At 70.2% G+C, this 55174-nt stretch carries 60 protein-coding genes and 1 pseudogene (2 of these 61 only partly in view); 32 read left to right on the forward strand and 29 right to left on the reverse strand.

The window, feature by feature from the left end:
* On the reverse strand, positions 1-1445 hold the 5' portion of the coding sequence (locus C8D87_RS02690; protein WP_112225408.1) for a purine-cytosine permease family protein. 166 nt of this gene lie to the left of the window's left edge; 1445 of the gene's 1611 nt are visible here — the first part of the coding sequence; it begins with the start codon at positions 1443-1445; the stop codon falls past the left edge of the window.
* A gap of 78 nt (positions 1446-1523) precedes the next feature.
* Here C8D87_RS02690 and C8D87_RS02695 point away from each other — a divergent pair, with 78 nt between their 5' ends.
* Positions 1524-1991 (forward strand): hypothetical protein, encoded by a 468-nt coding sequence (locus tag C8D87_RS02695; protein WP_146771605.1) that lies wholly within the window; start codon positions 1524-1526, stop codon positions 1989-1991.
* Here C8D87_RS02695 and C8D87_RS02700 read toward each other — a convergent pair.
* Positions 1988-3958 carry a WD40 repeat domain-containing serine/threonine protein kinase gene (locus tag C8D87_RS02700; RefSeq protein WP_146771606.1) on the reverse strand — a complete coding sequence of 657 codons (1971 nt, stop codon included), beginning with the start codon at positions 3956-3958 and terminating at the stop codon, positions 1988-1990. The genes C8D87_RS02695 and C8D87_RS02700 overlap by 4 nt on opposite strands.
* Positions 3959-4081: 123 nt before the next feature.
* The gene (locus tag C8D87_RS02705; protein WP_109636669.1) at positions 4082-4702 is read right to left on the reverse strand and encodes a class I SAM-dependent methyltransferase; all 621 of its coding nucleotides are present in this window, start codon (positions 4700-4702) and stop codon (positions 4082-4084) included.
* A gap of 70 nt (positions 4703-4772) precedes the next feature.
* Between C8D87_RS02705 and C8D87_RS02710 the strand changes: the two genes are divergently transcribed.
* Together C8D87_RS02710 and C8D87_RS02715 are read left to right on the forward strand one after the other, a co-directional pair.
* Complete coding sequence (locus C8D87_RS02710; protein ID WP_215732142.1) at positions 4773-5684, forward strand: AraC family transcriptional regulator; 912 nt, start codon at positions 4773-4775, stop codon at positions 5682-5684.
* 74 nt (positions 5685-5758) lie between these two features.
* The gene (locus C8D87_RS02715; RefSeq protein ID WP_112225411.1) at positions 5759-6241 is read left to right on the forward strand and encodes a GtrA family protein; all 483 of its coding nucleotides are present in this window, start codon (positions 5759-5761) and stop codon (positions 6239-6241) included.
* A 3-nt stretch (positions 6242-6244) separates the two neighbouring features.
* Here the strand turns inward: C8D87_RS02715 and C8D87_RS02720 are convergent, their stop codons facing one another.
* The gene (locus C8D87_RS02720) at positions 6245-6490 is read right to left on the reverse strand and encodes a DUF2630 family protein (protein ID WP_109636666.1); all 246 of its coding nucleotides are present in this window, start codon (positions 6488-6490) and stop codon (positions 6245-6247) included.
* Positions 6491-6796: a nuclear transport factor 2 family protein gene (locus tag C8D87_RS02725; protein WP_109636665.1), complete on the reverse strand. Its 306-nt coding sequence runs from the start codon at positions 6794-6796 to the stop codon at positions 6491-6493.
* A 74-nt stretch (positions 6797-6870) separates the two neighbouring features.
* Between C8D87_RS02725 and C8D87_RS02730 the strand changes: the two genes are divergently transcribed.
* Positions 6871-7953 (forward strand): protein kinase family protein, encoded by a 1083-nt coding sequence (locus tag C8D87_RS02730; RefSeq protein ID WP_233441867.1) that lies wholly within the window; start codon positions 6871-6873, stop codon positions 7951-7953.
* 383 nt (positions 7954-8336) lie between these two features.
* Here the strand turns inward: C8D87_RS02730 and C8D87_RS02735 are convergent, their stop codons facing one another.
* Entirely contained in the window at positions 8337-8870 is a 534-nt protein-coding gene (locus C8D87_RS02735; protein WP_170166253.1) for a hypothetical protein, read from the reverse strand.
* 51 nt (positions 8871-8921) lie between these two features.
* Here C8D87_RS02735 and C8D87_RS49070 point away from each other — a divergent pair, with 51 nt between their 5' ends.
* From C8D87_RS49070 to C8D87_RS48470, 8 genes are all read left to right on the forward strand, one after another.
* The gene (locus tag C8D87_RS49070) at positions 8922-9101 is read left to right on the forward strand and encodes a hypothetical protein (protein ID WP_411711351.1); all 180 of its coding nucleotides are present in this window, start codon (positions 8922-8924) and stop codon (positions 9099-9101) included.
* 1013 nt (positions 9102-10114) lie between these two features.
* The gene (locus C8D87_RS02745; RefSeq protein ID WP_215732143.1) at positions 10115-14371 is read left to right on the forward strand and encodes an HAD-IC family P-type ATPase; all 4257 of its coding nucleotides are present in this window, start codon (positions 10115-10117) and stop codon (positions 14369-14371) included.
* A gap of 117 nt (positions 14372-14488) precedes the next feature.
* A complete protein-coding gene (locus C8D87_RS02750) occupies positions 14489-15337 on the forward strand; it encodes a lytic polysaccharide monooxygenase (RefSeq protein ID WP_109636662.1) in 849 nt (282 codons plus the stop codon).
* Complete coding sequence (locus tag C8D87_RS02755; RefSeq protein WP_112225415.1) at positions 15322-15867, forward strand: DUF305 domain-containing protein; 546 nt, start codon at positions 15322-15324, stop codon at positions 15865-15867. Before C8D87_RS02750 ends, C8D87_RS02755 begins: the two co-directional genes overlap by 16 nt.
* 49 nt (positions 15868-15916) lie before the next feature.
* The gene (locus tag C8D87_RS02760; RefSeq protein WP_112225416.1) at positions 15917-16336 is read left to right on the forward strand and encodes a hypothetical protein; all 420 of its coding nucleotides are present in this window, start codon (positions 15917-15919) and stop codon (positions 16334-16336) included.
* Positions 16337-16376: 40 nt separating this feature from the next.
* Complete coding sequence (locus C8D87_RS02765; RefSeq protein WP_211337331.1) at positions 16377-16703, forward strand: hypothetical protein; 327 nt, start codon at positions 16377-16379, stop codon at positions 16701-16703.
* 21 nt (positions 16704-16724) lie between these two features.
* Positions 16725-17135: a PRC-barrel domain-containing protein gene (locus C8D87_RS02770; RefSeq protein ID WP_109636659.1), complete on the forward strand. Its 411-nt coding sequence runs from the start codon at positions 16725-16727 to the stop codon at positions 17133-17135.
* A gap of 29 nt (positions 17136-17164) precedes the next feature.
* Entirely contained in the window at positions 17165-17293 is a 129-nt protein-coding gene (locus tag C8D87_RS48470; protein WP_267899823.1) for a hypothetical protein, read from the forward strand.
* Here the strand turns inward: C8D87_RS48470 and C8D87_RS02775 are convergent.
* A complete protein-coding gene (locus tag C8D87_RS02775) occupies positions 17280-18461 on the reverse strand; it encodes a PP2C family protein-serine/threonine phosphatase (RefSeq protein ID WP_109636658.1) in 1182 nt (393 codons plus the stop codon). The two genes, C8D87_RS48470 and C8D87_RS02775, sit on opposite strands and share 14 nt — an antisense overlap.
* Before the next feature lie 51 nt (positions 18462-18512).
* Positions 18513-18890, reverse strand: a complete 378-nt coding sequence (locus tag C8D87_RS02780; RefSeq protein ID WP_112225417.1) for an STAS domain-containing protein — start codon at positions 18888-18890, stop codon at positions 18513-18515.
* A 168-nt stretch (positions 18891-19058) separates the two neighbouring features.
* Between C8D87_RS02780 and C8D87_RS02785 the strand changes: the two genes are divergently transcribed.
* Both C8D87_RS02785 and C8D87_RS02790 read left to right on the forward strand, forming a co-directional pair.
* Positions 19059-19871, forward strand: a complete 813-nt coding sequence (locus tag C8D87_RS02785) for an MEDS domain-containing protein (protein WP_109636656.1) — start codon at positions 19059-19061, stop codon at positions 19869-19871.
* Positions 19868-20794: a sensor histidine kinase gene (locus C8D87_RS02790; RefSeq protein WP_109636655.1), complete on the forward strand. Its 927-nt coding sequence runs from the start codon at positions 19868-19870 to the stop codon at positions 20792-20794. The genes C8D87_RS02785 and C8D87_RS02790 overlap by 4 nt, the downstream gene beginning before the upstream one ends.
* Here the strand turns inward: C8D87_RS02790 and C8D87_RS02795 are convergent.
* The 5 genes from C8D87_RS02795 to C8D87_RS02815 all read right to left on the reverse strand — a co-directional run bounded on the left by C8D87_RS02795 (position 20722) and on the right by C8D87_RS02815 (position 24354).
* Positions 20722-21228, reverse strand: coding sequence for an MSMEG_6728 family protein (locus C8D87_RS02795; protein WP_109636654.1), 507 nt, complete (start codon positions 21226-21228; stop codon positions 20722-20724). The genes C8D87_RS02790 and C8D87_RS02795 overlap by 73 nt on opposite strands.
* A gap of 165 nt (positions 21229-21393) precedes the next feature.
* Positions 21394-21825: a YflT domain-containing protein gene (locus C8D87_RS02800; protein WP_233441869.1), complete on the reverse strand. Its 432-nt coding sequence runs from the start codon at positions 21823-21825 to the stop codon at positions 21394-21396.
* Positions 21826-21852: 27 nt separating this feature from the next.
* Positions 21853-22263 (reverse strand): DUF2243 domain-containing protein, encoded by a 411-nt coding sequence (locus C8D87_RS02805; RefSeq protein WP_112225419.1) that lies wholly within the window; start codon positions 22261-22263, stop codon positions 21853-21855.
* On the reverse strand, positions 22263-23477 hold the full coding sequence (locus C8D87_RS02810; RefSeq protein ID WP_109637065.1) for an Nramp family divalent metal transporter: 1215 nt from the start codon (positions 23475-23477) through the stop codon (positions 22263-22265). The genes C8D87_RS02805 and C8D87_RS02810 overlap by 1 nt, the downstream gene beginning before the upstream one ends.
* A gap of 13 nt (positions 23478-23490) precedes the next feature.
* On the reverse strand, positions 23491-24354 hold the full coding sequence (locus C8D87_RS02815; protein WP_109636651.1) for a manganese catalase: 864 nt from the start codon (positions 24352-24354) through the stop codon (positions 23491-23493).
* 166 nt (positions 24355-24520) lie between these two features.
* Here C8D87_RS02815 and C8D87_RS02820 point away from each other — a divergent pair, with 166 nt between their 5' ends.
* Positions 24521-25198: an AfsR/SARP family transcriptional regulator gene (locus tag C8D87_RS02820; protein ID WP_109636650.1), complete on the forward strand. Its 678-nt coding sequence runs from the start codon at positions 24521-24523 to the stop codon at positions 25196-25198.
* A gap of 36 nt (positions 25199-25234) precedes the next feature.
* Positions 25235-26707: an aminotransferase class I/II-fold pyridoxal phosphate-dependent enzyme gene (locus C8D87_RS02825; protein WP_109636649.1), complete on the forward strand. Its 1473-nt coding sequence runs from the start codon at positions 25235-25237 to the stop codon at positions 26705-26707.
* On the opposite strand, the gene C8D87_RS02830 is transcribed toward C8D87_RS02825, so the two are convergent.
* Together C8D87_RS02830 and C8D87_RS02835 are read right to left on the reverse strand one after the other, a co-directional pair.
* The gene (locus C8D87_RS02830) at positions 26667-26855 is read right to left on the reverse strand and encodes a DUF3072 domain-containing protein (RefSeq protein WP_109637064.1); all 189 of its coding nucleotides are present in this window, start codon (positions 26853-26855) and stop codon (positions 26667-26669) included. The two genes, C8D87_RS02825 and C8D87_RS02830, sit on opposite strands and share 41 nt — an antisense overlap.
* 52 nt (positions 26856-26907) lie before the next feature.
* Complete coding sequence (locus C8D87_RS02835) at positions 26908-27237, reverse strand: hypothetical protein (protein ID WP_109636648.1); 330 nt, start codon at positions 27235-27237, stop codon at positions 26908-26910.
* A 112-nt stretch (positions 27238-27349) separates the two neighbouring features.
* On the opposite strand from C8D87_RS02835, the gene C8D87_RS02840 reads away from it, so the two are divergent.
* A complete protein-coding gene (locus C8D87_RS02840; RefSeq protein WP_109636647.1) occupies positions 27350-27706 on the forward strand; it encodes a DUF6401 family natural product biosynthesis protein in 357 nt (118 codons plus the stop codon).
* Positions 27707-27749: 43 nt separating this feature from the next.
* Here the strand turns inward: C8D87_RS02840 and C8D87_RS02845 are convergent, their stop codons facing one another.
* From C8D87_RS02845 to C8D87_RS02855, 3 genes are all read right to left on the reverse strand, one after another.
* Positions 27750-28568 (reverse strand): mechanosensitive ion channel family protein, encoded by an 819-nt coding sequence (locus C8D87_RS02845; RefSeq protein ID WP_112225420.1) that lies wholly within the window; start codon positions 28566-28568, stop codon positions 27750-27752.
* An 87-nt stretch (positions 28569-28655) separates the two neighbouring features.
* Positions 28656-28910 (reverse strand): hypothetical protein, encoded by a 255-nt coding sequence (locus tag C8D87_RS02850; protein ID WP_109636645.1) that lies wholly within the window; start codon positions 28908-28910, stop codon positions 28656-28658.
* A gap of 47 nt (positions 28911-28957) precedes the next feature.
* Entirely contained in the window at positions 28958-30736 is a 1779-nt protein-coding gene (locus C8D87_RS02855; RefSeq protein ID WP_112225421.1) for a hypothetical protein, read from the reverse strand.
* Between the two features lie 135 nt (positions 30737-30871).
* On the opposite strand from C8D87_RS02855, the gene C8D87_RS02860 reads away from it, so the two are divergent.
* From C8D87_RS02860 to C8D87_RS49075, 7 genes are all read left to right on the forward strand, one after another.
* Positions 30872-31861 carry a LacI family DNA-binding transcriptional regulator gene (locus C8D87_RS02860; RefSeq protein WP_109637063.1) on the forward strand — a complete coding sequence of 330 codons (990 nt, stop codon included), beginning with the start codon at positions 30872-30874 and terminating at the stop codon, positions 31859-31861.
* 14 nt (positions 31862-31875) lie between these two features.
* On the forward strand, positions 31876-33471 hold the full coding sequence (locus tag C8D87_RS02865) for an FAD-dependent oxidoreductase (RefSeq protein ID WP_112225422.1): 1596 nt from the start codon (positions 31876-31878) through the stop codon (positions 33469-33471).
* 13 nt (positions 33472-33484) lie between these two features.
* On the forward strand, positions 33485-34693 hold the full coding sequence (locus C8D87_RS02870) for an ABC transporter substrate-binding protein (protein WP_112225423.1): 1209 nt from the start codon (positions 33485-33487) through the stop codon (positions 34691-34693).
* Complete coding sequence (locus tag C8D87_RS02875; protein ID WP_233441870.1) at positions 34690-35577, forward strand: carbohydrate ABC transporter permease; 888 nt, start codon at positions 34690-34692, stop codon at positions 35575-35577. The genes C8D87_RS02870 and C8D87_RS02875 overlap by 4 nt, the downstream gene beginning before the upstream one ends.
* On the forward strand, positions 35567-36400 hold the full coding sequence (locus C8D87_RS02880) for a carbohydrate ABC transporter permease (protein ID WP_109636641.1): 834 nt from the start codon (positions 35567-35569) through the stop codon (positions 36398-36400). The genes C8D87_RS02875 and C8D87_RS02880 overlap by 11 nt, the downstream gene beginning before the upstream one ends.
* A gap of 60 nt (positions 36401-36460) precedes the next feature.
* Entirely contained in the window at positions 36461-36742 is a 282-nt protein-coding gene (locus C8D87_RS45005; protein ID WP_146771607.1) for a hypothetical protein, read from the forward strand.
* A 187-nt stretch (positions 36743-36929) separates the two neighbouring features.
* A complete protein-coding gene (locus C8D87_RS49075) occupies positions 36930-37109 on the forward strand; it encodes a hypothetical protein (protein ID WP_411711352.1) in 180 nt (59 codons plus the stop codon).
* Here the strand turns inward: C8D87_RS49075 and C8D87_RS47380 are convergent.
* Positions 37108-37341: pseudogene (locus C8D87_RS47380) on the reverse strand (Ppx/GppA phosphatase family protein); the annotation flags it as partial. The gene C8D87_RS49075 and the pseudogene C8D87_RS47380 sit on opposite strands and share 2 nt — an antisense overlap.
* Positions 37342-37702: 361 nt before the next feature.
* On the opposite strand from C8D87_RS47380, the gene C8D87_RS02895 reads away from it, so the two are divergent.
* The gene (locus C8D87_RS02895) at positions 37703-37960 is read left to right on the forward strand and encodes a hypothetical protein (protein ID WP_211337548.1); all 258 of its coding nucleotides are present in this window, start codon (positions 37703-37705) and stop codon (positions 37958-37960) included.
* A 13-nt stretch (positions 37961-37973) separates the two neighbouring features.
* Here the strand turns inward: C8D87_RS02895 and C8D87_RS02900 are convergent, their stop codons facing one another.
* The 3 genes from C8D87_RS02900 to C8D87_RS02910 form a co-directional block, all read right to left on the reverse strand.
* Positions 37974-38486 carry a hypothetical protein gene (locus C8D87_RS02900; protein WP_112225424.1) on the reverse strand — a complete coding sequence of 171 codons (513 nt, stop codon included), beginning with the start codon at positions 38484-38486 and terminating at the stop codon, positions 37974-37976.
* Positions 38476-39255 (reverse strand): thermonuclease family protein, encoded by a 780-nt coding sequence (locus C8D87_RS02905; protein WP_112225425.1) that lies wholly within the window; start codon positions 39253-39255, stop codon positions 38476-38478. The genes C8D87_RS02900 and C8D87_RS02905 overlap by 11 nt, the downstream gene beginning before the upstream one ends.
* A 291-nt stretch (positions 39256-39546) precedes the next feature.
* Positions 39547-41835, reverse strand: a complete 2289-nt coding sequence (locus C8D87_RS02910; RefSeq protein WP_233441871.1) for a M28 family peptidase — start codon at positions 41833-41835, stop codon at positions 39547-39549.
* Positions 41836-42010: 175 nt separating this feature from the next.
* On the opposite strand from C8D87_RS02910, the gene C8D87_RS02915 reads away from it, so the two are divergent.
* From C8D87_RS02915 to C8D87_RS02925, 3 genes are all read left to right on the forward strand, one after another.
* Positions 42011-42568, forward strand: coding sequence for a VanZ family protein (locus tag C8D87_RS02915; protein ID WP_112225426.1), 558 nt, complete (start codon positions 42011-42013; stop codon positions 42566-42568).
* An 84-nt stretch (positions 42569-42652) separates the two neighbouring features.
* Positions 42653-43312, forward strand: a complete 660-nt coding sequence (locus C8D87_RS02920) for a response regulator transcription factor (protein ID WP_112225427.1) — start codon at positions 42653-42655, stop codon at positions 43310-43312.
* Positions 43309-44409: a sensor histidine kinase gene (locus C8D87_RS02925; protein WP_112225428.1), complete on the forward strand. Its 1101-nt coding sequence runs from the start codon at positions 43309-43311 to the stop codon at positions 44407-44409. The genes C8D87_RS02920 and C8D87_RS02925 overlap by 4 nt, the downstream gene beginning before the upstream one ends.
* Here the strand turns inward: C8D87_RS02925 and C8D87_RS02930 are convergent.
* On the reverse strand, positions 44376-45563 hold the full coding sequence (locus C8D87_RS02930) for a serine/threonine-protein kinase (protein WP_112225429.1): 1188 nt from the start codon (positions 45561-45563) through the stop codon (positions 44376-44378). The genes C8D87_RS02925 and C8D87_RS02930 overlap by 34 nt on opposite strands.
* Positions 45564-45761: 198 nt before the next feature.
* Between C8D87_RS02930 and C8D87_RS02935 the strand changes: the two genes are divergently transcribed.
* A complete protein-coding gene (locus tag C8D87_RS02935; protein WP_233441872.1) occupies positions 45762-46370 on the forward strand; it encodes a TetR/AcrR family transcriptional regulator in 609 nt (202 codons plus the stop codon).
* A 167-nt stretch (positions 46371-46537) separates the two neighbouring features.
* Here C8D87_RS02935 and C8D87_RS02940 read toward each other — a convergent pair whose 3' ends face one another.
* From C8D87_RS02940 to mptB, 6 genes are all read right to left on the reverse strand, one after another.
* Complete coding sequence (locus C8D87_RS02940) at positions 46538-47098, reverse strand: helix-turn-helix domain-containing protein (protein ID WP_109639668.1); 561 nt, start codon at positions 47096-47098, stop codon at positions 46538-46540.
* On the reverse strand, positions 47098-47778 hold the full coding sequence (locus tag C8D87_RS02945; protein WP_215732144.1) for an alanyl-tRNA editing protein: 681 nt from the start codon (positions 47776-47778) through the stop codon (positions 47098-47100). Before C8D87_RS02945 ends, C8D87_RS02940 begins: the two co-directional genes overlap by 1 nt.
* 19 nt (positions 47779-47797) lie before the next feature.
* Positions 47798-48424 (reverse strand): DUF2238 domain-containing protein, encoded by a 627-nt coding sequence (locus tag C8D87_RS02950; protein WP_112225431.1) that lies wholly within the window; start codon positions 48422-48424, stop codon positions 47798-47800.
* Between the two features lie 69 nt (positions 48425-48493).
* Positions 48494-49729 (reverse strand): glycosyltransferase 87 family protein, encoded by a 1236-nt coding sequence (locus C8D87_RS02955; protein ID WP_112225432.1) that lies wholly within the window; start codon positions 49727-49729, stop codon positions 48494-48496.
* Positions 49726-50925, reverse strand: coding sequence for a glycosyltransferase 87 family protein (locus C8D87_RS02960; RefSeq protein WP_233441873.1), 1200 nt, complete (start codon positions 50923-50925; stop codon positions 49726-49728). The genes C8D87_RS02955 and C8D87_RS02960 overlap by 4 nt, the downstream gene beginning before the upstream one ends.
* Positions 50918-52423, reverse strand: coding sequence for a polyprenol phosphomannose-dependent alpha 1,6 mannosyltransferase MptB (mptB, locus tag C8D87_RS02965; protein ID WP_325049614.1), 1506 nt, complete (start codon positions 52421-52423; stop codon positions 50918-50920). The genes C8D87_RS02960 and mptB overlap by 8 nt, the downstream gene beginning before the upstream one ends.
* Positions 52424-52640: 217 nt before the next feature.
* On the opposite strand from mptB, the gene C8D87_RS02970 reads away from it, so the two are divergent.
* The 3 genes from C8D87_RS02970 to C8D87_RS02980 all read left to right on the forward strand — a co-directional run.
* Complete coding sequence (locus C8D87_RS02970) at positions 52641-53924, forward strand: glycosyltransferase (protein WP_112225433.1); 1284 nt, start codon at positions 52641-52643, stop codon at positions 53922-53924.
* A gap of 81 nt (positions 53925-54005) precedes the next feature.
* The gene (locus tag C8D87_RS02975) at positions 54006-55085 is read left to right on the forward strand and encodes an NAD(P)H-dependent amine dehydrogenase family protein (protein WP_112225434.1); all 1080 of its coding nucleotides are present in this window, start codon (positions 54006-54008) and stop codon (positions 55083-55085) included.
* On the forward strand, positions 55082-55174 hold the 5' portion of the coding sequence (locus C8D87_RS02980) for a carboxymuconolactone decarboxylase family protein (protein WP_112225435.1). It continues 387 nt past the right edge of the window; 93 of the gene's 480 nt are visible here — the first part of the coding sequence; its start codon is at positions 55082-55084; the stop codon falls past the right edge of the window. Before C8D87_RS02975 ends, C8D87_RS02980 begins: the two co-directional genes overlap by 4 nt.

Consider the following 55174-nt stretch of genomic DNA (forward strand, 5'->3'; position numbering starts at 1 on the left):
ACCGGCTCGTCGATGCCGTCGTCGGTGCGGCGCAGGTAGAAGCGGCCTCGGGTGAGCACCGCGAGCAACGGCGTCAGCACGATGGGGATGCCGACGGCGACCAGTGGCGAGTACGGCTGGATCGCGGCGCCGAAGAGTCCGAAGTAGACGGAGATGGAGAGGATCGACGACGCGAGGAACGACCCGACGCCGACCGGGTTGACCGCGTAGAGCATGCCGCGGCGGAACTCCGGCTGCTTCGGCGACAGCCTCAGCACGTACTTGTTGATCGCGATGTCCGTCGCCACGGTCACGACCCACGCCATGGCGCAGTTGGAGTAGAAGCTCAGCAGCTTGTTCAGGAAGCTGAACATGTCCGCCTCCATCAGCACCAGCGCGATCGCGAGGTTCACCAGCACGAACACCAGCCGCCCCGGATACCGCCTGGTGACGCGCGTGAACGAGTTCGTCCAGGCCAGCGAGCCCGAGTAGGCGTTGGTGACGTTGATCTTCACCTGGCTGAGCACCACCAGCACCAGCGCCAGCGGCACGACCAGCCACGGCGGCATGAACTGCTTGAACACACCGGTGAACTGCTCGATCGGTTCGATCGCGGCCACCGCACCCACCGCGTCGAGCACGTAGACCGCCATGAACACGCCGATCGCCTGCTTGAGCGCCCCGAACACCACCCAGCCCGGTCCGGCGAGGATCGTCGCGGTCCACCACGCTCGCCGGTTCTCGCCGGTCCGCGGCGGCATGAACCGCAGGTAGTCGATCTGCTCCCCGATCTGCGCCATCAACGAAAGGCACACGCCGGCACCCAGCATCACCGCGGCCGTGCTCACACCCTTGTCCCCGTAGGCGAGCCAGCGGCTCACCGAGTCCGGGTCCGCGATCACCAGGTACAGCAGCGGCGCGACCATCAGCAGCAGCCACAACGGGTTCGTCCAGCTCTGCAGCTTGGCCAGCACCCTCATCCCGTAGATCACCAGCGGGATGATCACCAGCGTCGAGGCCAGGTACCCCAGCCACAGCGGCAGTCCCAGCGCGTACCGCAGGCCCTGCGCCATGATCGAGCCTTCGAGCGCGAAGAAGATGAACGTGAAGCTCGCGAAGATGACGCTCGTGAGCACCGACCCGTAGTAGCCGAACCCGGAGCCGCGGGTGATCAGGTCGAGGTCGATGTTGTACCGGGCCGCGTAGTAGGCCAGCGGAAACCCGGTCACGAAGATCACGATCGCCGCGAACGCGATGGCCAGCAACGCGTTCCCGGTGCCGTGCGTGAGCCCGATCCCGGCGCCGATCGAGAAGTCCGCCATGTAGGCGATCCCGCCCAGCGCCGACGCCCCGACCACCGAGGGCGTCCAGCGCCGGTACGTGCGCGGCGCGAACCGCAGGGTGTAGTCCTCGAGCGTCTCCTTGGACGCTTCACGGGACGGCGCTCGCACCTCGTCAACGGTCATGAGCCGTGACGCTAGGAACGCCGCGTTTCAGTCGATCACCACCTGTGTGACGACCACGTGACGCTACCGTCTGCGGTCATGGATGATCTCGTGGCGTTCATGAAGGAACGCAGGCGCGCCGACGAAGCCGCGGCAGCGGCGTGGGCAGAGCGTTCGGCGACGATCACGGCGTGGGCGAAGAAGGTCGCGACCCTGCTGACCCGTCACCAGATCCCCGCCGAACAGACGCTGTACGACCGGGCCGGTGAGAACAAGGTCCGGATCGCGTCCGGCTGGCTCGTGCTGACGACGAAGACCCCGAGCGCGGCGCATCCCGGCGTGCTCAAGGACGCCGGGATCCTCCTGACGCCGAGCGGTGAGCTCTGGCAGTACGACAACGAGTGGCCGATGTCGGCCCGCCTCACCCCGGCCATCCCCGCGTTCCGCACCGCGGAGGGTGCCGCGTTGATGGCCAGGTGCGAGTGGATCCTCGACAACGTGATCGAGGCGTTCGCGGACACGCTCGACCGGCACGCCATCGACATCGCCGAGCTGGAAGCCCTTTAGCCCAGCTTCCAGATCCGGACGGTGTTGTCCGCGCCGCCGGCCGCGATCCGCTCGCCCTTGGGGTCGAACGCCACGGTTTCGATCTGCCCGCCGGCACCGATGACAGTGGCACGGATCCTCTTGGACGCCACGTCCCACAGCTGGACGAAGTTGCCCAGGCCCCAGGCGGCGATCGTCTTGCCGTCCGGGTGGTACAGCGCATGCGTGATGGTCAGGCCGTCGTCGGCCCGGTCGAAGACGGCCTTGCTCTTGACCGTCTCCACGTCCCACAGCTGCATGCTGTTCGTGCCGTCGGCGTCGATGACCGCGAGGGTCTTGCCGTCCGGGGAGAACGACGCACCGCCGCCGGTCGAGTCGTTGATGGTCTTGACCGTCTTGCCGGTCGCGGGGTCGGACAGCCGGATCTCCTGGGACTTGGTGCCGCCGTTGGCCACCAGCTTGCCGTCCGGGCTGAACGCGAGGTCGAAGCCGCCGTCGCCATCGGGCAGGCCGATCTTCACCTTGCGAGTCGCCACGTCCCACACCTTGATGCCACCGTGGTGGGTCACGCCGACCAGGGTCTTGCCGTCCGGGTGGAAGACGAGCGACTTCATGATGGACCGACTCTGCTCCAGCCCGCCGATCATCGAGCGGTCGGAGAGGTTCCACAGGTACGTGGTCGCGTCGCCGGTGCGGTTGCCGCCCGCCGCCAGGATCTTGCCGTCGGGGCTGATCGCCACCGCGTTCGCCGAGGCGCCGCCGGGGCCGTCCGGGTTCTTGACGGTGCCGATGAGCTTGCCGGTTTCGGTGTCCCACAGGCGAACCAGGGCGCCGTCGCGGCCGAGGCCGCCGTCGGCGCTGGCGAGCAGCTTCCCGTCCGGGCTCCACGCGATCGACGTGACCCTGTCCTTGTGGTCGGCCAGCTGGATGTGCTCGGTGATCTCCTCCGGCTGTCCCGCCTGGGCCACGGACGGGGTCGTCGACTCCTCGGAGCCGCCCTCCTTGTTGGAGGCGAGCTTGTTGTCGTCGGTGGACGGCAGGCCCGCCCCCGAACCGCTGTCGTCCTTCCTCGAGCCGAGCCACCACGCAGCACCGCCGCCGGCCACCGCGAGAGCGCCGCCACCCGCCAGCAGCAGCGTGCGTCTGCTGACACCGGACTTGTGCGCGGGCAGCACGACCGGAGCACCGGCCAGCAACGCGAATGCCTGGTCCACGGACGCGCGCTCGGCCGGGTTCTTGCGCAGCAACCCGCCCAGCAACGACGCGAGGTACCCGGCGCGCACCGGAGGCGGCGGCTCCTGGGTGAGCAGCATCGACAGCGTCGTCATGAAGTCCTGGCCCTGGAACGGCGGCCTGCCCTCCACGGCCGCGTACAGGGTGGCGCCGAGCGACCACATGTCGGTCGCCGGGGTGATCGGCGCGCCGGTGCCCTGTTCCGGCGCCATGTACGCGGGCGTGCCGACGATCGAACCGTCGGTGGTCAGCGGGACGTCGCCGGTGAGCCGCGCGATGCCGAAGTCGGTGATCACGATTCGATCGCCGGACAGCAACACGTTGGCGGGCTTGAGATCGCGGTGCACGATCCCGGCCTGGTGCGCCGCCCGCAACGCGCTCAGCATCGCGTTCGCGACGTGGGCGACCTGGTCGACGGGCAGCGCGCCGCGGGCCTTGATCGCGTCGGACAGCGAGCCGCCCCGCACGAACTCCATCACGATCATCGGCGTGCCGTTGTACTCGACGACGTCGTGCACCGTGACGATGCCGGGGTGGTTCAGCTGACCGGCCAGCTGCGCCTCACGCATGGCGCGCTGGCACAGCAACGCCCGCTGCTGCGCGTCGAGACCAGCGGGCAGCAGCAGTTCCTTGATCGCCACCTCGCGGCCGATGACCTCGTCACGGCCGAGCCACACCCGGCCCATGCCACCGGTGCCGATCACCTGAACGAGCCGGTAGCGCTGGGCCACCAGACTTCCCGTCGCATCTGTCACGGCGCGCAGCGTAGATGAGAACACGCTCCGGTTCGCGGGGATCCCTCAAGTTCGGGAAATACCGGAACTGTTGGCGTACAAGAAACATCGTGCGTGTTCAATCGGTCGAGAATGGACCTGTCGCTAGTGGACTCTCGCGACCTCGATGCCGACTTCGCCGAACATCCGCAGCTTCCGCCTCCGCGTCGGCTCGACGGTGAACCCGGCCGCGGCGATCCGCTTCGCCACCGCGTCACCGACGTTGTCCCTCAGGTGCTCGCGGCTGTGGTCGTGCAGCACGGCGTCGGCGAGCACCAGCAGACCGTCCGGCCGCAGCACGCGGCGCACCTCGGCGAGCATCTCGTCCTTCGACGGCGTGTCCAGGTGGTGCAGCATCAGGCTGGAGAAGACCCGGTCGAACGAGTCGTCGGGGAACGCCAGCTCCTGCGCGTACCCCCGGTCCAGCCGTGCCCTGAGTCCCGCCCGGCGAATCTTGCGCTCCGCCCTCGCCAGCATCTTCAGATCCGGGTCCACGCCGAAGAGCTCGACGTCACGATGCCGCTTTCCGGTGGACCGCAACAGGTTCCCGGTCCCGCAGCCCACGTCGAGCACGCGGTGCCCGGCCCGCAACCCCGCCACCGTGATCATCTGCTGGTGCACGCCGTGCAGCCCGGCCACCCTGTGCACCACGTCGTAGAGCGGCATCAGGTAGTGCTTCCCCAGCCCTGGCAGGTAGTCCCGCTCCTGGGACGATATTTCGGTCATGTCTCCATTCTGACCTGGCCAACACCAAGGTTCCCGTGGCGATCTGTGGTTTGAGTGGGATGATTTGACGGTGCGAACCCGACGAGCTCCGCTGAAGGGTGACGAGCCCGCGACCTACCGGTGGCAGCCGGTGCCCGGCGAGCTGTCCGTGGCCGCCATGCCTCTCGGCCACGCCGCCGACGTCAACGGCGCCCACGAGGCGCACTCGCACGACTTCCCCGGTCTGGCCTACTTCTGGGCGGACGGCGGCATCGTGCGCACCGGGAGACAGGTGAGGCACGTCGAGGCCGGCGACCTGTTCGTGATCGCGCCCGGCGACGTGATGGGCCAGGCGCAGCGCGACGACCTCGTCGGCGCACGGGGCTGGGGCGTGTTCTTCACCGCCGACGCGCTCGGCACGGACACTCCCGGCGCGCACCTGGCGTGGCGCACCCATCCGCTGCTGTTCCCGTTCGTCCGCGGCGGCGCGACCGGAGCGTTGCGGCTCAAGGTGCCTCCGCGGGACCGGGACGAGTGGACCATCCGCATCGAGGCGCTGCACGACGAGCTGGCCCACCGCCGCGAGGGTTACCGGGAGGCCGTGTCGGCGCATCTGGTGCTGTTGCTGGTCGGGGTGTCCCGGCTGGCCGCGGACGTCGTCGGCGACCTGCGCGAGAACGCCGAGCCCCTGCTCGCCGAGGTGTTCGACGTGATCGAACAGCGGTACCGGGAACCGTTGTCCCTGCGCGAGGTCGCGGCCGCCGTGCGCATCTCCCCCGGCCACCTGACGTCCACGGTGCGCAGGCGGACCGGCCGCACGGTGCAGGGGTGGATCACCGAACGCCGGATGGTCCAGGCGCGGCGCCTGCTGGCCACGACCGAGCTGCCGATCAGCGACATCGCACGGCAGGTGGGCTTCCCGGACGCCGGGTACTTCGCGAGGACGTTCGGCAAGCTGCACGGGATGAGCCCGAGCGGCTGGCGGAGCGTGAACGTCCTCTGAACTCCTGTGAACGACCTGGCAAGACGTGGTGGTTTGCCCGGTTCGTCCCTCCCGGTCGTGGCACTGTCGAGATCATGACCGGCGGCACCAAGGCGGACAACAGAAGTGACCTCGGACAGCGGTTCCACGCGCTGATGGAAGTCGTCGTGAGGTGGCTGCCGTTCGGACTCTCGAAGATCGTCGCGCCGAGCCTGCTGGGCTTCGCGCTGATCAACGGGTTCACGTTCGCCGTCGACCTGGTGCTGCTCACGGTGTTCCGCAGCGGCCTGGGCCTGCCGGTGCCGGTCGCGTTCACCGTGGCATACGTGCTCGCGTTCGGCCTGAGCTTCGTGCTCAACCGCGCGCTGAACTTCCGCTCGCACGCGCCCGTCGGCCCGCAGGCAGGCCTGTACGCCGTGGCGATCCTGATCAACTACCTGGCGTTCATCCTCGGCGTCGGCAGCGCGCTGGCCGCGATCGGTGTCCAGTACCACCTGTCCCGCATCGTCGCCGGCGCCTGCGAGGCAGCCTTCCTGTACAGCGTGATGCGGTGGATCATCTTCCGCGACGCGGAGTAGCGGCTACTGCAGGTAGCCCTCGACCTCACCGACGGAACGGGTGGACACGTCGTCCGCGTCCCGACCCTGCGAACGAGCCGACCGCCGTCGCCGCAGCAGGTCCCAGCACTGGTCGAGGGCTTCCTCCAGCGCGCGCAGCCGCGCGTGCTCCTCGTCCGTGGTGATCTCACCGGCCGCTAGCTGCTCACGCAGCCTGTGCTCCTCGTCGACCAGTTCGTTGATGCGGCCCAGCACGTTCTCGTCGCTCATCTACGCCTGTCCCGTCTCGAAGCGGCTGACCTTTCCCGACTCTACGACGAACCGCCAGTACGTGCGCATCTCTCCCCAGGTGTCGTTGCGGTACCGGATGATCAGCGACTTCCCACCGTCGGACTCGGACTCGACCTCCATGTGCCCGTTGTCGTCGAAGATCTCCTTGGCGGTCCACGCGCGGAGGTCGCGGTCCGTGCCGTCGTCGGACATGGTCGCGTCCGGCGTGAGCAGCTCGAAGAACGCGTCCTTGTCGCCCGCGTTCACGGCGGCGATGAACGCGTTCACGGTCGGATCACTGGTCATAGCGATGCCCCTTCTGCAGGTCCTGCGCCCAGTGTTGTCGCAACAGGACGGATCCCGCAGTCCCAGAAGGGATCATGGCTGACATGGACATGTCCCACGGTGCGCGTCTGGCCGCCCACACCGCCGTCTCCACGGCGCTGTCCCTGCTCAGCGATCGTGAACTGCGCGACCTCGTGGACCACGCCGAACCGCTGGGGTCCGGCATCGGCGGGCCGACGGCGCTGCTGGACATCGGCGGCACCCCGGTCTTCGTCAAGCGGATCCCGCTGACCGACCTGGACCTGCGGCCGGAGAACACCAGGTCAACGGCGAACCTCTTCGAGCTACCGGCCTTCTGCCACTTCGGTGTCGGGATCATCGGAGGGCCGGGCTTCGGCGCGTGGCGGGAACTGGCCGTGCACACCATGACGACGAACTGGGTGCTCGGGCAGGAGTACGAGGGCTTCCCGCTGACGTACCACTGGCGGGTGCTCCCGCACACCGGGCAGTCGCTGCCCGAGGAACTGGCCGACGTCGAGAAAGCGGTCGCCTACTGGGAAGGCGCACCGGAGGTACGTCAGCGGATCGAGGCTCTGCGGGACTCCACGGCGAGCATCGCGCTGTTCCTCGAGTACCTCCCGCAGAACCTGCACGACTGGCTGGGTGCCCGGGTCGAAGCCGGTGACGAGGCCACCGAGAGCGCCTGCGCCATGGTCGAGGCGCAGCTGCAGGCCGGGATCTCGTTCCTGAACGCCCGTGGTGTGCTGCACTTCGACGGTCACTTCCAGAACATCCTGACCGACGGTGAGCGCCTGTACTTCGCGGACTACGGCCTCGCGATCTCGTCCCGGTTCGACCTGTCCGAGGACGAAGCCCGCTTCTTCGCCGAGCACCGGGCCTACGACCGGCACTACACCGCCACACACCTGGTGATGTGGCTCATCGCCGCTCTGTACGGGCACAAGGGGGACGACTTCACCGCGTTCGTCCGCGCCTGTGCCCGAGGGGAGCTCCCGCCGGGAGTTCCGCCGCGGGTCGCGGCGATCCTCACCCGCCACAGCCCGATCGCCGGAGTGATGACGGACTTCTACCGCCGGTTCCAGCGGGAGAGCAGGCAGACCCCGTTTCCGGCAAGCCTCCAGGGCAACGAGACCCGGTCTCAACGGTGCCGTGGCTGACACCGTGCGTGGCAAGCCGGGCCGACGTCTCGGTGAACGCGGTCCCGCTCACCCCGAACGTGACCATCGACCCGCCCACCCGTTCCACCGCACCATCGACCTGGCGAGGTCACTCACACATCACGCTGTGCAGGTCCAGCCTGGTCCACTCCTCTCGAGTCTGCTCATGAGGAGTGGACCAGGCATGTGACCAGAACTCATCGCACTAGCTGCTGCGGGGCAGGATCACGGTTGACGGTGGAACGGAACGGGTGACGCCGACGATCCAGACCCCCAGGCCGGACCGGCGGCGTCTCGGTGAGATCAGCACACCTCCGAGCGTTGTCCCAGGCCCCGCACCGGGAAAGACGTTCGGACGACCCCGGACACATCCGGACAGCCGGTCAGGTCCTCCAGTCCGAGCAGTTCGTCGTGTCCGGTCCCACGCACACCCGCGCCGAGAACGAGTTCATGGACGGGGCGAAGGGCCAGCGGACCTCTGTCGTCGCACCGGCACCCGAGACGCGGGCGAGCTCCTTCTCGCCCGCCTCCCACCGCACCCACAGGGAGGCGTCCTGGCCGTCGTCCGCGGTGTCCTTCAGGTAGGACAGCTGCGGGTCGATGAACGGCGATCGGTCGAACCACTTGCCCTTCACGGTCGCCTCGGCACCGGTCATGGCGGGTGCCACGGCGAAGTAGCACTGACCGCCGGAACCGGGGTCGTACACGGGGTCGCCGATGCACCTGTCTGCGTGCGCGGCGGGCGTGGCGCACATGCCGAGAGCCAGGGCGGCGATCAGTGACGCGGACAGCTTCTTCACCTCGGCGAGACCAGGTCCGCCGCGAACTCGCTCGGCGCGCTCGGCGTCGTGCACCGCTACCTCGGCGACCTCGACCCGGCCGCGCACTTCCTGTGCCGCGTCCAGCAGCTCAACCACGACCACGAGGACCGGGTCAGCGAGGCCGCCGCGTTCGACGACCTCGCCCGCGTGCACCGCGACGCCGGACGGCCGCAGGAGGCGCTGCGGTGCGCGGAACAGGCACTTTCGCTCGCCAAGGGCTCGGGCCGGTTGGAGATCGACGCCCTGATCACGGCCGCCGCGGTCCGCGGCAGCCGCGACGACCTGCGCCACGCGGTCAGCTCGGCCATCAGCTCCGCGATCGTCTGATGTGGACGGTCGGCGAGGTTCGCCGCGGTGATCCGCAGGGCGAGCGGGAGGTAGCCGCAGAGCCGCACGAGCTCGTCGACGGCGCGCTCCTCGCGCAGCACGCGCTCCGCGCCCAGCACGCTGATCACCACCGCCGGTGCTTCCTCGGGGGTGAGCACACCGAGCTCCAGACGGTGCGCGCCGTCGCGGGCGACGAGCCCGGCGAGGCGATCACGGCTCGTCACGACGGTCAGGCAGCCCGGCCCGCCCGGCACCAGCGGTCGCACGTGGGCGGCGCTCGGCGCGTTGTCGACCATGACGAGCACGCGCTTGTCCGACGTGATCGACCGGTACACGCCGACCATCGCGTCCTGCTGCAGCGGGATCTCCTCGCCGGGCACGCCGAACGCGCGGATCGCCAGCGCCAGCGCCTGGTCGGGGGTGACCGGCGGCCCGGACGAGTAGCCGCGCAGGTCCAGGTAGAGCTGACCGTCCGGGAACCGGCTCGCCACCTGGTGCGCCCACTGCACGGCCAGAGCGGTCTTGCCGACGCCGGGAATCCCGCACACGACCGCGAGCCGGCTGCCACCCTCCAGCAGCGCGGTCAGCTCCTTGAACGCCTTGGCGCGGCCGGTGAAACCCGGCACGGCCGCCGGCAGCTGCCGCGGCACCGCGGCCGGGACGCGGGCCGGTTCCGACTGCACCCGGCGCCACGCGGCGAGCCACGGCTCGGCCTCGTCCTCCGTCACGCTGAACGCCCGCAGCAGCCCGCGGAACACCTCCAGCGCCGGCGCGGTCTTCCTGCGCGGGTTGAGCGCGTCGGCCAGTGTGCTGCGGGCGAGCCCCGACAGCTTCTCCATCTGCCGCAGCGACGGGTTTCCCGCCCACACCTTCAGCGCGCGCAGCTGAGCGATGAGCTCGTCGAGCGCGTGCGCATCGTCAGGTCTCGGGCCGGTGGACATGTCAGCAAGCCTAATGATCGCGCGATCGTGGCGGAGTGTTTGGCGTTTCCGGCCGCAGGTCATCCCCCTGACGTGCATCTGCCAGGGTTGCTGAGGGATCTCGCCGGACTGCGGCGCAGGCAGGTCTGGGCACGGCAGGGGCGGCTGCACGTCGAGGTGCACGGCCTCGACACGCCGCACGCCCGGCGCCTGATCAAGGAGGTCGAGCAACGGCTCGAGAACCTCGACGGCGTGCTGTGGGCACGGGTCAACGCGCCCGCGCAACGCGTCGTCGTCGCCGTCGACTCGCCAGGGCCGCGCCGGGACGAGCTGATCCGGATCATCGAGCGGGCCGAGCGCCACGCCGCCGAACACAGCGACGAGGAACCGTGCGAGGAGCTGCATCACCCCTGTGAGGGACCCGCCACCCGGCAGACCGTGTCGGCGCTGGCCGCGGACGCCGTCGGGCTGGGGCTGTCGGCGCTGACCAGGCTGACGCAATGGGTGCCGCTGCCCACCGAGATCGCCGCGCTCGGATCGATCTTCCAGCACCACCCCCGGTTGCGGAGCCTCGTGGGCAAGGAGCAGTCGGACTCGGTGCTGCCGCACGTGTCCGCCCTGGCTCAGGGCCTCGCGGCCGGTGGCGAGGGCATCCTGCTCGACGGCGCCGAGCGGATCGCGCAGATCCGCGAGGCCCGTGCCTACCGCAAGGCGTGGAACAAGGCCGAACCGACGCTGGTCGCCGGGCCCGAGCACGCGGCGGGTGAGCCCGTGCTGCAGCCCCGGCCGGCCAAGCTGCCCCAGGACCCGGTCGACCGGTATGCCGAACGGGCGATGGGCGTCGGCGCGCTCGCAGCCGGTGCGGCCGTGCCGTTCTTCGGGCCCCGGCGCGCGCTGGCGCTCGGGCTCGCCAGCACGCCCAAGGCGCCCGCCGCGGCACAGGAGGGCTTCGCGACCTACCTCGGGCGGATTCTCGCCAAACGCGGTGTGATCGTGATGGATCGCGGTGTGCTGCGCAGGCTCGGGCAGATCGACACCGTCCTGCTCGACGAACGGGCGCTGCGCACGGGCCACACCGAGCTGACCGACGTCGTGCCGATGGCCGGGGCCGATCCGCGCGAGATCGCGGCGGTGGCGTTCGAGCTGTTCGACCCGCAGGCGCCTGACGAGGTGCAGGAGGCCGACGGGTGGCGGCTCGGGCCGTTGGAGGGCACCCGCGGCAAGCAGGGGGCGCAGCGGCTGCGCAAGCGCGGTGCCGACGACGTGCTGGGGCTCTCGAAAGGACAGAAGCTGCTGGCCGTGGTCGGGGTGTCGGCCCAGCACGCGCACGGCGTGCAGGCGATCGCCGCCGCCGCGCGCAGGGCCGGCGCGCGAGTCGTGCTGGCCGCCGACGGCCCGAACGGCAAGTTCGCCTTCGTCGACGACGTCGTGCCCGGTGGAGCGGAGCTGACGGGGTCGGTGCGGTCGCTGGAGGAAAACGGCGGGGTCGTGCTGCTGCTGTCCGGTGACCGGCGGGCGCTGGGTGCGGCCGACTGCGGGCTCGGGGCCTTCCGCGCGGGTGAGCCGCCCGCGTGGGGCGCGCATGTGCTGGTGGGACACGACTTCGAGGCCGCCGCGCTGGTGATCGACGCGGTCGGCGTGGCGTCACGGGTGGACTCGGACGGCATCAAGCTCGCCGCGGGCGGCTCCGGGGTCGGCGCGGTGGCGGCCGTGCAGGGAACCGCTCCGCGCGCGGCCTCGCGGGGACTCTTCGCGGGCAACGCGGCCGCGGCGATCGGGTTCGCACTCGGGCATTGGCGCGCTCACCAGTTGCTTTCCCGGCCCGTCTCGCCACCGGTCAGCACCACGCCGTGGCATCTCATGCCCGTCGACGTGGTGTTGGAGCGCCTCCAAGCCGACGTCGAAGGGCTCGACGGCAAGGAGGCGCAGCAGCGGGCCCGTGCGTCCGGCACCGGTCAGGAACCGCTCGGGCTGAGCCTCTGGCAGGCGTTCGTCGAGGAGCTCGCGAACCCGCTGACCCCCGTCCTCGCGGTGGGTGCGGCACTGGCGGCGGCGGTCGGCTCACCGATGGACGCGGGGCTGGTCGCGGCCATCACCGGGGCGTCCGCGCTGGTCGGGAGCGTGCAGCGGGTGCAGACCGACCGTGCGCTCGCCGACCTGTTCAAGCTGTCCGCGGTGGGGGCGTGCGTCCGCCGTGACGGCGCGGAGATCACCGTGGCGGCCGGCGACCTGGTGCCGGGCGACGTCGTGGTGCTGCGGTCGTCCGACGTCGTGCCCGCGGACTGCCGGATCATCGAGGCCACCGCGCTGGAGGCCGACGAGTCGTCGCTGACCGGCGAGTCGCTGCCGGTGGCCAAGGACAGCGCTCCGGTGGTCGCCGCGGACATCTCCGCGCGCAGCTCGATGCTGTACGAGGGCACGACCATCGCGACCGGCAACGCGATCGCCGTGGTCGTGGCCACCGGGATGGCGACGGAGGCCGGGCGCAGCATGGCCACCGCGCGCCAGCACACGCCGACCGGTGGCGTCGAGTCACGGCTCGAGTCGCTCACCCGCACGGCCATGCCACTCGCGCTGGGTGCGGCCGCCGCGGTCACCGGATCCGGTCTGCTGCGCGGGATTCCGCCGCAGGAGACGCTGAGCGCCGCGGTCAACCTCGCTGTCGCGTCGGTGCCGGAGGGGCTGCCGTTCCTCGTCAACGCCGCCCAGCTCGGTGCGGCCAGGCGCCTGGCCGATCACGGCGCGCTGGTCAGGAACCCGCGCACGATCGAAGCTCTGGGACGCGTCGACGTGCTGTGCTTCGACAAGACGGGCACGCTGACCGAGGGCAGTCTGAGCCTCGCCAGGGTGGGCACCGCCGACCGGCACGCCGAGGTGTCCTCTTTGGACGGATCGCTGCGGGACGTGCTGGGTGCCGCGATTCGGGCCACGCCCGCCGCGCGCAACCGTGAGGAGCTGGAGCACCAGACCGACCGGGCCGTGCTGACGGGCGCGCGCAAGGCACGGGTCGGCGTCCGGACGGGTGCCCGTTCGTGGCGGCGCACGGCCGACCTGCCGTTCGAGCCGTCACGCGGCTACCACGCGACCATCGGCACGATCGGCAAGCGGACCCTGCTCAGCGTCAAGGGCGCACCCGAGATCGTGCTGGCGCGGTGCTCCCTGGACGAGGGCTCACGCGCCGCGATCAAGGACCGCATGGAACAGCTGGCCGGATCGGGTCACCGCGTGCTGGCCGTGGCCGAGCGCGTCGTCGACGACATCGAGCTGGACGACGAGGCGGTGCGGGACCTGAAGTTCCGCGGGTTCGTAGCACTCGCCGACCCGGTGCGCGACAGTGCCGCTCCCGCCGCCGAACAACTCGCCGCCGCGGGCGTGAAGGTAGTGATGATCACCGGTGACCACCCGGCCACCGCGGACGCGATCGCCTCGACCGTGCATCCCACCGAGGACCAGCGCGTGATCACCGGCTCGGAGCTCGACGAGCTGGACGACGACAAGCTCGCCACCGCACTGTCCGAAGTGGACGTCATCGCCCGCTGCAGCCCCACCCACAAGGTCCGGATCATCCAGGCCTACCAACGGGTCGGGCGCACGGTCGCGATGACCGGCGACGGTGCCAACGACGCTCCGGCGATCCGCCTGGCCGACGTCGGCATCGCGCTCGGCCGGCGCGGCACCCCGGCCGCTCGCAGCGCGGCCGATCTCGTGGTCACCGACGACCGCCTGGAGACGATCACCGCCGCCGTGCTGGAAGGCCGGGCGATGTGGTCGTCGGTGCGCGAGGCACTGGCGATCCTGCTCGGCGGCAACCTCGGCGAGATCGGCTTCAACGTCCTCGCCGCACTGATCACCGGCCGGTCTCCGCTGAACGCGCGGCAGATCCTGTTGGTGAACCTGCTGACCGACCTCGCGCCCGCGCTGGCCATCGCGTTGCGCCCGCCCAAGGCCGATCAGATGGAGAGCCTGCTCCACGAAGGACCCGAGACGTCGCTGGGTGGTCAGCTCGACCGCGACATCATGTTGCGGGCGCTGACGACGACGTTCGGCGCGAGCACGGCGTGGGCCATCGCGCGGCTCACCGGCCGGTCGCGGCGGGCGAGCACGGTGGCGCTGGCCGCGCTGGTGGGCACTCAGCTGGGACAGACGCTCGTCACGGGCGGGTTGGACCGGCGGGTGCTCGGCGCGAGCCTGGGTTCGGCGGCGGCGCTGGCCGCGGTGATCCAGACGCCCGGGGTGAGCGGGTTCTTCGGCTGCACACCGCTCGGACCTGTCGGCTGGAGCATCGCGGCGGGAGCGACGACGACCGCGACCGCGCTGAATGCTCTGCTGTCAAAGGTTCTCCGCGGGTGAATTCCTTCGGTTGGCCGACGAAATGGTCCAACCACTTGTTTACACTCGTGAACAGGGCCGCCGATCCCGCTGTGCGAACACCTTCGTGTTCGCCGCCTCCGCCTGCCAGGAGGAGCTGTGAAGACACGGAATCGGCTCGCGCTCGCGAGTCTCGTCGCATCCACCGCACTGGCCGTCGCGTTCGTCGTTCCCCTGACGACCGCCAGCGCCCACGGCACGATGTCCGACCCGGCCAGCCGGGTCTACACGTGCAAGCAGGAGGGCCCCGAGAACCCGAAGTCCGACGCGTGCAAGGCGGCTGTCGCCGCCGGTGGCACACAGGCGTTCTACGACTGGAACGAGGTGTCACTTCTCGACGCGGGCGGCCGCCACCGCCAGATCATCCCGGACGGCAAGCTGTGCAGCGCGGGCCGCGACAAGTACCGCGGCCTCGACCTGCAACGCGCCGACTGGCCGGCCAAGCGCGTCTCCGCCGGGCCGTTGACGGTGACCTACCACGCGTCGGCACCGCACTCGAACAGCAACTTCGAGTTCTACATCACCAGGGACGGCTGGAGCCCGACGCAGCCGCTGCGCTGGTCGGATCTCGTGCACCTGCAGACGTTCAACAACCAGAACCCGACCACGTTCACGAACTGGACGCTGAACATCCCGCACCGCACCGGCCGGCACATCATCTACTCGATCTGGCAACGCGTCGTCGGCAGCGCGGAGGCGTTCTACACGTGTTCGGACGTCGACTTCGGCGGCGGCACGAACCCGCCGCCCACGACCAGCAACCCGACGCCACCGCCCACGACCACCACAACTCCCCCGCCACCGAGCGGAACGTGGGCGGCGGGCACGACGTACCAGATCGGCAACCGCGTGACCTACAACGGTTCCAGCTACGAGTGCACCCTGGCGCACACCGCCATCGCCGGGTGGGAACCGCCGAACACGCCGGCACTGTGGAAACGCCTCTGATGCGGATCTTCCTGCTGTTGCTCGCCTTCGCGGTGTCCGGTTGCGCTCCGCAGCCGGACACCGTGTTGCGCGGCGACCCGTTGGACGTGATGTTCCTGCAGATGATGCTCCCGCACCACGAGCAGGGCGTTTCGATGGTGGCGCTGGCGAAGGACCGGGCGTCCGATGAGGAGCTGCGGATGCTGGCCGCGGCGATCGAGTCGACCCAGGTGACCGAGATCGCCACAATGAAGGACTGGCTGACCTCGTGGGGTGAACCGCTGACAGCACCACCGGACTCGCACGCGGGTCACGGCGGCATCCGGCGAACGAAACCCGAGGAGATCGCCCGGCTGCGGGCGTTGCGCGGTGCGGAGTTCGACCGGCGGCTGCTCAACGTCCTCATCGCCCACCAGGACGACGCCGTGCAGATGGCTCGGTGGGAGGCGGGCAGTGGCGCGCACGAGGACGTGAAGGACCTCGCGGGCCGCATCGAGAAGTCCCGCGGCGCGCAGATCGACATGATGAAGAGGTTCCTCGGCCGCACGTGAAGGGTATCCGGCGGCTTCGGTCCCGAACGCTCACCGAGGAGGCCAGGACATGATCAGCCGCTCACTGCTGCGGCAGCTGCCCGCGCGCGTCGTCACCGGGGCGTACGTGCTGCACTCCGGGCTCGGCAAGCGCAACGCCGACGAGGACACGGCCGGTCAGCTGCACGGCTGGGCCGCGAGCACCTACCCCGTGCTCGGCAAGCTCGACGCACGGCGGTTCACCAGGCTGCTGGCCGCCGGTGAGATCGCGACCGGCGCGGCGCTGCTGGCACCGTTCGTGCCGGCGGCCGTCGCCGGTGCCGCGCTCGCCGGGTTCGCCGGGGCGTTGCTCGGTCTCTACGTCAAGACGCCGGGCATGCGGCAGGAGGGCAGCATCTGGCCGACCGAGCAGGGCATGGGACTCGCGAAGGACGTGTGGATGCTCGGCATCGGCCTCTCGCTCGTACTCGACGACGTCACGCGGGAGTGACGCCCGGTTGACACATGGTCGGGCCGGGTAGCCGATTCCAGTGACCGAAGAACTTCCGATACCCGACTACGACCAGCTCCCGCTCGGCGACCTGCGGCATCGCATCCGCTCGCTGAGCGAGGAGGAACTGCGGCGCGTGCGTGAGCACGAGCAGGCGCACGGCCATCGCACACCGGTGCTGCAGCTCCTCGACACCCGGCTCGACGAGCTCGCGAAGGGCGCGGAGCCTTCCGGAGGCGATCCTCGCAACACGCCGCCGGTCAGCGGCAGCGCGGGCGCACCACGGGTGTCGCCGCAGCACTCGCCGAACGACAACACGCCGTTGCGTCACGGCGTGCATCAGCAGACGCCCGCACGAGGGCGCTGACCCAGAACCAGGGAGGCCGAGATGCAACCAGTCCCGTTCGTCCCGTGGGTGTGGAGAGACCCGGCCTGGCTCGACAGGCCAGAGCTCGAACCCGACGAGGCCGAGCTCGCGCGGCGGCCCGACACCGGCCTGATCGGCTACGAGGTCGAGGCCACCGACGGCAAGATCGGCAAGATCGACGACGACAACGCCAAGGTGCCCAACGACTGCCTGATGATCTCCACGGGCCCGTGGATCTTCGGGCGCACCGTGGTGCTGCCCGTCGGCACGGTGCAGCGGGTGGACCACGAGGAGCGCAAGGTCTACGTCGACCGCACCAAGGAACAGATCAAGAACGCGCCCGAGTACGACCCGGACGACCACGAGGACTACCGGCGCCGGACGGGCGACTACTACACCGAGAGCTACCGGGCGATGCCGCCCATGCTCTAGACGTTCCAGGCACGGAAGGGGGCTGCCGGATGAAGAAGGACAAGGCGCTCAACAGGCAGACCGACATCGAGCGCGTCGTCACCGCACGGTCCGGGCTCGGCGTGCTGGCCGGGATCGCCGTGATCTGGGTGGTGCTGCGCTGGATCAGGCACGGTTAGGCGTCGACACGAGCAGTGACTTCTCGCGGTCGTGCTGCCACTCCACGAGAAGTGCGCTCGCGTCGTCCTGCAGCCTCCCGCTCTGGTGGTCGAGGACACTGCGCATCAAGCGCCGCAACGTCTCGGGTGCCGCGTGGCCGTCGGCCTCGCGGCGGATCACGAAGTCCGCGAACCGCCGCAGGCCGAACTGGCGGCCGCGGACGTCACGCGCCTCGATGATGCCGTCGGTGTAGAACAGCAGCCGGTCGCCGGGCTCGAGGTGTTCGTGGCACAGCACCGGTTTCGAGGGCAGCCGGAAGCCCATCGGCGGCGCCGGGCGGCACTGCAGCTGCCGCAGCCAGCGGCCCTGGCGGATCAGCAGCGGTGGCGGGTGGCCGCGGTTGACCCAGTTCAGCCTGCCGGTGCGGAAGTCGAGGCGGGCGAGCACACCGGTCGCGAACCTCAGGCCGCCGAACTGCTCGCCGATCACCTCGTCCACGGCGACGCTCGTGTCGACCAGGCCCAGGCCGCGCCGCCGATGGGCGCGGCACGTGCCCGTGGCCAGCGCGACGGTGAGGCCGGCCGCCTGGTCGTGGCCCATCGCGTCGAAGATCGACAGGTGCACCACGTCACCCTCGATCGCGTAGTCGACGGCATCGCCGCCGATCTCGTACGCGGGCTCCAGGACGGCTGCCAGCACGAGATTGTCCGTGGCGAACGTGAGTGGTGGCATCAACGGCCACACGACCTCGGACGCGACCGTCATCGGCCGGGTGCGCACGAGCCGCTGGTAGGTGTCGCTGTGCGGGCGTTTGCTCACCAGGATCAGCGCGAGCAGTGACGCCAGCGCACGCAAGGTGTCCACAGTGGACTTCGAGTCGTCCGGAGCGGCGACGCCCAGTACGCCCAGCCGTTCGGTGCCGTCCAGCAACGGGATCCAGAAGTGGTGGTCGACCTCCCGCGCGGTGGTCACCATCGTGAAGTCGCGGAACGCCCTGCCCGCGAGGCTCGCGTCGACGCGGAACGACCGCACCCCGCCGGGATCGAGCGCGACCAGCACCTCCTCGCGCAGATCCGCGAGCAGGATCAGCAGCTCGGAGAACCCCACGGTGGCCGCGCGTTTTCCGACCAGCTCGGGTACCTGCTCCAGGGTGATGAGATGACTGTCCTCGAGCAGGTTGGCGAGCATGGCGAAGGCCGGGTCCGTGGGCGTTCCTCCTTCGAGTCCGTTGTGGACGGATCACGCCGGGCCGGACACCTCCGGCACGGCCAGCACGTCCGGCAGGCACGGCCGCACGCCGAGCACGCCCGTCAGCTCCAGCACCTGCAACGGCCGCAGCACCGCGACGGTGTTCGCGACGACAACGAGCTCGCTTCCCCTGCGCAGGCACTTGTCCTGGTGATCGAGCAGCAGCCTGATGCCACAGGCACCGATGAAGTCCACTCCGGTCAGGTCGACCACCACGGGAGCGGGCGGGTCGACGGAACGCACCGCGCTGCTCAGGCAGTCGGACAGCTCCTCCGCCGTCTCGCGGTCCAGCTCACCGGCGACCTGCACCACCACTGCCGCGCCCACGCTCTCGCGCGTGGTCTGGAACGGAAGCTCGTCGGCGCACATGCGGCAACCTCTCACTGATCGGCGCGACCGCCACACGGGCTGCCTGCTCAACCCGAGTCGACCGTAACGCAGTACACGTGCATGTGCGGTCTCGCGGGCCGCACATCGCCGATCGGGCCACAGGTTCCCTCGGATGGACCACAGAACGCGGGCGTAGGATCGGACGTCATGCGCACGTCCGGTGTCACCGACGTTGTCGTCGGGATGCACCCGAACGACCACCTCTGCTGGCCCTTCGACGACTTCGCCGAGTTCCGCGCGCGGGCGGCGGAGTTCCTCGCCGACGGGCTGGAGCTGGGGCAGCGCGCCTGTTACGTGGCACGCGGTGACGACCTGGCCACGCATCTGGCAACGGAACCCGTGCTCGCCGAGGCGTTGCGGGACGGCCGCGCCGAGGTCGTCCGCCTGGAGCCGCGCTCTGCGACGGCCACGCCGGAGGAGCAGGTCAAGGTGTACGCGGCGGCCACGCGTGCTGCGCTCCGCGACGGCTTCACCGGACTGCGCGTGGCCGCCGACGCGACCGCGCTCGTGCGCTCACCGGACTCGCTCGACGCGATCTGCCGCTACGAGCACCTCATCGACCGGTACATGACGGCGCAACCGTTCTCCGCCATGTGCGCCTACCACCGCGCGGAGCTGCCCGAGCCGACGATCGCGCGGCTCAACTCCCTGCACCCGGTCAACAACGCACGGTGCGCACCGTTCCGCTTGCACGCCACCGAGGACGGCATCGCGTTGCACGGCGAGATCGACAGCGTGAGCCTGGACCTGCTGTCGCTGGCACTGGACAACGCCACCCCCGAGCGCGGGGCCCTGCGCGTCGACGCCACCGGTCTGCGCTTCATCGACCACCACGGCCTGTTGACGCTGCACGGGTACGCGCGCACGAACGCGGCCACGCTGGTCCTCCGTTCGCAGCGGTCCTCACTCGCACGCCTGGTCTCGTTGCTCGGGCTGAACGACGTGAAGTGCGTCCGATGACGGGCTTCTACCACCAGACCGCCCTCTACGGCTCGGACGACGAGTTCCTGACGATCGCGGTGCCGTTCGTAGAGGGCGGCCTGCGCGCGGGTCAGCCGACGGTGATCGCGTGCGCCGAGAAGAACACCACGCTGCTGCGCGACGCACTGGGCCGTGACAACGGGGTCACCTACCTGCCGGGCGCCGACCAGTACGCGCGGCCTGCCGACGCGATCGCGAACTACCGCGACCTGTTCGGCGCGTACGCCAGGGCGGGCGCTCCCCAGATCCGCACGATCGGCGACGTGCCGCACCCCGGCTTGGGCGTGCCGTGGGACTGGTGGGGCCGTTATGAGAACGCCATCAACCAGGTGTACGCGGAGTTCCCGCTGTGGGGCCTGTGCCCCTACGACACCAGGATCACCCCGGCCGAGGTGCTCGCCGACGTCGCACGCACCCACGAGTACATCGCCACGGCTTCCGGCGAGCACCTGCCCAACGCCGACTTCGGCAACGGTCTCGCGCTCAGCAGGCTCGTCCCCGACGTGCTGGAACGGGGCTCGCCGCTGGTCACGCTGATCGACCCGACGCCGGCGGCGGTGCGGGAGGCGGTCAACGCCGCGATCGGGGGCACCAGCCTGTCCGACGACGACGCGCACGACGTCGTGTACGCGGCCAGCGAGATCGTCACGAACGGCCTGACCCACGGCGTCGCGCCCGTGCTGTTCCGGCTGTGGGCGGACGCCTCGCGCGTGGTGGTGACGGTGACCGACCGGGGACCCGGCCCGTCGGATCCGCTGGCCGGGCTGGTACCGACCACCGCGACCAGGACGGCCGGGCTCGGGCTGTGGATCCTGCACCGCACGTGCGACTACGTGTCGATGGGACTCGGCGACGACGGGTTCACGGTTCGCGTGAGCGTGGGCGGACCCGGCCAGACGTAAGGCAGGTCGTCGGGCACGTCGGGGAAGTAGCGCCGGTAGTGCTCAGGATCCTTGCGCACCAACGCCGACCGGTGGCTGCGATGCACCGCCTCGTCGCCCAGCCAGCCGGGCAGCTCCCCCGCCGCGGCGAGCTCCTCCTGGGTGCGGATCACCGTGATGTTCCTGGCGCGCGCCAGATCCGACCGCATGGTCGCCTCGCACGTGTCCAGAAACCCCGCGGCCCTCCACTCGGCGCAGATCTCCAGGCCGTACCGCACGAGCGCTTCCTCGTACCCGGCCCACATCTTCACCGCGGGATGGTGCCGCCAGCCGTGGCCGGGCACGATCAGCGCGCGGTGCACCTGCAAAGTCTCGACCCGTTGCTTGCCGAGCCGCCGGCGGTCCAGCACGCGCGCTGTCGCCGCAAAGTCCGGGTAGGGCAAGAAAGTCTGCATCTAGTGCCGTGGCCTCCAGTCTTTGCCTGGTATTTCGACGTTCGGACGGGCGCATCGTGGTGCCGGCCCCACGTCCTCATACTGGATGTATGTGGGCGTGGGGCCGGTGCCGCGAGGCGCCCTGCTGAGCGCCGGAAGACGCGGCGAAGATTGGTGGTCGCGGCACTAGAGAACGAACCTCGCCGCCTCCGCCGCCCGCTCCTTGTCCACGTGCACCTCGTACCGCTGCGCCTGCAACGTCATCACGCTGGAGAAGTCCCGCTTCCCACGCGTGCTCCAGTGCGCGACGAACCCGAAGACAGCACCCCAGAACGCACCGATCACCAGGCTGACCAGCAGCAGCCACACCCAGACCGCACCGGCGGTGAACAGGCCGAACAACAGCCCGACCAGCACACCGAACCAGGCACCGCCACCCGCGCCCGCTGCCGCCGCCCTGCCGCGCGTCATGCGGCCGGTCACCTGCTCGACGGTGCGCACGCCCTCGCCCACGATCCGCACGCTCTCCACCGGGAAGCCCTCGTCCGACATCCGGTCGACGAGCCGCTGGGCCTCGAGGTAGTCGGAGAAGCTCGCCAGCAGGCTCGACTCGGTCACCCTCTGTTCGATTTCCACACCGGACGACTACCCCCGCGCGCGACGGGCAAACAGCGACCCGATCACCAGCAGCACCGCCCCCGACGCGAGAAACGCCAGGTCGTACGCCAGTTGATCAGGTCCTGGCCGCACGTGGTGGATGCCGAGGATCTGGTGGTCCACCACGCCTTCGACCAGGTTGAACACACCCCACCCGGCGAGGATGCCACCCAGCAGCACCCGGTCGGGCAGCGGCGCGCGCCGGTTCAGCAGCGCCACCCCGACGAGTACGAACACCAGGCACAACAGGTGGAACAGGCCGTCGCCGACCATCATCAGCCGCATGTCCTCGCGCGGGTACCAGCCCGAGAGCATGTGGTGCCAGCCGAGCAGCTGATGCGCCACGATCCCGTCCAGGAAGCCCCCGATCCCCACGCCCAGCACCAATGCCGCGATCATCAGCCCACCACCGTCCGCACGAGCAGGAACAGGTTCAGCGCGGAGATCACCAGAGCCGCCGCCGCACCGGCCATCGTCACGCCGCGCCGGTTCACCGACGCGCCCATCACGTCCCGCCGTCTGGCCAGCAGGACCATCGGCACCAACGCGAACGGGATCCCGAACGACAGCACGACCTGGCTCAGCACCAGCGCCTTCGTCGGGTCCACGCCGAACGCCAGCACCGCGAGCGCGGGCGCCATGGTCACGGATCGCCGCAGCCACAACGGGATCCGGCGGCGAAGGAAGCCCTCCATCACCACCTGGCCGGAGTACGTGCCCACGCTCGACGCGGCGAGCCCGGACGCCAGCAACGCGAGCGCGAACGCCAGTGCCGCGCCCGGCCCGAGCAGCTGCCCGAGCCCGGAGTGCATGTCCTCCAACGACTCCCGCGGCGCACCGGCCTGGTGGAAGGCGCCGGCCGCGACCACGAGCATGCTCACGTTCACCGTCGCGGCCACGCCCAGCGCCACGAGGATGTCCGTGCGGCTGGCCCGCAGCACGCCGCGGACGTCGCCCGGCCGGTGGTGCCGCTGCGTCAGCGCCGAGTGCAGGTAGATGACGTGCGGCATGACGGTGGCGCCGAGCATGCCGGTGGCGAGCAGCACGCTGTCGACCCCGGCGAACCCCGGCACGAGCCCGGCCAACGCTCCGGTCAGCGGGCCGAGGTGCAGCGTCTGGTAGAGGAAGCCGCCGAGCACGATCGCGAGCAGGCCGATGATGACCGACTCGAAGCGGCGGCGCCGCAGGGGCGCCATGGCGAGGATGCCGAACGACACCACCGCCGTGATCAGGGCCGCGGGCAGCAGCGGCACGCCGAACAACAGGTTCAGCGCCACCGCCGCGCCCACGAACTCCGCCAGGTCGGTGGCCATCGCCACCAGCTCCGCCTGCACCCACAGCATTCCGGTGACCGGACGCGGGTAGTGCTCGCGGCAGAGCTCCGGCAGGTTGCGGCCGGTCACGATGCCGAGCTTCGCCGACTGGTACTGGATGAACATCGCCAGCAGGCTGGCGCTGACGATCACCCACAACAACAGGAATCCGTGCGCCGCACCGCCCGCCATGTTCGTCGCGAAGTTGCCGGGATCGACGTAGGCGACCGCGACGACGAACGCCGGACCCATGACGACGGCCGTCGACCGGACGCGAGCTGGCACCGTGATGCCGGCCATCAGCACACCCTCCTCACGTGAGCTTGCGGATCGCCTTCTCGATCAGCCCGAGGTTCGCCGGGCTGGTGGCGTACAGCAACGGGTCGGGCTTCGGTGCCGATGCCTTGCCGCCCAGCGGTTCCGGTTCCATCACGTAGGAGAACTCGTGCACGCCGTCCGGTGCGGTGCCGGACGCCCAGCCGCCCTCCGCCCCGGCGCGGCCGTCGGAGTTGTGCCAGATCGTGCCCGCGTGCTCGGCGTACTCCTCGTCGAACAGCGCGCTGGGCGAGATCGGGCCTTCGAGGCCGTCTTCCTGCAGCTCCTCGATCGCGGCGAGCCACATGTTCTGGTGTGCCGTGTCGCGCGCGAGGTTGAACTTCAGCATGTCGCGCACGCCCGTGTCGTCGGTCATGTTGTACAGCCGTGCGGTCTGCAGCCTGCCCTGCGCCTCGGCCGCGACGTTCGCGCGGAAGTCGGCCATGAGGTTGCCGCTCGCGACGATGAAGCGGCCGTTCCAGGGCACGCCGTTGCTGTCGGACAGCGTGGGTCCGCCCCCGCTCACGATCGCCTGCTGCGGGTCCATGCCGCCGATCACCGCCGCGATGACGGGGTCGTCGGCGACCGCCTGGGCGGTCACGTCGGCGGGTGCGTTCTCGAGCAGCCGCGCGACCATCGTCGCGATCATCTCGACGTGACCGATCTCCTCGGTGGCCACGTCCATGATCAGGTCCTTGTACTTGCCCTCCATCCGGCAGTTCCAGCCCTGGAACAGGTATTGCATCGTCACGGTCATCTCGCCGTACGCGCCGCCGATGAGCTCCTGGAGCTTGCGGGCGTAGTGCGCGTCCGGGCGATCGGGCTTCGCCTCGAACTGCAACCTGCTGGTGTGCAGGAACATCGCGCCTCCTTGCTCGTGGTTCACCGCGAAGCTAGGCAGGGCCCGTGACTCGAACGGCTCGGTGCCGGCACGCGCACGACACCGGCGCGTCACCGCCGCTGGTCAGGACGGAGCAATTTCGCCGCGAAGGTGTGTGAGGACGCAACTACCGGGCACTCGGGCAACCATGACGAGGTTGCACATCCAGCTGCTCGGCGGCTTCCGGTTGGACTGCGGCCCTGGGCCGGTCCACGTCGTGCCCGGAGCGCGGAGGTTGCTGGCACTGCTGGCGTTGCGCGACTCACCGGTGCCGCGCCGGGTCGCCGCGGCACTGCTGTGGCCGGACACGACCGAACGCAGGGCGGGTGCGTGTCTGCGCTCCTCGTTGTGGCGGCTCGTCAAACCGGAGACACCACTGATCGTGGTCACCGAGGACGCGCTCGTGCTCGGCGCCGAGGTCGACGTCGACTTCCGGCGGGCCTGCGCGTTCGCCGCCGCGCCCGGCGCCAGCCCCGAGGCGGTGACGATGCTCAAGGCCGACCTGCTGCCCGGCTGGTGGCAGCCGTGGGTGGAGGCCGAGCGCGACTGGTGGCATCAGGCCCGGTTGCGCGCGTTGGAGGTGCTCAGCGACAGGTTCCGGGTGTCAGGGGATCGTCATCACGCGTACCAGGCCGCGCTCGCCGCCGTGCAGACCGATCCGTTGCGGGAGAGCGCGCACCGCACGCTCGTCGAGCTGCACCTGGCGGACGGGAACCCGGCGCAGGCCGTGCGCCAGTACCAGAGCTACCGGACGCGGCTGCGGGCCGAGCTGGGCCTCGAACCGTCGAGTCACATTCACGAGCTCGTGCGGCCGCTGCTGCGGTGAGGTTCGAGACGGTCCCCGGCGGGCTACTCCACCGGCATGGACCACAGCAGAGCACCGGTGCTGGAGGCGTTGCAGGAGTTCCGCGAGCGCGGCTACGTGCCGTTCACGCCGCCGGGGCACCGTCAGGGCAGGGGTGTCGACCCCAGGGTTCTCGACGTGCTGGGCCGGGAGGTGTTCGAGGCCGACGTGATCGCGTTGAACGGCCTGGACGACCGGCTGATGCGCGGTGGCGTGATCGAGCACGCGCAGGAGCTGATGGCGGACGCGGTTCACGCCGAGCACGCGTTCTTCTCGACGTGCGGCAGCTCGCTGTCGGTCAAGAGCGCCATGCTGTCGGTGGCCGGGCCGCACGAGAAGCTGATCGTGCCGCGGCACGCGCACAAGTCCGTGGTGTCCGGGCTGATCCTGAGCGGGGTCTGTCCGGTGTGGATCAGCCCGGACTGGGACGCCGAGCGGCACCTGGCCCATCCACCGGGCGCGAACCGCGTGCGCGAGCTGTTCGAGGCCGAACCGGAGGCCAAGGGCATGCTGCTGGTCACGCCCACCGACTACGGCACGTGCGGTGACATCCGGGCGATCGCCGACGTGTGCCACGAGTTCGGCAAGCCGTTGATCGTGGACGAGGCGTGGGGCGCGCATCTGCCGTTCCACGACGACCTGCCGCCGTGGGGCATGGACGCGGGCGCCGACGTGGTCGTGACGAGCGTGCACAAGTCCGGTGCCGCCGTGGAGCAGAGCTCGGTGTTCCACCTGCAGGGTGACCTGGTCGACCCCAAGGCGCTCAAGGCTCGTGAGGACCTGCTCGGCACCACCAGCCCGACCTCGCTCGTCTACGCCACCCTCGACGGCTGGCGCCGGCAGATGGTGCAGCACGGCGAGCTGCTGCTGACCGCCGCGCTGGCACTGGCCGAGTCGACCCGGTCCGTCATCGAGCGCCTGCCAGGACTGCACGTCATGGAGTTCGGCGGCCTCGTGCACTCCTTCGACCCGCTGAAGGTCGTCATCGACGTGTCGGGGCTGGACATCAGCGGCCACCAGGCCACGGACTGGCTGCGCGAGCACCAGCGGGTCACGCTCGGGCTCTCCGACCACCGCCGGATCGTCGCCCAGTTCACCCAGGCCGACGACCACCGCTCGGCCCAGAAGCTCGTCGAGGCGTTGCGAGCGTTGACCGAGGCCGGTCTGCCCTCGCCCAAGCCCGTCGACCTGCCTTCGCCGGACGAGCTGCAGCTGGAGACGGCGATGCTGCCGCGCGACGCGTTCTTCGCGGAGGTCGAGCAGGTGCCGGCGGACCGGGCGGCCGGGCGGATCTCCGCCGAGATGATCACGCCCTACCCGCCCGGCGCGCCCGCGGTGCTGCCCGGCGAGGTCATCACCGACGACGTGCTGGACTACGTGCGCAGCGGACTCGCCGCCGGCATGCAGCTGCCCGATCCGGCCGACCCGGAGCTCAAGACCGTGCGGGTCGTCAGCTCCCGCGCCCGGTCTTCTGCTGCAACCGGTCGATGAGCTGCGACGCCTCCACCTTGGTGAGGTCGTCCGGTACCTCCTCGCCTGCTTCCTGGGCGAGGGTGTGCAGGTAGGACTCCTGAGGACCGGTCATCGGCTCGTCACCGGTCGTCCAGTCCCGCGGGTCCTTCTCCGGCGTGCGGTTCATGACCACCCCTTTCACTCGAACGTGCGTTCGAGATACCCGGGACGGCCGTGAATCATGCACGCAACGTGACGTCACCCGGCCTGGACGGGCTCGGCACGAGCATCGGACGCTGCACGTGGGCCAGCAGGCGGTGGGCGACCGTCAGCAGGGTCCGCGCCTCCATCCGCTCGCTGTAGCCCAGGTGCTCGTCCGCCGCCTCCACGCAGGCGAGGGCCTGGGCCGGAACAGCGGTGCCGGTCGCCGCGCAGTCGGCCAGCGCCTCGCTCAGGTACTTGCGGGCCTCGTCCGCTTCGATGTTGGTCAGGGCTGTGCAGACGGCGTTGTCCAGTTTCTCCAACGCGGTCACGCGCAGCTGTTGCAACGACATGTCGTCGAGGGTCATCGCTCGCCTCCACAGCCGAATCCACGCGCCGACTGCTTGACGCATCGGGACCGAGTACCCGGCTCGAGACCCCTCAAACCAGGATTTCACCGGACCCGGCTACCGTGTCCGGATGCGTGCGACCTGGCGCGAGATCAACGCGCGGCGGTGGATCTCCGAGCTGTCCGACCGGATCGGGATGGCCGGGTGGACGGCGCTCGCCGTCACACCCGCGCTCGCGGCCGAGGTCGACCAGCACGGCGCGGCGGTGCGGGACATCCTCGTGCTCGGTGTCGAGGGTGCCGGCACGGTGGGCGCGGTCGTGCTGCTCGCCGCGTACGGACGTGGACTGCTCGACAACGCGGTCGACTCGGACTGGACGCCGACGTCGTGGCTCGGCGTCCGGCTCATGGCGGTCTGCCAGCTCGCGCACGCGCACGACGTGAAGCCGCTGACAGACGACGTGTACGCGCTTCCCGAGCTCACGTGAAAAGAGGCGCACCCAGCGGGTGCGCCTCTCTCTGGAACATCTGTCAGCGGTCCTCAGGCCTCCGCGCGCCGAGCACCGGGTCCTCCACCGGAACCTCTCGCGGGGTCGTGGTGACCGGCTCGGCCGACGTGACCGGCGTGGTCTCGGCACCGGCTCGCACCGCGTCCTCACGGCCGCGCTGGTAGGCCTCCGCCTGAGCCTGTGCCTGCGGCAGCTCCTGCTCCGCGCGTCCCAGCCAGCCTTCCCAGCGGTCCTGCATCGGACGGATGAGACCGCCACCCACGCCGACGACGAGGATGCCGCCGGCCGTCGCGAGCACCGCGATCAGCACCGGTGTGGTCACCGTGGTGGCGACACCGATCTGGTTCAGCGCCGCGATGACGCCCAGCGCCCAGATGAAGATCGACGCGATGTTGGCCAGCACGCGTCCGTAGGACAGACCACCGAGCGCGCCACCGATGAAGTCCTTGGCGGCATTGGCGATCGCGCCCGCCACCACGACGATGATGATCGCGACCGCGGCCTTCGGCAGCCACGCCACGATGCCGGTCAGCAGCACGGAGACGGGGTTCGGACCCCACACTCCGAACGCGATCTGCAGCGTGATCAGGATCAGCGCGTAGTAAACCAGCTTCGCGAGCAGGTCAGACGCGTCGTACTTGGTGCGCGACAGCATCTGCCGCACACCGCCGCGCTCGACGAGCCGGTCGAACCCGACCCGCTCGAGCACCTTGTCGACCAGCTTGGCCACGGCTTTGGCGACGAACCAGCCGATCAACAGGATCAGCAGGAAGGCCGCGAGCTTGGGCACGAACGTGATGACCGCGCGCCAGGCGTCGGTCAGCCCTTGTCCGAAGTCCATGTCGAGCTCCCTTCGCACGGGCACCCGGCCGGGTCACCCGACCAGGCAATACCCGGTGCGGGCGACCTTCACACGGATCTCACGGCACTAGGAGACCTGACGCAGCTCGCGGTCGCTCGCCACGAGGTGTTCCCACGTCCGCCCACGCTGACTGGGAGGGGCCGACCCGTCCGCGGTGCACACCGGGTACACCAGACCGAAGGGAACCGGTTGATCGAATTCGTCACCGGTCCGGACGTCCACCAGACGACGCACGTGTGCCATCACAACCACTCCCTCGCGTGTGAGCGGCTTCAGCCGTGGGTTTGGGATCACCGAATACCCGGCGAGCAGCACGAACATGCGTTGTACCGTTGCGACATAAGAGTGAAAGCACTGTCCATTGTGGACTAACGCACGGAGATCGTCAGGGCGAACGTGCCGTTGTGAGGAACCGTCAGGATGTGCATCCTCCGGCCGGGATAGGTGATCGTCGACGCCGGCCGCAGTGACGGATTCAGCTCCTGCGCCCAGTCGAACCGGAACGTCACCCTGCCGCGGGTGAGCGTGAGCCCGCGCGAGTCGAGCGCAGTGGTGTCGGAATCCCTTACCACCAACGGAATCTGCTCGGTCGCGGCCGCGTTCGCCCGCACCGACCGCGTGATCCGGTCGCCCACGGTCACCTGGGTGACCACCGAGCCCGACGGCGTCCGGTAACGGAACCGGTACGGCTCACCACCGAGGAACTCGGCCTGCTGCGGTCCGTTCGAGTCCGGGACCTGTCCCGGGAACACGGTCGCCCAGCACGCGTGGTTGTTGTTGTTCACGGACTGCACGATTGTGCCCGCGACCGGGTGCCACAGGAACGTCAGCCCGGTGCGCGCCAACGAGGTCGCCCGCCGCGTTCCGAAGTACCCGCCGAGGTAGAACTGAGGCCTGCGCACGAACAGGAAGTCCTGTCCTTGATCACTGCGCCGCTCGGTGAAGTGCGCCCGCTGGTACGGCAACCGCGCGATCGCCGCTGTCCGTTCGGAACGGCTCGGGTAGCGCTCGCCGTAGATCGCGTGGGCCAGGATCCGCGGTGACGTGTCGGGCTTGGTCAGTGCCGGCACCGGAGCCGGGTCGGCGGCCCACTCGGCTCGTGCGGCGGCGAGGTCCTCCCGGCTCGGCACGAACGCGGCCAGGTCCGGCACCTCCGGCACGAACTGGTTGTTGAGCGCGGTCCGTTCAGGATCGGGCCGGACGTCGGCGTAGAACTTCGAGGACGTCCGCGAGTTCGGCGCGATGTTCGCGAACCAGCCGGACCCGTCCGGTTCACGAACCAGGTTGTAGCCGAGCCAGCCGGTGTACTTCCGCGCCATGTCGACGAGGTTCGCGTCCCCGGACTGTCGCCACGCGTCGGCCAGCTCCGGCAGCATCACCTCGAAGTTGTAGTTGGTGTCCGCGCCGCTCTCCTCGTAGAAGTAGCCGGCCGGACTCTGCCCCGTCGCCGCCAGCCGTGCGAACGCCTCGGTCAGCCGCTGCCGCAGCACGGGATCCGGGTCCTGCTTCAACGCGAGCGCCGCCCCGGCGAGACCGGCTGCCGTCTGGTTGGCCCAGGTGAGCGGCGACTGCCAGACGGTGCCGTTCGAGCCGTTGAGGAACCACGTCATCGCGAGCCGCAGCGACGCGGCGATCTGGGCCTGCCGTTGAGGCAGCACCCCGGCCCGGCGCAGCAAGGCGTTGGTCTTGCTCAGGTAGCCCATGGCGAACCCGGTCGCCGCCAGTGAGTGTTGATCGCGCGAGTACTCCGGCCACGAGCCGTCGGCGTGCTGCAGTCCGAGGTAGTGGCCGAGCCCGGCGTCGAGCGCGGCGAGCAGGTTCGCGTTGCCGCGGTAGGGGTTCCACGAGCGGGACTGCGTGGCGAACCACGCCAGCGTGTACACGTGCTCCTGGACCCGGGCGTTGTAGGACGCCGCCGGGTTGCGCCACCAGCCGCCGGCGAAGAAGCCGCCCGGCTCCATGTCGGCGACCATCGGCGAGACCAGCATCAGGTACGGCGCGAACCGTTGCTCCTCCGGGGCGAACGAGCGCCGGTCCGGCGTGACGGGCGGCGGCGCGGGCAAGGCGTGCGCCGGCACGGGCAGGGCGGCGAGCAGTCCGATCGCGGTGGCACCGGTGATCAGGCTGCGACGGCTGAATGCGTTCACGGGCCTACCTCCTTGGCCGAGCACCCTCGCTCGCCCGGCTGCGGCCCGTCAAGATGCTAATTCGAATTATTGCAGGCTTGACTGCTCGCGGTACGGTGTCGCAGACTCCCTGCCAATTCGAATTGGCAGGTGCTCATGGCCAAGAGGCTCACCCAGCAGGACATCGCGCGGATGGCAGGCGTCAGCCAGGCCACGGTGTCGCTGGTGCTCAACAACCGGCAGGACGCCGGGGTCCGCATCGCGCCGGAGACACGGGCGCGCGTGCTGGAGGTGATCCGCAAGACCGGCTACGTCGCCAACCCGATCGCGCGCAGGCTGCACGACCATCGCAACCGCATCCTGGGCGTCTTCACCTACGAGGCGGTGTTCCCGAGCACCCGCGCGGACTTCTACCAGCCGTTCCTGGAGGGCATCGAAGAGCAGGCCGAGGAGGCCGGGTGCGACCTGCTGCTGTTCACCAGCGCCAAGGCCGCCGGTGGCCGGCGGCGGATCTTCAGCGACGACAGCAGGATCCGGCTCGCCGACGGTTGCGTTCTGCTGGGTCGTTCCCTCGACCGGGACGACCTGGCCCAGCTGCTGACCGAGGGCATCCCGTTCGTCTCGATCGGACGCCGTGACGACGCGGGCGGCCCGGTGCCGCACGTGGGCGCCGACTACCCCGCCGCGGTGCGGGACCTGGTGGACCGCGCGGTCGCGCTCGGCCACCGCAGGTTCGCCTACGTCGGCGCGGGCACGGGTGCCGAGTCCTCGGCGGACCGGTTGCGCGGCTTCCGCGAAGCCGTTGCGGCACACGGGGTCGAAGGCACGCACGTACCGTTCGCCGGACTCGGTCAGCTGCTCGACGCGGGCATCACCGCCGTGCTCGCCGAGGAAGTGTCCGACGGTGCCGCTCTCGTGCTCGCCGCCCGTGAGCGCGGCCTGTCGGTCCCGGGAGACCTGTCGGTGCTCGCACTGGGCGCGGCCACCCGGCCCGCTCCCAGGGACGTCGATCTGACCGGGTTCACCATCCCGCGGCGCGAGATGGGACGCCGGGCGGTGCAGGCGCTCACCGAGGTGCTGGAGAAGGGCACCACCCCGCAGGAGTTGCTCGCCTGCCGGTTCGTCGAGGGCTCGACCCTCGGTTGATCAGGAGGAAACCTTTGCCGGACAACACAGACGTCGTCGTCATCGGCGGCGGGCTCGGAGGCGTCGCCGCCGCACTGGCGTTGCTGCGCGCCGGTCGCCGCGTCGTGCTCACCGAGGAGTTCGCCTGGCTCGGCGGCCAGCTCACCAGCCAGGCCGTCCCGCCGGACGAGCACAGCTGGGTGGAACGCTTCGGCGTCACCGCGAGCTACCGGGCGTTGCGCGACGGCATCCGCGACTACTACCGCCGCCACTACCCGCTGACCCCGCAGGCACGGGCGTGGCGCGAGCTCAACCCCGGCGCGGGCAACGTCAGCAGGCTCTGCCACGAACCCCGCGTCGCCGTGGCGGTGATCGACGAGATGCTGGCGCCGTACCGCGGCAGCGGCGCACTCACCGTGCTGCAACCGTGCCGGCCGATCTCCGCGCGCACCGACGGCGACCGCGTCGTGTCGGTCACCGTGGAGCACAACGGGGAGCACATCGAGCTGTCCGCACCGTACATCCTCGACGCGACCGAGACCGGCGAGCTGCTCCCGTTGTCCGGCACGGAGTACGTGACCGGCTTCGAGTCCACGTTGGACACCGGCGAGCCCAGCGCGCCCGAGACCGCGCAACCGGCCAACATGCAGGCGATGTCGGTGTGCTTCGCGATCGACCACGTCGACGGCGACCACACCATCGACAAGCCCGCGCGCTACGACTTCTGGCGCGACTACCAGCCTCCGTACTGGGGCGACCGGATGCTGTCGTTCCGCTCCCCCGACCCCCGCACGCTGAACATCGCCGAACGCACCTTCACCCCGAACCCGGACGACGACCCGCTGTCGGTCGTCTCCGACCAGCGGGTCAGCGCGGGTGACAGCAACCTGTGGACGTTCCGCCGCATCGCCGCCCGGCGCAACTTCGTCGACGGCGCCTACGAGAGCGACATCTGCCTGGTCAACTGGCCGATGATCGACTACTTCGAGTCGCCGGTGATCGACGTGCCCGACGCGGCGCGGCACATCGCGGCCGCACGGGAGCTCTCGCGTTCGGTGCTGTACTGGCTGCAGACCGAGGCACCGCGCGCGGACGGCGGCACCGGCTTCCCCGGCCTGCGGCTGCGCGGTGACGTCACCGGCAGCGCGGACGGCCTGGCGCAGGCGCCGTACATCCGCGAGTCGCGGCGCATCAAGGCGGAGTACACGATCGTCGAGCAGGACCTGTCGCTCGCGGTGCGCGGCGACAAGGGCGCGGTGCAGCACGCCGACGCCGTGGGTGTCGGCATGTACCGGATCGACCTGCACCCGTCGACCGGCGGCGACAACTACCTCGACGTCGCGAGCTGCCCGTTCGAGATCCCGCTCGGCGCGCTCATCCCCCAGCGGGTGGAGAACCTCCTGCCCGCGGGCAAGAACATCGGCACCACCCACATCACCAACGGTTCCCACCGGCTGCACCCGGTCGAGTGGAACGTCGGCGAGGTCGCGGGCGCGCTCGCGGACTTCTGCCTGGCGCACCGAGTCACCCCTCGCGCGGTGCGCAACACCCCCGGCCTGCTCGCGGACTTCCAGCACCGGCTGGAACGCGACGGGGTCGAGCTCCGCTGGCCGGACGTGTCCGGTTACTGATCGGGAGACGACGATGACAACGCTGTCACGCCTCACAGCTCTGATTCTTGCCGCGCTGCTCGCTCTCACCGCGTGTAGCGGATCCGCCACTTCCGGCTCCAAGTCGCTGCGCATGACCGTGTGGACCGCCAACGAAGCGCATCTCAAGCTGCTCAACGAGATCGCCGCCGAGTACAAGGCGTCGCACCCGGACATCACCGAGATCAAGTTCGACTCGATCCCGGCCGACGGCTACACCACCACGCTCACCACGCAGATCGCCGGCGGCAACGCCCCAGACCTGGCGTGGATCCTGGAGGAGTCCGCGCCGGACTTCGTCGCGTCCGGCGCGCTCGCCCCGCTGAAGGGCAAGATCGAGAAGGCCGACGAGCTGGTGCCGTCCGCGGTGAGGTTGTGGGAGAAGGACGGCGAGCTCTACGCGTACCCGTTCTCCACCTCGCCGTTCGGGCTCTTCGTCAACACGAGCCTGATCAAGAACGTGCCCGCGCGGTGGACCTGGGACCAGGCGATCGCGGCCGCCGCTTCGAGCAAGGGCCTGGTGCTGCCCGACTTCAAGTACCAGAACTGGGCGGTGCTCTCGGCGATCTGGCGCGGCTGGGACGCGAACGCCTGGAGCGACGACGGCCGGTCCTGCGGCTTCTCCAGCCAGGAGATGAAGGACGCGATGTCGTTCGTCCACAAGGCGATCTTCACCGACAAGGCGATCCCCGGCCCCGGTACGACCGTGGACTTCTTCGCGGGCAACGCGGCGATGGCGATCAGCCAGATCTCGCGGGCAGGAGCGTTGAAGGACGCCGAGTTCACGTGGACGCTCATGCCGCTGCCGTCCGGGCCCAAGGGCGACTACGCGGTGATCGGCCAGGCCGGTGTGGGCGTGCTGAAGCGGTCGAAGAACGCCGAGGCCGCCGCGGACTTCCTCGGCTTCTTCACCAACGAGGCCAACTCGGCCAAGCTCGCGCAGTTCTTCCCGTCGGTGCGGTCGTCGTTGCTCAACGCCGAAACGCTCGCCAAGAGCAACCCGCTGATCCGGCCGGAACAGCTGCAGTCGGTCGTGGTCGACGGCATCAGCAAGGGCGTGGTGAAGCCGAGCCACCAGGGCCAGGAGGAGCTGAACCAGACCATCCGCGCCGCGCTCGACCCGTTGTGGAAGCCCGGAGCGAACGTGTCCGCCGTGCTCGACGACGTCTGCACGAAGATCAAGCCGTTGCTGGAGCGCAAGTGACGTTCTGGACGTATCGCAGGCGCGACAACCTGGTCGGGTACCTGTTCGTCGCGCCTGCCCTGCTCGGCAGCCTCGCGTTCGTCCTGGTGCCCCTGGGTCTGGTCGGCTGGTACAGCCTCAACGAGTGGAACGTCCTCGGCGGCACGTTCGAGTTCATCGGCGCCGAGAACTACCAGCGGCTCCTGGCCGACGAGAAGCTGCGCTCGGCGCTGGTCGCCACCGCGTGGTTCGCCGCGGGCCTGGTGGTGCTGAACCTGTCGCTGGCCCTGCTGCTCGCGGTGCTGCTGAACCAGAAACTGCGTGGCACCACCATCTTCCGCACGCTGTTCTTCTCCCCCGTGCTGGTCTCGCTGGTGGCCTGGACGCTGGTCTGGCAGCTGATGCTGCAGCCGGAGGGCAGCGTCAACGGCCTGCTCGGGTTCTTGGGCGTCGACGGCCCGAACTGGCTGCGCGGTGACACCACCGCGATGATCTCGGTGATCGTCGTGCAGGTGATCAAGAACGTGGGCCTGAACATGGTGCTGTTCCTGGCCGCCCTGCAGGGCGTGCCGGCACCGCTGTACGAGGCGGCCAAGATCGACGGCGCCGGCCCGTGGACCAGGTTCCGCCGCATCACGATCCCGCTGATCAGCCCGACGATCCTGCTCACGTCGATCATCACGATCGTCGGCTCCCTGCAGGTCTTCGCGCAGATCGCGGTGCTCACCCAGGGCGGCCCCGGCACGTCCACGACGGTGTTGATCTACTACCTCTACCAGCAGGCGTTCCAGTTCCACCACTTCGGCTACGGCGCGACGATCTCGGTGCTGCTGTTCGTCATCGTCGCAGCCCTCACCCTGATGCAGTGGCGGATGCGCCGGAAGTGGGTGCTGCATGAGACGTGACGTCATGAAGCGCAAGGTGGCGCTCTACGGACTGTTGTGCCTGCTGTGCGTGCCCTTCGTGTTCCCGACGTGGTGGATGGTCACCTCGTCGATGAAACCGATCAGCGAGATCTTCTCCGAGTCGCTGCTGCCGTCGGAGCCGACGTTCGCCACGTACTCGCAGGTGTTCCGGATGCAGCCGTTCGGGCAGCAGTACTGGAACAGCCTCTACATCGCGGTGGTCGTCACCCTCGGCACCATGGCGGTCGCGGCGCTGGCCGGGTACGCGTTCGCGCGCATCCGGTTCCCCGGCCAGAACGTGCTGTTCGTGGTGGTGCTGACCGGCCTGCTCATCCCGAGCGAGGTGACGATCGTGCCGCTGTTCCAGCTGTTCCAGTCGCTCGGCCTCACCAACACGCACTGGCCGCTGATCATCGTGCCGATCTTCGGGGCGCCCTGTGTACTCGCGATCTTCATCATGCGCCAGTTCTTCATCGCGCTGCCGCCGGAGCTGGAGGAGGCGGCGCGGATGGACGGCCTCGGGCGCGCCGGGATCTTCTACCGGGTGGCGTTACCGCTGGCGCGTCCCGCACTGGGCGCGGTCGCGATCTTCACGTTCCTGCACTCGTGGAACCTCTACCTGGAACCGATCGTGTACCTGTCCACTCCGGACATGTTCACGTTGCCGCAGGCGCTGACCCAGTTCGTGGACAACTACGGCGGTCCGATGTGGAACGTGCAGCTGGCCGCGGCGACCATGACGGCCGTGCCGATCCTGGTGGTGTTCGTGCTGGCGCAGCGGCAGTTCATCGAAGGCCTGGCGCACACGGGCGTGAAGGGGTGAGCCGACTCGAATCGCCTGGTTTGGCCACCGCCCGCAAGGGGTGGGCCAGCTTCATGGCCAGTGTGGACGCCGGCCCGCCGGCGGACCGGGAGCGCTCCCGGTGAGGGGCCACCTCGCCACGGCAGCGCAGACGTTCGCCCGCTGCGCAGGCTCGGCGTGGACGGCGGGCATCGGCACGCTGGTCGTGCCGGGGCTGCTGACCACGGCATCGTCACGGGCTTCCCGCACTGGTGGCAGGTCGCCGTCTACTCGACCGGTGCGCTGCTCAGCCTGCTCGTGCTGTTCACGATCCAGGAACAGGAGCAGCTGGCCGAGGCGAGGGAGGACGGCCAAGCCCGCTAGGGGCCTGTGTCGAAGTCCGTCGTGAGCCTGGCCAGGAGTCTCACCTGAATCCCCGGATCTCGTCGTGGGAGAGCGTGCCCCGCAACGTCGTCGCCACGTCCAAAACCTTCAAGCAGCTCGCCCGGCTCGCCGGTGCGCCACCGCACGTGAGGGCCCGTTCGTGCGGCGCACCCTCACGGTGGACGACGTGCGCGACTGGATTCCCAGGCTGGCGAGGATGTCCGCGGCGCAGCGGGCACGTCTGCGGGGCGTGTCGCAACCCAGAGCCAGGCAGATCCTCGCCGGGGCCGTGGTCGCGCACGCCGTGAGCGCAGCCGGTCGGCCACCTCGCTCAGGGTCTCGCGCACGTACCGGCGCAGCTCCTTGACCTCGGAGCGCTTCGGCGGGTCGTGGGGCAGCATCGCGCGCGTCAGCCGCCCGGCGGCCAGCGGCAGCGACAGCGCCAGGTACGGGTCAGCGTCGCGGCCGAGTGCGATCTCCATCGACCCGCCGCCGATGTCGAACAGCAGCAACCGCGCCGCCGACCATCCGTACCAGCGGTGTGCCGCCAGACAGGTCGGCCTGGCCCCCTGCTCACCGTCGAGGGACTGCGGCCGGATGCCGACGACCCGCTCGACGCGTCCCGCACAGCCGACGTCGCGAACGGGTACAGCTGGTCGACGCCGTGCCTGGCCGCGGCGGTCACCGCGTCCGCGACGGCCCTGACGACCCGTTCGACGCCGTCGTCGCTGATCGACCCGTCCGGCCGGATCTCCTCGCCGAGCAGGGTGGGTTCCTTCACCGCGTGGGCGGGCAACGGCGGGGCCCCGGCCGCACGTCGACGATCTGCAGCTGCGCGGAGTTCGACCCGATGTCCAGCACACCAAGACGCATGCATCGCACATACCCGGATCCGGCGCCGGCCGGTTTCCGTCGCGGGCTCGCGGGTAGCCGACCGCCATGAGCACGGATGTTCGCGTCATGACCCTGGCAGACCACGAGTACGCCGCCGAGGTGCACGAGGGCACCGAGACGACCACGCACCACGTGGTGCTGTCCGAGGCGTTCCTCGACGATCTCGCGCTCGTCGAGCCCGACGAGTCCGCGCTGGTCGGAGAGATCATCCGCTATCTGCTCGACCGGGAGCCGAACACGGCCGTCCCGCGCGAGCTGGACCCCGCCGCACTCGTGGGCCAGGACCCGGAGTTCCTGCCTGAGCTGCGCCGTCGCCTGACCTGAGGGGGCGCCGCCCTCAGCTGAGCAGCTCCGCGATGTGCACCACCTGGTGACGCGGCCACGTCTGTCGCGCTCCACCGTGGAAGACCACGCGCACGTCCTCCCCGGACGCCACCTCGATCACCAGGCCGATCGGCCCGATCGAGCCGCACAACCGGACCAGGTCGCCCGGCTCCAGCTCGTGCGCGTGCTTCCTCACGATGTTGCGCGCCGAGGACGAAGGCCTCACGTACGCGGTGTAAAGCCACCACAAACCACCGCACAGCAATGGAGTCGCGAGTACCAGAACGCCTGCCAGCACGGGAGCCGTGTTCACCAGGACGGCCGCTCCGACCAGTGACCACAGCAGGCCGGCCAGCGCGGCGACGGACGCCGAGTGCACGGGGTGATCGCCGACCTGCAGCCAGCCCGTCGTGCGCACCCACCCGGCCTCGGTCAGGCCGCGCGGCCGCTCGCCGTGCGCGAGGCTGGGTGCGGCACTGACGTCGGCCGGTTTGCTGAACAGGTCGATGCCGTTCTCAGTCAGCACGTCGCCACCTCAGCTGGTTCCTGCCGTTGCGGGTGCAGACCATCTCCTCGCCGTCCCGGTTCGTCCGCCGCGCGCCCTCCTTGAAGCACACCTTGCCCAGCAGGATGCCGTCCCACTCGTCGTCGTCGGACGACGGTGGAGGGAGCGGGGTGAGCGACAACGTGGGCCGTGGCGGCGCCGAGGGCTCCGGCGCGGTCGTGGTCGTCGTGGCCGTGGTGGTCGTGGTGGGCACTGAGGACGAGGGCGTGCTGGAAGGCGTCGCCGTCGAGCTGTTCAGGATGCAGTCGGCAGACCACAGGCCGCGGCGTTCCTGACGAGCGGCCGACTCGACCGGCGCGAGCTCGTCGCGGGCCGCCGGATCCGCCCGTGCCACACCGTCGTGCACGATGGTCCGCGCGTAGTCCGCGCCGTTCGGCAGCTGGACGTCGACCGCGATCAGATCGACTCCCGGATCGACGTCGTTCTTCACGGTGAGCCGCACGGTCTTGCCGCGCAACAGGTTCTGCGCGGTGGTGCGCGACTCCGCCAGCCAGCAGTCCGCGACCCGGCGCAGCCCGGCGACCCGCGCGTCGAAGGACAGCCCGGTCGCGAGCTCCACACCCTCGAACAAGTCCACATCGGACACCGTGTGGACGGTCACCTCGAAGGAGTCGCCTCTGTGCACGGAGGGGGCGCGTCCGGCTTCCTCGCGTTTGCGCGGACCCGTGTCGCCACCGGCGAAGCCGGCCGCACCGGTGGTGGCGAGCACGGTGAGGACACCGAGGCACATCACGGTGAGCCTCGTGCGCTGGCCGGCACCCCACCAGAAGCGGCGAACGAATCCCGGATTCGGTTGTCCACCTGTGGGTTCGACTGGGCTCGACAACGGCGTTCCCCCTGCGTGATGAGCGATCGTCGAGGCAGTGTTATCGCTCACAAGTGGACCGTCAAGAACGCAAAACGGTTCAATCCATTATCCCGCTATATTTCACAGCGGCCGCGAAGTGATTGCTTCCGCACGCGGCCGCGCACGCTGTGCGCAGAGCTCGGTCGTCCCTGCGCACAGGGTGTGCGGACCAGGTCAGACGGCCGGGTTCAGGTCGAGACTCCACCTGTCGATCGTCCCGACATCCGCTTGTGCGACGTCACGCACACGAAGCTTCCACGTGCCGTTGGCGGACTCGGTGGACACATCGACCGTGTACGTCTGGTTGATGTTGTCCGCGCTCCCGCCGCCGCGGTTGTGCAACGAGTACGCCGTGCCGTCCGGGGCGATCAGGGACACCGTCAGGTCACCGATGTAGGTGTGCCGGATGTTCACCGCCACCGAAGCCCTGGCAGACGGTGCCACCGGGCAGCCGGAGATCACGAGGTCGCTGTCGACGGCGGCACCGGCGTCCGGGATGGCGACGTCGTTCGGGTTGGTGCCCGAGCAGCTGCCACCGCTGCCCCCGGTGACGGTCAGGCTGTAGGTGGTGGTGCGGGACACCGACCCGGCCGCGGTGATCGTGATCGGGAAGGTGCCGTTGACGGCCGCCGCCGTCGTGCTGATCGTCAGCGTCGAGCTGCCGCCGGTCGACACCGCGGCCGGGTTGAGCGAAGCCGTTGCCCCGGCAGGCAGCCCGGACGCCGACAGCTGCACGGTCTGCGGCTGCCCGGTCACGGTCTGGGTCTGCACGGTGGCCGAGGCCGACGACCCCGCCGTCACCGAACCGGAGTTCGGCGACACCGCCACGGAGAAGTCCGCGGCCGGTGAGCCGCCGACCGCCGACTTCCACAGGGTGTAGGCGATGCCGTCGACCGCGCGGTTGAGGTGGGTGTCGCTGATGTTGGCCGTGGTGTCGCAGGCCCGGTGGTAGCACGGGTCGAACGCGCTGCCGGCGGTGCCGCCCCACTTCGCCGCCTGGGCGGACGTCTTGGTGGCGCTGGCGCCCATGGCGTACCCGGACGCGGGGATGCCCGCGTTGGTGAAGGACGCGTCGTCGGAACGGTTGCGGCCCTCGGTGTTCTCCTCCGGCGACAGGCTCAGGGAGTCCCAGTAGGCCTTCATGTGCGCCGACTGGGTGGAGTTGATGTTGTTGATGAAGTAGCCGCCGTTGACCGAGCCGACCATGTCGAAGTTGTAGTAGGTCTTGATCTTCGTGCGTTCGGTGGACGGCAGCTGCGCGACGTAGAAGCGCGAGCCGTTGAGGCCTTGCTCCTCGTCGGTCCACCAGGCGAAGCGGACCTTGTTCAGCATCGTGGGGTTCGTCCGCGCGAGCACGAGCGCGGTCTCCAGCAACGCCGAGGAGCCGGAGGCGTTGTCGTTGATGCCGGGTCCCGCGGACACGGAGTCCAGGTGGGCGCCGAACATGTAGACGTTGCTCGCGTTGCCGCCGGGCCACTCGGCGATCACGTTCGGGCCGGCGCCCGTGGTGCAACCCGAGGTGCAGGGCTGCTCGGACACGGTGAACCCGGCCGCGGCGAGCTTGTCCTTCACGTAGGTCACCGACGCGCGGTAGCCGGCCGTGGTGGAACGCCGGTTGCCGCCGTTCTGCGAGGCGATCGTGGCGAACTGGGTCAGGTGCTGCTTGACCGCCGTGATGTCGATGTCGGGGATCTGCACGCCACCACCGGAGGTGACGGTCAGCGTGTAGGTCGCGGTCTTCGCGGTGTTGCCTGCAGCCCGGACCGTCACGGGGTAGGTGCCCGCGGGCGTCGAAGCGCTGGTGGAGATCGTCAGCGCGGAGCTCGCACCCGTCGTGACGGACGCCGGGTTGAACGACGCGGTCGCGCCGGAGGGCAGGCCGCTCGCGGTCAGCTGCACGGTTTGCGCCTGGCCGCTGGTGGTCTGCGTCTGCACGGTCGTGGTCGCGGACGATCCCGCCGCCACCGAACCGGACGCGGGCGACACGGCGACGGAGAAGTCGCCCGCCGGGGTGGAGCCGCCGAGGTTCAGCGACCACGAGTCGATCCGGCCGACGTCGTTGGCCGCGTTGTCGTTGACCCGCAGCCGCCACGTGCCGTTCGCGGTCTCGCTCGACAGGTCCACGGTGTAGGTCTGGTCGATGTTGTCCGCGGAGCCGCCGGTGCGGCTGTGCAACGGGTAGGCGGTACCGTCCGGGGCGACCAGCGACACCAGGAGGTCGCCGATGTAGGTGTGGACGATCTTCACCGGCACCGTGCTGGTGGCCGACGGCGCCGACGCGCAGCCGGCGATGGTGATCGGCGACTCCACCGTGGTGTTGTCACCGATCGCGACGTCCGTGTCGCTGGCGCCGGAGCAGGCCAGGTTCGCGGACGGTGCGGACGCGGCGGCGGCAGGGACGATCATCGCGGTCGCGATGGCTGTGGCCAGTGCTGTGGAGAGCAGGGGTCTTCTTCTTCGCACCGTTGGGCTCCTTCGCAGGGTTCGCAGGGTTTGGCGAACGTAGCGCCGGAGAACGCGGCCGACATCGGGTCGTTCGGATGGTTTGTCGTCACCATCGACGAGGTGTGCGGGCGTATCGCGGGCATATCGAAAACTGGATACGCCGCCACAACGACCAGTCGTCTTGGGTGAGGCCATGCTCAACAGCTGGCACGCCTGGTTCGGCACGTTCACCGGCGTCGCCGCCCTCACACTGCTCTCCCTGCCGGTGGCCGCGGTGACGGCCGCCGTCCTCGGCCGGCGCCGGAAGGCAGCCGGTACCGCGTCGCCGTGGCGGCTGTCGCTCGCCGACGTCGGCATGGTCCAGGGGACCGTACCGTGGGTGTGGATGGTGCTGTTGCCGGGCGAGCACCCCGGTGTCGAGCGCGGCCCGCTGAACCTGGTGCCGTCGCGGGACCTCCTGGAGATGGACACCGGCCAGGTCGTCGGCAACCTGTTCGTCTTCGCGGCGCTGGGGTTCTTCGCGCCGCAGCGGTTCGCGGCACTGGCGTCGGTGCCGCGCGTCCTGGCGCTCGCAGGCGGCTGGTCGGCGCTGCTGGAGATCACGCAGTACCTCTGGCTGGACCGGGTGTCCTCTGTGGACGACGTGCTCCTCAACGCGGCGGGTGCGGGGCTGGCCGCGCTGACCTCACGCCGGTGGTGGCGCCGCCCGGCAGAGGTGGCCGAAGCGGCGGTGATCTGCCGTGCCGCCTAGCGGCCGGGATTACGGCGGTCATCTGCCGCGCCACCTAGCGGCCGGGATACGGCGGCGATATACCGCCTTGCCTAAGGTGCGGGTATGCGCGTGCTGATCGTGGAGGACGAGCCGTACCTGGCAGAGGCCGTGCGGGCGGGGCTCCGGCTGGAAGCGATCGCCGCCGACGTCGCGGGTGACGGCGACACCGCACTGGAACTGCTCAGCGTCAACTCCTACGACCTCGCGGTGCTCGACCGCGACATCCCCGGCCCGTCCGGTGACGAGGTCGCGCGGCGGATCGTCGCGTCCGGCAGCGGCATGCCGATCCTCATGCTCACGGCCGCCGACCGGATCGACGACAAGGCCGCCGGGTTCGAGCTCGGTGCCGACGACTACCTCACCAAGCCGTTCGAGCTCCGTGAGCTCGTCCTGCGGTTGCGGGCGCTCGACCGGCGGCGCGCGCACGCCCGGCCGCCGGTCCGCGAGATCGCGGGCCTGCGGGTCGACCCGTTCCGCCGGGAGGTGTTCCGCGACGGACGCTACGTCGCGCTCACCCGCAAGCAGTTCGCCGTGCTCGAAGTGCTCGTGGCCGCGGAAGGCGGTGTCGTCAGCGCCGAAGAGCTGCTGGAACGGGCGTGGGACGAGAACGCCGACCCGTTCACCAACGCCGTCCGCATCACGGTCTCCGCCCTGCGCAAACGCCTCGGCGAACCCTGGCTCATCGCCACGGTGCCCGGCGTCGGCTACCGGATCGACGCGTGAACCGGCCTCCCGGGCTCAGCGCCCGCCTCAAGCTCACCCTCAGCTACGCCGGGCTCGTTCTCGTCACCGGCGCCGTCCTGCTGGCCCTGGTGTGGCTCCACCTGCTGCGCCACGTGCCCGACAACGCCCAGGGCCTGCTCGGGATCTCCCCCAACCGGTACCTGCTGTCGCGGATCTTCGGGCGCGCCGCCGCCGTCGCACTGGTTCTCCTGCTGCTGTTCGGCCTCGTGGGAGGGTGGATCCTCGCCGGCCGGATGCTCGCACCACTGCGCCGGATCACCGACGCGGCAAGGAGGTCCACTGCCGGTTCGTTGTCCCACCGGGTTCGGCTGCCGGGCCGCGAGGACGAGTTCCGCGAGCTCGCCGACGCGTTCGACACCATGCTCGACCAGCTCGAGTCCCACGTCGCCAGGCAGCAGCGGTTCGCCGCGAACGCCTCCCACGAGCTGCGGACGCCGCTGGCGATCACGCAGTCACTGCTCGACGTCGCCCGCAAGGACCCGGCGCACGACCACGGCGAACTCGTCGAGCGCCTCCGCACGGTGAACAGGAGAGCGATCGACCTCACCGAGGCTCTTCTGCTGCTCAGCCGCAGCGACAGCGGAAGTTTCGCCCGCGGAGACGTCGACCTCTCCCTCGTCGCGGAAGAAGCCACCGAGATGCTGCTCCCCCTCGCCGAAATGTGGAAGATCACGCTCGACGTCACCGGTGATGCGGCTCAGACCGTCGGCTCTTCCGCACTCCTGCTGCGCATGATGACGAACCTCGTCCAGAACGCCATCGTCCACAACGTCCCCACCGGCGGCACCGTCAAGATCCACACGGAGTCGCGGCGCCACGCGAGCGTGCTGCGGGTCGAGAACACGGGCCCGCCACTCCCGGCGGCGCTCGTCCCCACCCTCACCGAGCCGTTCCACCGCGGCGCCGAACGGACCCGCACCGACGAGCACGCCGGCGTCGGACTCGGGCTGGCCATCGTGCACAGCGTCGTCCGCGCCCACGACGGCGCCCTCGACCTCAGGCCCCGCTCCGGCGGCGGACTCGTCGTGACGGTCCGGCTTCCTCAGAAACCACAGCCCTCCGGCGACCACGTCTGATCACTCGCGTTGCTGCCGTCGGCCCGCACGACCCGCACCTGAACGCACAGCGCGCCGGGGGCGTAGAGATCGACCGACGGCGTCTCGACCGTGCCCGACTTCAAGTCGTCGTTGGTGCGCCAGGCGAACGTGTCTCCCGCCAACGGTGACTGGTAGGTCCACGAGAACCGGAGCGTTTCGCGGTTCACGCGGGTGACGCTGACCGTGACCTTGGGCGACGGCCCGGCCTCGGCTCCCGCGTTCTGCGGCTGCGCCACCGGGTTCTGCTGCGGCAGCGAGTCGTCCTTCAGCCACAGCACGCCACTGGTGCCCACCACGCCGGCCGCCACCGCGGCGGCACTGGCGTACACCGGCCAGCGCGACCGGCGGCGCGGACGCGGATCGGCCGGCGTGACCACGGCGTCCACAGTGGACCCGGCCGGAGCGGTCTCGTGGTAGATCTCCCGCAGCCGCAGCGCGAAGGCTTCCGCCGACGCCGGGCGCACAGCGGGGTCGGCCGCCATCGCCTGGCGCAGCAGGAGCTCCAGCGGCCGCGGTGCCCGGCCGGTCGGTGGCGGGCTGCCGTGCAGGATGCGCTGCTCCAACGCGGCGTGCGAGTTGTCGCCGCGGGGCAGCACGAACGGCGAGTGCCCGACGAGCAGGTGCCACAACGTCGCCCCGAGGGAGAACACGTCCGCACGCACGCTGTAGAAGCCGCTGGTGATCACCTCGGGTGCCGTCCACGGCAGCCGGTCCCTGCCGAGCACGCCGAAGTCGGTGAGGCAGGCGTTGCCGGCCTCGTCGAGCAGGACGTTGGCCGGCTTGACGTCGCGGTGCACGACCCCGGCCCGGTGTGCGGCCTGCAGCGCGTCCGCGATCTGCAAGCCGATGTCCAGGACGCGCTCGACCGGCAGCGGTGCGAGCGCGGCGAGATCACCGTTCGAGTAGTGCTTCATCACCAGGTACAGCAGTCCGGCGCGCGTGCGGCCCGCGCGGTGCACCACGACGATGCCGGGGTGGCCCAGCCCGAGGACCGTCCGGATCTCGCCCGCCCGCGGCGGGTCGGCGAGCAGTTTCACCGCGACCTCGCCGTCCGGGCCGCGGTAGAGATGGACGTTCTTGCCGAGCGGTCGGGCGTACCGGAATCCGGGGATCTCCGGTAACTCCTCTGTCATTCGCCACCTCGTTGCCGACGACTGCGGTCAGGTGGCCCCGCCCACCTCCGCTGACTGAGTAATCCACCCCGGCTCGACTGTCAACGGTCAACCGCCAGTTGAGACGACGGTTGCCACGAATTCGGAACCATCCGGCCGCCGACTCGCCGGTCGGCACACGTCCTGACGGGGCACCGCCCGCGGGTAGCGTTCAGCGGCGTGGAACCTGTCGCGCTGCCGCTGGGCCGGCCCCGTGAGGAGCGGGCCGACGCCGCGCGCAACCGCGCCCACCTGATCGACGTCGCGCGCCGGATGGTGGCGGAACTGGGCGCCGACAAGGTCACCATGGACGGCCTCGCCGAACGGGCGGGGCTGGGCAAGGGCACGGTGTTCCGCCGCTTCCGCACCCGTGCGGGCATCTTCCTCGCGCTGCTCGACGAGGAGGAGAAGCACTTCCAGCAACGGCTGCTGAGCGGACCACCACCGCTCGGTCCCGGTGCGCCGGCGGTCGAGCGGCTGGTCGCGTTCGGCCGGGCACGCCTGGAGTTCCTCCTGGAGCACATGGTGCTGGCGCGTGCCTCGCTCGACCCGAGCCAGCCGGTTCCTCTCGACGAGAGCCCGTCGCTGTTCCACGTGCGGATGCTGCTGGGCGAGGCGTGCCCGGACGTGGCCGCGACCGGCCCCCTGGCGCTGCAGCTGGTCGCCGCGCTGGAAGGCCCTGTCCTGCTGTACCTGCAGAGCGCGGACGGCCCGGATCTCGCCACCGCGGTGGACGACCTGATCGCGAGCTGGCAGGTCCTGGCCGAGCGCGTCTGCGGCGTCAGCTGAGCGCGCTCATGGCGGTCACCAGCCCGTCGACGTCCTCCGGGTGTCGGTGCCGTACCCCGCGGCCCGGAGGCGGCGCGGGCGACGGCGTCGAGGATCTCCTACGTGGTCCCCGCGGACTTGTCACTGGCGAAGGCGTGCGCGTAGGCGGTCATGTGGCGGGGCTCTTTTCAGCTGACGATGGGCGAGGCGATCACGACGGTGACGTCCGCCGGTCCGGCGCCGGTGCGGTAGAGGTGGGGAGCGTCGCCGGCGAAGGCGAGGAGGTCGCCGGGCCTCAGTTCGCGCGGGGCGTCCGACGGGCCCGCGGTCAGCCGGCCGGAGACGACCAGCAGGTGCTCCACGGTGCCGGTCGCGTGCGGCACGCCGTCCAGCTCGGTGTTCTCCGGCATGCGCAACCGCCAGATCTCCAGGCTGTTGCCGCTGCTGATCCGGCGCAGCAGCTCACGGCCGACCTCGCCCTCGGCGATCTCGGTGCCCGGCACGTACACCGGGCCGGGATCGGTGTCGCGGGTCAGCAGGTCGGTCAGCGGGATCCGCAGCGCGATGGCGAGCGCGTCCAGCGTCTCCACCGTCGGGTTGCCCAGCCCGGCCTCCAGCTTGGACAGCGTCGCCTTGCTCAGGCCTGCACGGCGGGCCAGCTCCGAGCCGGTCATGCCGCGCTGCTCACGCCGCCGGCGGATCTGCGCGCCGACGGACGCGGCGGTGCTGCTCGTCGAGCGCCCCGCCATCACCGCGCCCCGTGCGCGGCGGAGTACGACACCCGGATCCGGCCCTTCTTGACCTTCAGCGTCGGCAGCACGAGATCTTCGAGGTCGCCGAGCGCGCGCACGTGCGTTCCCCCGCAAGGCGCCGCGTGCAGGGCACCCAGGCACACCACGCGCCGACCCCGCCCGTCTGTCTCGGCGGTCACCGGCAGGTTCTCGTCGACGGCCGCCGCGACCGCCTTGCGCAGCTCGGCGGTCACCTCCTCGCGGCCCGCCGGGTCGGCCAGCCGCGGGTCGTGCCCCGGATCGGCGAACTCGACGCGGGCCTGACCGGGGAAGTGGTTGTTGCCCGCCAGCTCCCACCCCCGCGCACGACCGGCAGCCTCGACGAGATGCCCGGCCGTGTGCAGCGCGGCGTGCGTCAGCCGCAGCTGGAGGTCGATCCGGGCCCGGACCCGTTGTCCCACGGCGAGCACCGGCCCCTCGGTCACCACCAGCCCCGACTCGGCCCGGACCGGCACGACCTCGACGTCGTCGAGCCATCCCCGGTCAGCGGGCTGACCACCGCCCTGCGGGTGGAACAGGCAGTGCTCGACGGCGGCCCACGGCCGTCCGTCCCGCTCCCCCACCGCGATCACCGTGGTGTCGGCCTGATCCGCGTAGGTGTCGTCGAGGTAGGTCCTGACCTGCATCGGGTACTCCAAGCGTTGAACGATACGTTTACTATATCGAACGCTGGAGCTGACGGTCGTGGATCCGGCGCCACACGAGCAACGAGACGATCGCGCCGCACAGGCACAGGAACATGTCCCACTGCGTGTCCCACTGGTCGCCTTGCGTGCCGAGGAAGTCGTCCGCCCCGCTGCCGAGAGCGAGCGCGCTGAACCACTCGACGAACTCGAAACAGGCGCTGATCGTGAGACACACGCACACGGTGAGGAAGCCGGTCCAGCCGCCGGGTCGCAACGGTGTCCGGCGCAGCAACACCTCCCGGACAGCGACCGCGGGCACGAAGCCCTGAACGACGTGCGCGAAGCGGTCGTAGTTGTTGCGCTGGGTGCCGAACAGTTCCTGCGCCCACTCCCCGAGCGGCGTCTCCGCGTACGTGTACTGCCCGCCGTAGCAGAGCACCAGCGCGTGCAGCACCAACAGCCAGGTGAGCAACCTGGTCAACGGGAACCGCTTGTGCAGCACGACCACCAGCGGGAGTCCGATCAGGACCCACACCACCTCGAGCAGCCAGGTGCCGGGCGACCTCGCCAGCACACCGGTCACCACCAGCGCGGCGACCACGACGCCCGCCAGCACCCATCCCTCGGTCCGGCCCACACCGCGCACTTCGTGTTCCATGCCGGGAGAACCTATGGGAAACCGCCACCGACGCGGACGCGCCGGCCGATCCGGTTACCTCATCTACATCTATCCGACGGTGTTCATCGGCCTGACGGTGTCCTTCAGGTCCGTCGAGCGGATTCGCATGGTGCCGGCGAGCGCGACCGCGATGACGACCAGCGTGACCAGCGCCAGCGCGGGATAGGCCCACCCGACCGCCGACAGCCAGCCGGGCCGGCTGATCGTCCAGATCGTCGGCTGCCGGCGCAGCTGGAACGCGATCACGTCCCAGAACATGACGGGACACCACAGCACCAGCAAGGTGATGCGCGCCCACGTCGCGATCCGCGTGTACACCAGCCAGATCAGCAGCGGAGCGACCCACACCCAGTGGTGGTCCCACGAGATCGGCGAGAGCAGCAAACCGAGGAACTGCACGGTCACCACACCGATCAGCGCGTCGCCCGCCCGCACAGCCGCCCGCAGCGCGAACCCGGCCAGCACCACCGCCGCCACCGCGGCGATCAACCAGGGCCACGACGGGCCCACGTCGTAACCGAAGGTGCGCGACAACGCCCCGCGCAGCGACTGGTTGTGCGCGGTGGCGACCGGGCCCACCCGGTCCGGGTCGCCGAACAGCACGAACCAGTACTGCTTGGCCTGGTTGAAGTCCACCAGGAAGCCGAGTCCGACGCTCGCCGCGAACGCGACGATCGACCACACCGCGGCTGCCCACCTGCGGGTGGCGAGGAAGTACAGGCCCGAGATCGCGGGCACGAGCTTCACGCCCGCCGTCAGGCCGATCCCGGCGCCCGCGACGCGCTGGTCGCGCGCCACCATCGCGGCGAGCACGACGGCCGCCAGCACCAGGTTGATCTGTCCGAACTCGAAGGTGTGGAAGACCGGCATCATCCACAGCAGCACCGCGGTCCACAGGATCGCCCGCTGCCGCCACAGGCGCGCGTCGGTCGTCCAGCGCTCGCCCGCGATCAGCCGCAGCGTCACGCGCACGATCCAGTACAGGCACAGCACCGACAACAGCCGGAAGCTCCACTGGGCGAGGCCCCAGAACATCCACGTCATCGGCAGGAACACCAGCGCGCCGAACGGCGGGTAGGTGAACGGCAGCGGGAAGTCAGGCGGCGAGTGCGGCGAGGTCACCTGGTACAGGTCGCCCTCGAGCACGTGCGGAGCCAGCGACCAGTACACGTACAGGTCGATCGACTCGTTGCCGAACCCGGTGACGATGACCCACGTGCGGGCGACCGCGGAGATCGCGAGCAGCCAGGGAGCGACGGCCAGGAGCCGCTGTTCCAGTTTCACAGCGCGACCTCCGCGCGTCGTCCCACGCGGAGCAGCCTCGGCACGGCCGCGAGGGTGAGCAGTCCGAGCGCCGGGTAGACCCAGCCGAGCGCGGCCAGCGGCCACGGCCTCGGAATGTCCCAAATGGACGGTTGCTGGTTGATGAGGAAGGTGATGACGTCAGAGCCGGTGACGACGACCCACGCGACGGCGAGCGCCAGATGCCTTGCCCCGTAGGCCAGCCACAGCACCAGCGGGATGACCCACAACCAGTGGTGGCTCCACGAGATCGGCGAGATGAGCAGTCCGAAGAACTGCACCGCGAGCACCGCGGCCAACTGGTCCCCCGCCCGCACCGCGGCGCGCACGGCGAACCACGTCAGCGCGGCCGACACGGCCACCGCGAGTAGCCACGGCCAGGACATCTCGACGTCGTAACCGAAAGAGCGGGACAACGCGCCGCGCAGCGACTGGTTGATCGCCGAGCCCACCGGTCCCACCCGGTCCGCCGCACCGAGCAGCTCGAACCAGTAGCGCCACGAGTCCGGGGCCGACACGAGTAAGCCCAGCGCCACCGTGATCGCGAAACCGGCCGCCGACCACGCCGCCGCGGCGAACCTGCGGGTGGCGAGGAAGTACAGCACGGAGATCCCCGGCGTCAGCTTCATCCCGATGCCGGCGCCGACACCGAGTCCCGCCACCGCCTGCCGGGTCGACACCACGGCCGCGAACACCCCGGCGACCAGGACGAGGTTGATCTGTCCGAAGTCGAGGGTCTTGCGCACCGGCTCGCACCACAGCGCCACCGCGGTCCACAGCAACGCCCGGCGCGACCACGTGACGTCGCAGGGCTGATCCGCCCTGGCCGCCAGCAGCTTCAGCGCCGTCCGCACCAGCCACCACAGGCAGAGCACCGACAGCACCTGCCACACGATCCGCGCGGCGAGCCACGGCAGGGCCGACACCGGCAGGAACACCATCGCCGCGAACGGCGGGTAGGTGAACGGCAGCGGGAAGTCCGCCGTGAACGGCATGTTGATGTCGTAGAGCTGATCGGACAGGACGTTCGGAGCGAGGCTCCAGTAGACCTTGAGGTCGATCATTCCCCAGTTCGCCGGATTGCCCAGCGTCCAGGCGTACACGGCGAGCGACAGGCCCAGCACGAGTGGCGCGAACCTCAGTGCCCGGCTCTCGGCGGCCCGCACGAGCTCAACCACCGTTCCCCCTGACCAGTTGCGTCGGCTCGGTGACCGTCGGCGCGGGTTGCAGCAGCGACCGTCCGACCCACCAGCCGGCGACCACCGTGGCAGCGAAGTAGGGCCACCACACCCAGGGGTTCATGTCGTCGTACGTCCACCTGGCGACGATCGTGCCGTCAGGCAGCGTGACCAGCACCATCCAGACGGAAACGCCTGCCAGGACGGCGATCCCGCGTTCCTTCCACGCGAAGGCCGCGGCCAGTGCCAGCGCCCAGGTGAAGTACCACGGCAGCACCGACGGTGCGAGCAGTGACGCGGCGAGCAGGGCGATGGTGGCGCGCCTGACCGCCTCCACGCCGCCCTCCCGCGCGAGCCACCACTGCCGCACGAGCACGACGGCGAGCACTACCAGTCCCGCCGCGCGGAAGAAGCCGAGGAAGCCGTCGCGGGTGAAGCCGGGGACGTAGTGGCCCACGGAGTAGAAGAGGAGTTCCGCCGCGGCGCACGGCAGCGACATCCACGTCAGCAACGGGCCCTGTGACCGCAGCACGCTGATCCAGCCGAGGTCGACCCCCGCGACCACGGTGGCCGCGGCGAAGGTGGCCGCGAAGACCGCTCCGCCGGCACCCGCCGCCACGAGGAAACGCTGCCTGGCCGGACCGGTCAGCCGGGCCGCCCACACCCACACGAGGAAGGGCGCGACGAGCAGCGCTGTCGCTTTCACGGCGGCGGCCAGCGCGATGAACGCGAAGCCGGTGAGATGTCTGCGGTCCAGCACTTTGAGCACGCCGACCGCCATCAGGCCGACCATGAGGATGTCGTTGTGAGCACCGCCGATGCCCAGTGCCACCACCAACGGGTTGGCCACCGTGAGCCACAGCGCGACGGAGGTGCGTCCGCCGAGGTGTGCGGTGAGACGGGGAATCGCCCAGGCGAGCAGCACCAGGCCGGTCAGCACGGCGAGCCGCATGAAGATGGCGCCGAGGATGACGTTGTCACCGGTCAGGAAGACCGTCACCTTGCCCAGCAGGAGGAACAGCGGCCCGTAGGGCGACGGCGTCTCCTGCCAGAGCCCCGCCACGTTGCCCCGCAGCGGAAGATCCAGCACTGACGCGCCGCGCACGTACGGGTCGAAGCCGCGCAACGCGACGGCACCCTGCGCCAGGTAGCTGTAGACGTCGCGGCTGTAGAGCGGGGGCGCGATGATCAGCGGCGCGGTCCACGCCGCGGCGGCCACCGACACGATCCGGCCGCCCGCCTCGCCCTTGAGCACCATGCGGCCGAGCCGGACCCACGACAGCACCATGAGCCCGAGACCGGCGAACAGGACCATGAAGGCGAGGTCGTGGCCGTGCCCGTACCTGATCGCGTTCAGGATCGTCCCGCTCAGCAGCGGGTCCCTGCGCACGATCGCACCGGCTCCCAGGCCGCCGACGGCGAGCATGACGGCACCGATCACGCCTGGCCACAGGATTCGCCGCGGAATTCGCCGGAGCACAGCTCCAACAGCGGTCACAACAACTACGCGCCCTTCGTCCCCGGCGGCGAGCGCTGAGCAGCTGCGGGGTTAGTACAAAACGGATTGGCCTCGATGCAATCACAAGATCAATCCGCAGACCAGGAAGAAGTGTCGGAGGGATCCGATGCACAGTTCTGCCGGTGGTTCTGCCTGCGTTCCGCCTGCCGGACGGATAACGGCCTGGTCGTCGCCTGTGCCAACTACTCTCGCGAACATGCGCGCGTTGTGGGTGCCCGCGAGTCAGCTCGGTGCGGTCCTGCCGGTGATCCCGGTCGCGGAACACCTCGCGTCGAACGGGTGCGAGGTGACCGCCGTCGCGTCCGGCGCCCTGGAGCTGCACCGGCCCTCGGTCTCGGAGTCGGTGCGGTTCATCTCCTTTCCCACCACCGTGAAGCACACGGGCAGGGAGGAGGTGAGCGCGGCCAGCAGCCGCCTGGAGCACGTCGAGACGCAGGAGGAGAAGGAGCGGCGCATCTTCGCGCGGACCGTGCGGGAGATCGAGGACATCACCGCCGCCGTCAAGATGACCCGGCCCGACGTGATCCTCGGCGATCCGTTCGTCATGGGCACACCGCTCGCGGGCGAGCTCCTCGGCGTGCCGGTGGTGTCCCTGATCCACCACCTCTTCGACGAGGGCGCCTCGCACTACTGGCCGCACCAGCACGTGTGGATGCGCAGGAACCCGAAGAGCCCCGAGGGGTTCGTCGAGTGGTGGAACGGCCTGCGCTGCCGGCTCGGCCTGCCCCCGGAACCGAGACCCGCCGCGCAGGCCCAGTGGTGGCCGCACTCCCGCCACGCCTCGGTGCTGCTGACGCACCCGATGGTGCGTTATCGCCCCCGCCCGCTGCCCGCGTACGCCGGCCTCGCGCTGCCGCGGATGTGGGCCCCCTCCGCGGGGTACGGCGACGCCGAGTCCGTCGTGGACAGGATGACGGCCGGGCGAACGCCCCAGGTGCTGGTGACGAGTTCCTCGCTGTGGCAGCCGGACAGCGGCTTCGTGTGGTCGGCCATCGAGGCGTGCCGCGAGCTGGGCTGGGACGTCACCACGACCGTGCCGTCCGTCAAGGACTCCGGCAGCCGCGTGACGGCCGCCCACTCGTTCCTCCCGCACTCGCGCCTCCTCCCCGCGGCGGACGTCGTCGTGACGGGAGCCGGTCTGGGGACGGCACTGCGCGCCGTCGAGGCCAGGACTCCGCTCGTGCTCTGCCCGTCGAGGTGGACCAACCCGCGGTCCCGGAAGCGGGACACCACGCACATCGCCGAGGTGCTCACCGGCGCGGGCGTCGCCGAACGCGTCTTCCAGGAGGACGCGACCCCGGACGCGATGCGAGCCGCGCTGCAACGGCTCGTCGCGCGCCGCGACGAGGTGCGCCGCCGGTTCGGCGAGTTCGGTGCGGCGCTGGAGGACGGCCTGAGATCCAGGGCGGTCCTCGACACGGATGGCCTCTGCGAGCTGATCCGGCGCGTCGCGGAACGCGGACGTCCGGCGCCAGCCTGAGCCGCGGCCGAAAATTTCCGGTACCGCGGGTGACCCACGAGGACTATGCAACTGAAACGTGTTCTAGTTATCCTACGACGCATGATCGCCACAGTGGTGTGGGGCACGGGAAACGTCGGCCGTGCCGCGATTCGGGCCGTCGAGGCTCATCCGGCGCTGAAGCTGGCGGCGGTCGTCGTCCACAACCCGGACAAGGTCGGGCGGGACGCGGGCGTTCTCGCCGGGCTCGACGTCGAACTCGGGATCACGGCCACCAGCGACATCGACGCGGTGCTGGCCGCCAGTCCACGTGCCGTGGTGTACGCGGCCTCCGGCGACATCCGCCCGGACGACGCGCTCGCCGACATCACCAGGGCGATCCGGGCCGGCGCGGTCGTCGTCACGCCCTCGCTGTACGCGCTCTACGACCACCGCAGCGCGCCGCCGGAGCTACGAGAACCGGTTCTAACTGCCATCGCGGAGGGCGGTGGTTCGCTGTTCGTCTCCGGTGTCGACCCCGGCTGGGGCAACGACGTGCTGCCGTTGCTGATCAGCGGCCTGGGCAGCGAGATCGACGCGGTCCGCTGCCAGGAGATCTTCGACTACTCGACCTACGACCAGCCGGACGCGGTGCGGTGGCTGATCGGCATGGGCCAGCCGCTGGACTACCAGGCGCCGATGCTGATGCCGACGGTGCCGACCATGGTGTGGGGCGGTCAGATCCGGCTCATGGCCAGGGCGCTGGGTGTCGAGGTCGAGGAGATCCGCGAGACCGTCGACCGGCGTGCGCTCGACGCCGCGGTGACGACGCGGACCATGGGCGAGTTCGAGGCGGGCACGCAGGGTGCGATCCGGTTCGAGGTGCAGGGCATCGTCGGCGGCAAACCGCTCATCGTCATCGAGCACGTCACGCGCATCCACGCGTCGTGCGCCACGGACTGGCCGATGCCTCCGTCCGGGGACGGCGCGCACAAGGTGATCATCGAGGGGCGCCCGCGCATCGAGGTCTCGGTCGAGGCCACCGACGAGGGCGAGAACCGGTCCGCGGGCGGCAACGCGACAGCGGTCGGCCGGCTCGTGAACGCCATCGACTGGCTCGCCGCCGCGGATCCCGGCCTCTACGACGCGCTCGACGTCCCGCTGCGCCCCGCCACCGGCAAGCTCGGAAGGACCTCACGATGAACCTCGACATCCCCGAGGGCAAGGACCCGATCGCGTACGTGTGGGGGGAGATGGTGCCCGGCATCGGTGTCGCGGCGGCGAACTTCTCG

The sequence above is a fragment of the Lentzea atacamensis genome (genome assembly GCF_003269295.1).
GTDB lineage: Bacteria > Actinomycetota > Actinomycetes > Mycobacteriales > Pseudonocardiaceae > Lentzea > Lentzea atacamensis.

Bases quoted from the DNA above. Each gene is read 5' to 3' on its own strand.
- C8D87_RS02695 (WP_146771605.1), top strand. From the start codon at position 1,524: ATGGATGATCTCGTGGCGTTCATGAAGGAACGCAGGCGCGCCGACGAA.
- C8D87_RS02705 (WP_109636669.1), bottom strand. From the start codon at position 4,702: ATGACCGAAATATCGTCCCAGGAGCGGGACTACCTGCCAGGGCTGGGG.
- C8D87_RS02715 (WP_112225411.1), top strand. From the start codon at position 5,759: ATGACCGGCGGCACCAAGGCGGACAACAGAAGTGACCTCGGACAGCGG.
- C8D87_RS02720 (WP_109636666.1), bottom strand. From the start codon at position 6,490: ATGAGCGACGAGAACGTGCTGGGCCGCATCAACGAACTGGTCGACGAG.
- C8D87_RS02725 (WP_109636665.1), bottom strand. From the start codon at position 6,796: ATGACCAGTGATCCGACCGTGAACGCGTTCATCGCCGCCGTGAACGCG.
- C8D87_RS02730 (WP_233441867.1), top strand. From the start codon at position 6,871: ATGGCTGACATGGACATGTCCCACGGTGCGCGTCTGGCCGCCCACACC.
- C8D87_RS02760 (WP_112225416.1), top strand. From the start codon at position 15,917: ATGATCAGCCGCTCACTGCTGCGGCAGCTGCCCGCGCGCGTCGTCACC.
- C8D87_RS02770 (WP_109636659.1), top strand. From the start codon at position 16,725: ATGCAACCAGTCCCGTTCGTCCCGTGGGTGTGGAGAGACCCGGCCTGG.
- C8D87_RS48470 (WP_267899823.1), top strand. From the start codon at position 17,165: ATGAAGAAGGACAAGGCGCTCAACAGGCAGACCGACATCGAGCGCGTC.
- C8D87_RS02775 (WP_109636658.1), bottom strand. From the start codon at position 18,461: ATGCTCGCCAACCTGCTCGAGGACAGTCATCTCATCACCCTGGAGCAG.
- C8D87_RS02780 (WP_112225417.1), bottom strand. From the start codon at position 18,890: ATGTGCGCCGACGAGCTTCCGTTCCAGACCACGCGCGAGAGCGTGGGC.
- C8D87_RS02785 (WP_109636656.1), top strand. From the start codon at position 19,059: ATGCGCACGTCCGGTGTCACCGACGTTGTCGTCGGGATGCACCCGAAC.
- C8D87_RS02790 (WP_109636655.1), top strand. From the start codon at position 19,868: ATGACGGGCTTCTACCACCAGACCGCCCTCTACGGCTCGGACGACGAG.
- C8D87_RS02795 (WP_109636654.1), bottom strand. From the start codon at position 21,228: ATGCAGACTTTCTTGCCCTACCCGGACTTTGCGGCGACAGCGCGCGTG.
- C8D87_RS02805 (WP_112225419.1), bottom strand. From the start codon at position 22,263: ATGATCGCGGCATTGGTGCTGGGCGTGGGGATCGGGGGCTTCCTGGAC.
- C8D87_RS02810 (WP_109637065.1), bottom strand. From the start codon at position 23,477: ATGGCCGGCATCACGGTGCCAGCTCGCGTCCGGTCGACGGCCGTCGTC.
- C8D87_RS02815 (WP_109636651.1), bottom strand. From the start codon at position 24,354: ATGTTCCTGCACACCAGCAGGTTGCAGTTCGAGGCGAAGCCCGATCGC.
- C8D87_RS02820 (WP_109636650.1), top strand. From the start codon at position 24,521: ATGACGAGGTTGCACATCCAGCTGCTCGGCGGCTTCCGGTTGGACTGC.
- C8D87_RS02825 (WP_109636649.1), top strand. From the start codon at position 25,235: ATGGACCACAGCAGAGCACCGGTGCTGGAGGCGTTGCAGGAGTTCCGC.
- C8D87_RS02830 (WP_109637064.1), bottom strand. From the start codon at position 26,855: ATGAACCGCACGCCGGAGAAGGACCCGCGGGACTGGACGACCGGTGAC.
- C8D87_RS02835 (WP_109636648.1), bottom strand. From the start codon at position 27,237: ATGACCCTCGACGACATGTCGTTGCAACAGCTGCGCGTGACCGCGTTG.
- C8D87_RS02840 (WP_109636647.1), top strand. From the start codon at position 27,350: ATGCGTGCGACCTGGCGCGAGATCAACGCGCGGCGGTGGATCTCCGAG.
- C8D87_RS02845 (WP_112225420.1), bottom strand. From the start codon at position 28,568: ATGGACTTCGGACAAGGGCTGACCGACGCCTGGCGCGCGGTCATCACG.
- C8D87_RS02850 (WP_109636645.1), bottom strand. From the start codon at position 28,910: ATGTTCGTGCTGCTCGCCGGGTATTCGGTGATCCCAAACCCACGGCTG.
- C8D87_RS02860 (WP_109637063.1), top strand. From the start codon at position 30,872: ATGGCCAAGAGGCTCACCCAGCAGGACATCGCGCGGATGGCAGGCGTC.
- C8D87_RS02870 (WP_112225423.1), top strand. From the start codon at position 33,485: ATGACAACGCTGTCACGCCTCACAGCTCTGATTCTTGCCGCGCTGCTC.
- C8D87_RS02880 (WP_109636641.1), top strand. From the start codon at position 35,567: ATGAGACGTGACGTCATGAAGCGCAAGGTGGCGCTCTACGGACTGTTG.
- C8D87_RS02895 (WP_211337548.1), top strand. From the start codon at position 37,703: ATGACCCTGGCAGACCACGAGTACGCCGCCGAGGTGCACGAGGGCACC.
- C8D87_RS02905 (WP_112225425.1), bottom strand. From the start codon at position 39,255: ATGTGCCTCGGTGTCCTCACCGTGCTCGCCACCACCGGTGCGGCCGGC.
- C8D87_RS02915 (WP_112225426.1), top strand. From the start codon at position 42,011: ATGCTCAACAGCTGGCACGCCTGGTTCGGCACGTTCACCGGCGTCGCC.
- C8D87_RS02920 (WP_112225427.1), top strand. From the start codon at position 42,653: ATGCGCGTGCTGATCGTGGAGGACGAGCCGTACCTGGCAGAGGCCGTG.
- C8D87_RS02930 (WP_112225429.1), bottom strand. From the start codon at position 45,563: ATGACAGAGGAGTTACCGGAGATCCCCGGATTCCGGTACGCCCGACCG.
- C8D87_RS02940 (WP_109639668.1), bottom strand. From the start codon at position 47,098: ATGGCGGGGCGCTCGACGAGCAGCACCGCCGCGTCCGTCGGCGCGCAG.
- C8D87_RS02950 (WP_112225431.1), bottom strand. From the start codon at position 48,424: ATGGAACACGAAGTGCGCGGTGTGGGCCGGACCGAGGGATGGGTGCTG.
- C8D87_RS02970 (WP_112225433.1), top strand. From the start codon at position 52,641: ATGCGCGCGTTGTGGGTGCCCGCGAGTCAGCTCGGTGCGGTCCTGCCG.
- C8D87_RS02975 (WP_112225434.1), top strand. From the start codon at position 54,006: ATGATCGCCACAGTGGTGTGGGGCACGGGAAACGTCGGCCGTGCCGCG.